This window comes from Thalassotalea sp. ND16A (genome assembly GCF_000764205.1).
In the GTDB taxonomy this organism is placed as follows: domain Bacteria; phylum Pseudomonadota; class Gammaproteobacteria; order Enterobacterales; family Alteromonadaceae; genus Thalassotalea_A.
This window is the reverse complement of sequence record NZ_JQDZ01000009.1, coordinates 115343-173013: the sequence shown is the minus strand read 5'-3', so window position 1 is coordinate 173013 and position 57671 is coordinate 115343. Positions and strand designations below refer to the sequence as shown.

The 57671-nt window shown below is 41.8% G+C and carries 48 protein-coding genes, 9 tRNA genes and 1 pseudogene (2 of these 58 running past the window's edge); 26 read left to right on the top strand and 32 right to left on the bottom strand.

The features are described 5' to 3' along the window. On the bottom strand, window positions 1-1357 hold the 5' portion of the coding sequence (glpK, locus tag ND16A_RS16925) for a glycerol kinase GlpK (protein ID WP_033076008.1). Its footprint begins 125 nt before the window's first position; only the first 1357 of its 1482 coding nucleotides appear in the window; its start codon is at window positions 1355-1357; its stop codon lies off the left edge, out of view. 233 nt (window positions 1358-1590) lie between these two features. Between glpK and ND16A_RS16930 the strand changes: the two genes are divergently transcribed. From ND16A_RS16930 to ND16A_RS16960, 7 genes are all read left to right on the top strand, one after another. Next, window positions 1591-2349 carry a DeoR/GlpR family transcriptional regulator gene (locus tag ND16A_RS16930; RefSeq protein ID WP_033076007.1) on the top strand — a complete coding sequence of 253 codons (759 nt, stop codon included), beginning with the start codon at window positions 1591-1593 and terminating at the stop codon, window positions 2347-2349. 333 nt (window positions 2350-2682) lie between these two features. Further along, entirely contained in the window at window positions 2683-4221 is a 1539-nt protein-coding gene (glpD, locus tag ND16A_RS16935) for a glycerol-3-phosphate dehydrogenase (protein ID WP_052072801.1), read from the top strand. 92 nt (window positions 4222-4313) lie between these two features. Further along, window positions 4314-5357 carry a type I glyceraldehyde-3-phosphate dehydrogenase gene (gene gap / locus ND16A_RS16940; protein WP_052072800.1) on the top strand — a complete coding sequence of 348 codons (1044 nt, stop codon included), beginning with the start codon at window positions 4314-4316 and terminating at the stop codon, window positions 5355-5357. Beyond that, entirely contained in the window at window positions 5354-6799 is a 1446-nt protein-coding gene (pyk, locus tag ND16A_RS16945) for a pyruvate kinase (RefSeq protein WP_033076006.1), read from the top strand. The genes gap and pyk overlap by 4 nt, the downstream gene beginning before the upstream one ends. Before the next feature lie 88 nt (window positions 6800-6887). Then, window positions 6888-8195 (top strand): phosphopyruvate hydratase, encoded by a 1308-nt coding sequence (eno, locus tag ND16A_RS16950; RefSeq protein WP_033076005.1) that lies wholly within the window; start codon window positions 6888-6890, stop codon window positions 8193-8195. Beyond that, the gene (tpiA, locus tag ND16A_RS16955; protein WP_033076004.1) at window positions 8192-8953 is read left to right on the top strand and encodes a triose-phosphate isomerase; all 762 of its coding nucleotides are present in this window, start codon (window positions 8192-8194) and stop codon (window positions 8951-8953) included. Before eno ends, tpiA begins: the two co-directional genes overlap by 4 nt. 564 nt (window positions 8954-9517) lie before the next feature. Next, window positions 9518-10666 (top strand): ABC transporter ATP-binding protein, encoded by a 1149-nt coding sequence (locus ND16A_RS16960; RefSeq protein ID WP_081945423.1) that lies wholly within the window; start codon window positions 9518-9520, stop codon window positions 10664-10666. Here ND16A_RS16960 and ND16A_RS16965 read toward each other — a convergent pair. Then, a complete protein-coding gene (locus tag ND16A_RS16965; RefSeq protein ID WP_033076003.1) occupies window positions 10643-12517 on the bottom strand; it encodes a sigma-54-dependent Fis family transcriptional regulator in 1875 nt (624 codons plus the stop codon). The two genes, ND16A_RS16960 and ND16A_RS16965, sit on opposite strands and share 24 nt — an antisense overlap. Before the next feature lie 582 nt (window positions 12518-13099). Between ND16A_RS16965 and ND16A_RS16970 the strand changes: the two genes are divergently transcribed. The 8 genes from ND16A_RS16970 to ND16A_RS17005 all read left to right on the top strand — a co-directional run bounded on the left by ND16A_RS16970 (window position 13100) and on the right by ND16A_RS17005 (window position 22571). Then, a complete protein-coding gene (locus tag ND16A_RS16970) occupies window positions 13100-14188 on the top strand; it encodes an ABC transporter ATP-binding protein (protein ID WP_033076002.1) in 1089 nt (362 codons plus the stop codon). A 6-nt stretch (window positions 14189-14194) separates the two neighbouring features. Continuing rightward, a complete protein-coding gene (locus tag ND16A_RS16975; RefSeq protein ID WP_033076001.1) occupies window positions 14195-15313 on the top strand; it encodes an ABC transporter ATP-binding protein in 1119 nt (372 codons plus the stop codon). Continuing rightward, on the top strand, window positions 15310-16176 hold the full coding sequence (locus ND16A_RS16980) for a carbohydrate ABC transporter permease (protein WP_033076000.1): 867 nt from the start codon (window positions 15310-15312) through the stop codon (window positions 16174-16176). Before ND16A_RS16975 ends, ND16A_RS16980 begins: the two co-directional genes overlap by 4 nt. A 10-nt stretch (window positions 16177-16186) precedes the next feature. Then, entirely contained in the window at window positions 16187-16993 is an 807-nt protein-coding gene (locus tag ND16A_RS16985; RefSeq protein ID WP_033075999.1) for a carbohydrate ABC transporter permease, read from the top strand. A 20-nt stretch (window positions 16994-17013) separates the two neighbouring features. Next, window positions 17014-17286: a DUF2160 domain-containing protein gene (locus tag ND16A_RS16990; protein ID WP_033075998.1), complete on the top strand. Its 273-nt coding sequence runs from the start codon at window positions 17014-17016 to the stop codon at window positions 17284-17286. 246 nt (window positions 17287-17532) lie between these two features. Beyond that, the gene (locus ND16A_RS16995) at window positions 17533-19263 is read left to right on the top strand and encodes an ABC transporter substrate-binding protein (RefSeq protein ID WP_052072799.1); all 1731 of its coding nucleotides are present in this window, start codon (window positions 17533-17535) and stop codon (window positions 19261-19263) included. 143 nt (window positions 19264-19406) lie between these two features. Beyond that, the gene (locus tag ND16A_RS17000) at window positions 19407-20573 is read left to right on the top strand and encodes a porin (RefSeq protein WP_235281942.1); all 1167 of its coding nucleotides are present in this window, start codon (window positions 19407-19409) and stop codon (window positions 20571-20573) included. Window positions 20574-20960: 387 nt separating this feature from the next. Next, window positions 20961-22571: a glycerol-3-phosphate dehydrogenase/oxidase gene (locus ND16A_RS17005; protein ID WP_033075997.1), complete on the top strand. Its 1611-nt coding sequence runs from the start codon at window positions 20961-20963 to the stop codon at window positions 22569-22571. A 534-nt stretch (window positions 22572-23105) separates the two neighbouring features. Here ND16A_RS17005 and ND16A_RS21970 read toward each other — a convergent pair. The 6 genes and pseudogenes from ND16A_RS21970 to ND16A_RS17020 all read right to left on the bottom strand — a co-directional run bounded on the left by ND16A_RS21970 (window position 23106) and on the right by ND16A_RS17020 (window position 27129). After that, window positions 23106-23405 (bottom strand): transposase, encoded by a 300-nt coding sequence (locus ND16A_RS21970; protein ID WP_052072798.1) that lies wholly within the window; start codon window positions 23403-23405, stop codon window positions 23106-23108. A gap of 23 nt (window positions 23406-23428) precedes the next feature. Beyond that, window positions 23429-23617: a transposase gene (locus tag ND16A_RS21965; protein WP_443080263.1), complete on the bottom strand. Its 189-nt coding sequence runs from the start codon at window positions 23615-23617 to the stop codon at window positions 23429-23431. A 92-nt stretch (window positions 23618-23709) separates the two neighbouring features. After that, a pseudogene (locus ND16A_RS21960) lies at window positions 23710-23829 on the bottom strand (transposase); the annotation flags it as partial. A 292-nt stretch (window positions 23830-24121) separates the two neighbouring features. After that, the gene (gene dxs / locus ND16A_RS17010) at window positions 24122-25984 is read right to left on the bottom strand and encodes a 1-deoxy-D-xylulose-5-phosphate synthase (RefSeq protein ID WP_033075996.1); all 1863 of its coding nucleotides are present in this window, start codon (window positions 25982-25984) and stop codon (window positions 24122-24124) included. Window positions 25985-25996: 12 nt separating this feature from the next. Further along, window positions 25997-26887 carry a (2E,6E)-farnesyl diphosphate synthase gene (ispA, locus tag ND16A_RS17015; RefSeq protein WP_033075995.1) on the bottom strand — a complete coding sequence of 297 codons (891 nt, stop codon included), beginning with the start codon at window positions 26885-26887 and terminating at the stop codon, window positions 25997-25999. Window positions 26888-26889: 2 nt separating this feature from the next. Then, on the bottom strand, window positions 26890-27129 hold the full coding sequence (locus tag ND16A_RS17020) for an exodeoxyribonuclease VII small subunit (protein ID WP_033075994.1): 240 nt from the start codon (window positions 27127-27129) through the stop codon (window positions 26890-26892). Between the two features lie 189 nt (window positions 27130-27318). On the opposite strand from ND16A_RS17020, the gene thiI reads away from it, so the two are divergent. Further along, window positions 27319-28782 carry a tRNA uracil 4-sulfurtransferase ThiI gene (thiI, locus tag ND16A_RS17025; RefSeq protein ID WP_033075993.1) on the top strand — a complete coding sequence of 488 codons (1464 nt, stop codon included), beginning with the start codon at window positions 27319-27321 and terminating at the stop codon, window positions 28780-28782. 367 nt (window positions 28783-29149) lie between these two features. Here thiI and ND16A_RS17030 read toward each other — a convergent pair whose 3' ends face one another. Next, the gene (locus ND16A_RS17030) at window positions 29150-30802 is read right to left on the bottom strand and encodes a dipeptidyl-peptidase 3 family protein (RefSeq protein ID WP_033075992.1); all 1653 of its coding nucleotides are present in this window, start codon (window positions 30800-30802) and stop codon (window positions 29150-29152) included. Between the two features lie 282 nt (window positions 30803-31084). On the opposite strand from ND16A_RS17030, the gene ND16A_RS17035 reads away from it, so the two are divergent. Further along, window positions 31085-31582, top strand: coding sequence for a glycine cleavage system protein R (locus ND16A_RS17035; protein ID WP_033075991.1), 498 nt, complete (start codon window positions 31085-31087; stop codon window positions 31580-31582). 34 nt (window positions 31583-31616) lie between these two features. Here ND16A_RS17035 and ND16A_RS17040 read toward each other — a convergent pair whose 3' ends face one another. Both ND16A_RS17040 and ND16A_RS17045 read right to left on the bottom strand, forming a co-directional pair. Then, entirely contained in the window at window positions 31617-33350 is a 1734-nt protein-coding gene (locus ND16A_RS17040) for a Na+/H+ antiporter NhaC family protein (protein ID WP_033075990.1), read from the bottom strand. 240 nt (window positions 33351-33590) lie between these two features. After that, window positions 33591-34541, bottom strand: a complete 951-nt coding sequence (locus tag ND16A_RS17045) for a C45 family autoproteolytic acyltransferase/hydolase (protein ID WP_235281939.1) — start codon at window positions 34539-34541, stop codon at window positions 33591-33593. A gap of 12 nt (window positions 34542-34553) precedes the next feature. Between ND16A_RS17045 and ND16A_RS21600 the strand changes: the two genes are divergently transcribed. The 5 genes from ND16A_RS21600 (at window position 34554) to ND16A_RS17070 (ending at window position 39285) form a co-directional block, all read left to right on the top strand. Then, the gene (locus ND16A_RS21600; RefSeq protein ID WP_235281937.1) at window positions 34554-34781 is read left to right on the top strand and encodes a hypothetical protein; all 228 of its coding nucleotides are present in this window, start codon (window positions 34554-34556) and stop codon (window positions 34779-34781) included. A 367-nt stretch (window positions 34782-35148) separates the two neighbouring features. Next, window positions 35149-35532 (top strand): response regulator, encoded by a 384-nt coding sequence (locus tag ND16A_RS17055; RefSeq protein ID WP_052072795.1) that lies wholly within the window; start codon window positions 35149-35151, stop codon window positions 35530-35532. Window positions 35533-35625: 93 nt separating this feature from the next. After that, window positions 35626-36174 carry an adenine phosphoribosyltransferase gene (gene apt / locus ND16A_RS17060; RefSeq protein ID WP_081945420.1) on the top strand — a complete coding sequence of 183 codons (549 nt, stop codon included), beginning with the start codon at window positions 35626-35628 and terminating at the stop codon, window positions 36172-36174. 136 nt (window positions 36175-36310) lie between these two features. Beyond that, on the top strand, window positions 36311-38845 hold the full coding sequence (gene dnaX / locus ND16A_RS17065; RefSeq protein WP_033075987.1) for a DNA polymerase III subunit gamma/tau: 2535 nt from the start codon (window positions 36311-36313) through the stop codon (window positions 38843-38845). Window positions 38846-38958: 113 nt separating this feature from the next. Beyond that, window positions 38959-39285 carry a YbaB/EbfC family nucleoid-associated protein gene (locus ND16A_RS17070; protein WP_033075986.1) on the top strand — a complete coding sequence of 109 codons (327 nt, stop codon included), beginning with the start codon at window positions 38959-38961 and terminating at the stop codon, window positions 39283-39285. 121 nt (window positions 39286-39406) lie between these two features. Here the strand turns inward: ND16A_RS17070 and ND16A_RS17075 are convergent, their stop codons facing one another. From ND16A_RS17075 to ND16A_RS17095, 5 genes are all read right to left on the bottom strand, one after another. Beyond that, window positions 39407-40366 carry a LacI family DNA-binding transcriptional regulator gene (locus ND16A_RS17075; protein ID WP_033075985.1) on the bottom strand — a complete coding sequence of 320 codons (960 nt, stop codon included), beginning with the start codon at window positions 40364-40366 and terminating at the stop codon, window positions 39407-39409. Between the two features lie 171 nt (window positions 40367-40537). Then, window positions 40538-41752, bottom strand: coding sequence for an ABC transporter permease (locus ND16A_RS17080; RefSeq protein ID WP_033075984.1), 1215 nt, complete (start codon window positions 41750-41752; stop codon window positions 40538-40540). 11 nt (window positions 41753-41763) lie between these two features. Next, a complete protein-coding gene (locus ND16A_RS17085; protein WP_235281935.1) occupies window positions 41764-43077 on the bottom strand; it encodes an ABC transporter permease in 1314 nt (437 codons plus the stop codon). A 7-nt stretch (window positions 43078-43084) separates the two neighbouring features. Then, window positions 43085-43801, bottom strand: coding sequence for an ABC transporter ATP-binding protein (locus ND16A_RS17090; RefSeq protein WP_033075982.1), 717 nt, complete (start codon window positions 43799-43801; stop codon window positions 43085-43087). 113 nt (window positions 43802-43914) lie between these two features. Continuing rightward, window positions 43915-45192, bottom strand: coding sequence for an efflux RND transporter periplasmic adaptor subunit (locus tag ND16A_RS17095; RefSeq protein WP_033075981.1), 1278 nt, complete (start codon window positions 45190-45192; stop codon window positions 43915-43917). 309 nt (window positions 45193-45501) lie between these two features. Here ND16A_RS17095 and ND16A_RS17100 point away from each other — a divergent pair, with 309 nt between their 5' ends. Further along, window positions 45502-45720: a hypothetical protein gene (locus ND16A_RS17100; RefSeq protein WP_033075980.1), complete on the top strand. Its 219-nt coding sequence runs from the start codon at window positions 45502-45504 to the stop codon at window positions 45718-45720. A gap of 9 nt (window positions 45721-45729) precedes the next feature. After that, window positions 45730-46383, top strand: coding sequence for a DUF2959 domain-containing protein (locus ND16A_RS17105; protein WP_033075979.1), 654 nt, complete (start codon window positions 45730-45732; stop codon window positions 46381-46383). A 9-nt stretch (window positions 46384-46392) separates the two neighbouring features. Here ND16A_RS17105 and lnt read toward each other — a convergent pair whose 3' ends face one another. From lnt to ND16A_RS17135, 6 genes are all read right to left on the bottom strand, one after another. Beyond that, a complete protein-coding gene (lnt, locus tag ND16A_RS17110; protein ID WP_052072794.1) occupies window positions 46393-47958 on the bottom strand; it encodes an apolipoprotein N-acyltransferase in 1566 nt (521 codons plus the stop codon). 74 nt (window positions 47959-48032) lie between these two features. Continuing rightward, entirely contained in the window at window positions 48033-48914 is an 882-nt protein-coding gene (locus ND16A_RS17115) for an HlyC/CorC family transporter (protein WP_033075978.1), read from the bottom strand. 31 nt (window positions 48915-48945) lie between these two features. Further along, the gene (gene ybeY / locus ND16A_RS17120) at window positions 48946-49410 is read right to left on the bottom strand and encodes an rRNA maturation RNase YbeY (RefSeq protein WP_033075977.1); all 465 of its coding nucleotides are present in this window, start codon (window positions 49408-49410) and stop codon (window positions 48946-48948) included. A gap of 13 nt (window positions 49411-49423) precedes the next feature. Then, complete coding sequence (locus ND16A_RS17125) at window positions 49424-50428, bottom strand: PhoH family protein (protein ID WP_443080261.1); 1005 nt, start codon at window positions 50426-50428, stop codon at window positions 49424-49426. A 43-nt stretch (window positions 50429-50471) separates the two neighbouring features. Continuing rightward, complete coding sequence (gene miaB, locus ND16A_RS17130) at window positions 50472-51920, bottom strand: tRNA (N6-isopentenyl adenosine(37)-C2)-methylthiotransferase MiaB (RefSeq protein ID WP_033075976.1); 1449 nt, start codon at window positions 51918-51920, stop codon at window positions 50472-50474. Window positions 51921-52195: 275 nt separating this feature from the next. Beyond that, window positions 52196-52507, bottom strand: coding sequence for a hypothetical protein (locus ND16A_RS17135; protein WP_033075975.1), 312 nt, complete (start codon window positions 52505-52507; stop codon window positions 52196-52198). A 421-nt stretch (window positions 52508-52928) separates the two neighbouring features. On the opposite strand from ND16A_RS17135, the gene ND16A_RS17140 reads away from it, so the two are divergent. Together ND16A_RS17140 and ND16A_RS17145 are read left to right on the top strand one after the other, a co-directional pair. Continuing rightward, window positions 52929-54107, top strand: coding sequence for an FAD-dependent oxidoreductase (locus ND16A_RS17140; RefSeq protein ID WP_033075974.1), 1179 nt, complete (start codon window positions 52929-52931; stop codon window positions 54105-54107). Between the two features lie 72 nt (window positions 54108-54179). Next, complete coding sequence (locus ND16A_RS17145; RefSeq protein WP_081945419.1) at window positions 54180-55133, top strand: tetratricopeptide repeat protein; 954 nt, start codon at window positions 54180-54182, stop codon at window positions 55131-55133. Between the two features lie 86 nt (window positions 55134-55219). Here the strand turns inward: ND16A_RS17145 and ND16A_RS20910 are convergent. From ND16A_RS20910 to ND16A_RS17185, 10 genes are all read right to left on the bottom strand, one after another. Beyond that, window positions 55220-55320: transfer RNA gene (locus ND16A_RS20910), tRNA-OTHER, on the bottom strand. A gap of 90 nt (window positions 55321-55410) precedes the next feature. Continuing rightward, window positions 55411-55511: transfer RNA gene (locus tag ND16A_RS20905), tRNA-OTHER, on the bottom strand. 90 nt (window positions 55512-55601) lie between these two features. Next, window positions 55602-55686, bottom strand: a tRNA-Leu gene (locus ND16A_RS17150). Window positions 55687-56153: 467 nt separating this feature from the next. Continuing rightward, window positions 56154-56238 (bottom strand) — tRNA-Leu (locus ND16A_RS17155). Between the two features lie 40 nt (window positions 56239-56278). Beyond that, window positions 56279-56355 (bottom strand) — tRNA-Met (locus ND16A_RS17160). A gap of 93 nt (window positions 56356-56448) precedes the next feature. After that, window positions 56449-56523 (bottom strand) — tRNA-Gln (locus ND16A_RS17165). A 66-nt stretch (window positions 56524-56589) separates the two neighbouring features. Beyond that, window positions 56590-56664, bottom strand: a tRNA-Gln gene (locus tag ND16A_RS17170). A gap of 10 nt (window positions 56665-56674) precedes the next feature. Then, window positions 56675-56759 (bottom strand) — tRNA-Leu (locus ND16A_RS17175). Between the two features lie 28 nt (window positions 56760-56787). Beyond that, window positions 56788-56864, bottom strand: a tRNA-Met gene (locus ND16A_RS17180). 204 nt (window positions 56865-57068) lie between these two features. Beyond that, on the bottom strand, window positions 57069-57671 hold the 3' end of the coding sequence (locus ND16A_RS17185; protein ID WP_033075972.1) for an efflux RND transporter permease subunit. The gene runs 2475 nt beyond the window's last position; 603 of the gene's 3078 nt are visible here — the last part of the coding sequence; its start codon lies beyond the right edge, outside the window — the gene reads right to left on this strand; the stop codon is at window positions 57069-57071.

Below are 57671 nucleotides of genomic sequence, written 5' to 3'. Positions count from 1 at the left end.
AATTAAACATCCCTGCTTTCAGTCCGGCAAGGTAGGCTGCCCCCAGTGCTGTAGTTTCGGTCACTTCGGGCCTGTCTACTGTTGCCCCCAATATGTCAGCAAGAAATTGCATCACCCAATTATTTGCCACCATACCGCCATCCACACGTAATGCAATGGGTCGTTCACCATCACTTTCCATCGCTTTTTGTAAATCTTTGGTTTGATAACAAACCGATTGTAAACCAGCGGTAACAATTTCTTTAATGCCAGTATCTCGAGTCAAACCAAAGATGGCACCACGGGCATTGGGATCCCAATACGGTGCCCCCAACCCAGTAAATGCAGGCACTAAATAAACGCCATGATCTACGGGTGTTTTCTGGGCTAGAGGTTCTGTTTCCCCCGCAGCATCAATGAGTTTTAAGCCATCTCGTAACCATTGAATGGTCGCACCGGCGATAAATATACTACCTTCCAATGCATAGGTCACTTTACCGTTAAGACGATAAGCGACGGTTGATAATAACCTGTTCTCCGACTTTAAAGGGCTATCACCGGTATTTACTATCATAAAACAACCAGTACCATAGGTACTTTTCGCCATCCCCTCACGAAAGCAGGTTTGACCAAATAGTGCTGCTTGTTGATCGCCGGCAATACCTAAAATAGGCATTTCACTTCCCATGATTTCTTTATCAGTCATGCCGAAGTTATCAGAAGAGTCCATCACCTCAGGTAACAGCGAATGAGGGATACCGAATATGCTTAACAGTTCATCATCCCATGCTTGGGTATGTATGTTAAAGAGCATGGTACGTGACGCATTTGTTGCATCTGTTCTATGCTCTTTGCCTCCGGTTAACTTCCATAACAGATAACTATCAACGGTGCCAAACGCCAATTCACCATTTTCAGCTCGCGTTCGAACACCGGGTATATTGTCAAGGATCCAACGTATTTTTGTTGCTGAAAAATAGGGGTCGATCAGCAACCCTGTTTTTTCACTGATGACGTTTTCAAAATCATCAGATTTTAATTGCTGACAAAATTCACTGGTGCGGCGATCTTGCCAGACAATAGCGTTATATACCGGCTCGCCAGTTTTTCTATCCCATATCAGAGTGGTTTCTCGTTGATTAGTAATGCCAATGGCTTTAACCGCATCACAATTTTCATCAATTTTGGCAATAACGTTTTGGCAGGTACGCTTTACTGTTTGCCATATATCATTCGGTTCGTGTTCAATCCAACCATCATTGGGAAAAAGTTGGGGGAATTCTTCTTGGGCAGAAAACACACTTCGACCTTCGTTATTAAATAAAATCGCTCGAGAGCTTGTTGTGCCTTGATCAATAGCCAGAATATAGTCAGTCATGCAAAATCCAGGTTGTTTGTTAAACTTCCATTAAGTTTTCATTAAGGTTCGAATATGTTCACTTTATAACCTTTATGAAATAATTACAATATCATAAATTGTAATATTTGCTAAAATTGTTTTCTAATGTCAAAAATACTGGCAAAATAGCTAAGTTATCGCTGCAATGTTCTTTTTAATTCAAAGTGCTTTGTATCAAAATTGAGTGTTCTAACCGGTAAAGTATAAATATAATGACTCAACAGCAACGCCAAGCATTAATTCTTGAAAAAATTCACCAAAGTGGTTTTGTCACTATTGACGAGTTGGTAGATCATTTTAAAGTGACGCCGCAAACCATTCGTCGTGACCTTAATCAATTAGCAAAAGTCCAGAAAATTTCCCGTCATCATGGTGGTGCCGGGATAGAGTCTAGTACCGTGAACACGGATTATCAAACACGAAAAATCATGGATCTTCAAGCCAAGGAAAAGATTGCCGCGGAGTTGGTTCGTATGATACCTAATGGTGCATCCCTTTTTATTAATATTGGCACCACAACTGAAACCATTGCACGTGCTTTGTTGGAACATCAAGGCCTGCAGATAGTAACCAATAACTTAAATGTAGCTTCAATTCTTGGCGCCAAAGAAGACTTTTCGGTGGTCATAGCTGGTGGCGAGGTTAGGCACAGAGATGGTGGCGTTATTGGCGAAACGACTGAAGAGTTCATCAAAAAATTCCGCATGGATTTTGGCATTATTGGTATCAGTGGTATTGATTTACAAGGCTCACTTTTAGATTTTGATTACCGAGAAGTTAGAGTAGCGCAAGCGATTATCGCAAACTCGAGGCAAGTGCTTTTAGCCGCTGATCACACAAAGTTTGGTCGCAATGCTATGGTTCGATTAGGTAACATTAATCAAGCAAACCATTTTTTCACGGATGCTACGCCACCCTCAGAGATACAACAAATTCTATTAGAGCATAACGTAAACTTACATTTAGTGTAAGTCTGGCCATTTCATTCAGCTGCATCATCAATGCATCTAGTTTTGCCAAGCAACACTGGGTAACTATCTGTCTCAAAATTTTCTTTTCGTTGGTCACATTTTCACTCAACTCATCAGTTAATCGCCTTTTTCCGTATCAGCATTTCTTTTTGTAATTATTATTGTCGTATTCAATTAAAAACAAATGTTCGTTTATATTCGTTTTTTTGTTGATATATGTTCGATTTAGGGGTATTGTACAGAAAATCAACATTTGAACATTAGATAAAGGTAAGTGCTCAGCAAGTTAGACTTAAAGTCGAAATTCTTCTTGGCACATAAAAAGAGAATTCTATGAACGGAAAAAATGATATTCATGACCTATTGGTCATTGGAGGAGGGATCAACGGTGTAGGTATTGCTGCCGACGCCGCGGGTAGAGGATTAAATGTCTTACTTTGCGAAATGAATGATTTAGCATCATCCACCTCGTCAAATAGCAGTAAGCTCATTCATGGTGGTCTTCGTTATTTGGAATATTATGAATTTCGTTTAGTGCGAGAAGCTCTTGCTGAACGAGAAGTGCTATTGAAAAATGCTCCTCATATTATAAGACCATTACGTTTTCGATTACCTCATCGCCGACATTTACGCCCGTCATGGATGATCAGAATAGGTCTATTTATGTATGATCACTTAGCTAAACGCGTAACATTAAAAGGTTCGCATGGCATTAAATTTGGTAAAAACAGTCCTGTCGTTGATGAAATAACTAAGGGGTTCGAATATTCTGATGCCTCGGTTGATGATGCTCGTTTGGTGGTGCTAAATGCCATAGCCGCGAGAGATAAAGGCGCACGTATTATGACACGCACCCGTTGTTCTAACGCTAAGAGAGTGGGTGATATTTGGGAAGTAACCTTACACGATAATTTAACTGGTCAACAACAGGTTGTTAAAACTAAAGCCTTAGTAAATGCTGCAGGTCCATGGGTGACCAGCTTTTTTGATGACGCATTGAAAACTCGTTCACCTAAACAAATTCGTTTGATTAAAGGTAGTCACATCATAGTACCGCGTATTCATACTGAGTCGCAGGCATATATTTTACAGAATGAAGATAACCGTATTGTCTTTGTTATTCCTTATGAAGATGACTTTTCTCTGATCGGTACTACTGATGTAGAGCATATAGGCGATCCGGCCACGGCATGTATATCAAAAGAAGAAACTGACTATTTAATTTCTGTAGTCAACGGGCACTTTAAGCATCAAATATCGACCAAAGATATTGTTGCAACTTATTCTGGAGTACGTCCGTTACTTGATGACGAATCAGACTCGCCGGAAGCAGTCACTCGCGATTATACCTTTGAAGTGGATTCCCCCCAAGGAAAAGCGCCTTTATTGTCAGTATTCGGTGGCAAGATCACTACCTATCGTAAACTTGCTGAAGCAGCAGTAAACGGCATTATTGAACATTTTCCTGACGCTGGGGCAAGTTGGACAGCTGATGCCGCGTTGCCAGGTGGCGATTTTGACAATCAACACAATTTACAAACTAGCCTGCAACGTCAATACAACTGGTTACCACCTAAAATAATCAATCGTTATGTACGCTCCTATGGCATGTTAAGTCACGAAATTTGTGCTGGTCTTAACTCGCTTGATGAAATGGGCCAACATTTTGGCGCGGGTCTTTATCAACGAGAAGTTGAGTATTTAATCGAACACGAATGGGCGCTTGATATGGAAGACATAATCTGGCGTCGCAGCAAACTAAGCTTGCAGTTAACCCAAGTAGAAAAAATTGCTTTGGCGAATTTTATTGCAAGTTATACCGACAACAGCACCGTAGATTTATCGGATAAATTACAACTAAAACAGGCCTAGCTTATCCATCATAGCTGCCCAAGTAAAGCAATAGCGTTGGCTCGTTTCATACGGTCTAACGCTAGTCTTTAAACAACAAACAGAGAAAATTTATGACAATTCGAGTAGCAATAAACGGTTATGGTCGCATTGGCCGTAACATTTTACGAGCACTGTATGAATCTAATTATCGTAACGATATTGAAATCGTGGCGATTAATGATCTAGGCGATACGGCCTTTAATGCCCATCTTACCAAGTATGATTCAGTACATGGTCGTTTTCCTGGCTCAGTAGCAGTTAAAGGTGAGAATATTATTATTAATGGCGACGAAATCGTCACGCTTTCCGAGCGCGATCCGCGTCAATTGCCTTGGCAAAAAATGAACATTGATGTGGTTTATGAGTGTACTGGTTTTTTTACCAGTCGCGATAAAGCCATGGGACATATTGAAGCCGGGGCGACAAAAGTGATTATCTCAGCCCCGGCTAATGATGCCGATGCTACGGTTGTTTATGGCGTAAACGACGATGTTTTAACGGCTGAAAGTCAGATCATTTCAAATGCATCGTGTACTACCAATTGTCTGGCTCCCGTTGCCAAAGTACTAAATGATGCGATAGGTATTGAGCAAGGTTCGATGACAACGGTGCATGCCTACACCAATGATCAAAATTTAAACGATGTTTATCATAGTGATATTTATCGAGCACGTTCAGCAACTCAATCGATGATCCCAACCAAAACTGGCGCAGCGCAAGCGGTTGGCTTAGTGTTGCCTGAATTAGACGGTAAACTCGATGGCATGGCAGTACGTGTGCCAACGGTAAACGTATCCTTGGTCGATTTCACTTTTATAGCGAGTCGCGATACCACTCTTGAAGAAATCAATAATAGTATCAAAGCTGCAGCGCAAGGACCCATGTTAGGCGTACTAGCGTATAACGAAGAACCACTGGTTTCGGTTGATTTTAACCATATTGCAGAGTCGTCAAACTTTGATGCGACACAAACACGTGTTAACGGTCGCTTAATCAAAGTAATGGCTTGGTATGACAATGAATGGGGCTTCTCTAATCGTATGCTCGATAATACGCTGGCCTTGATGGCCGCGTGTCGTATTGATACTAAAAATTTAACAGGAGATGCCGCATGATCAGACGTACCAAAATAGTTGCAACTCTTGGTCCTGCAACAGACGATCCCGTGGTGCTTGAACGATTGATCCTAGCGGGTGTTAATGTCGTTCGTTTAAACTTTTCTCATGGTAAAGCAGAAGATCATCAACTACGTGCCGATTTGGTGCGTGAATTTGCGCATAAAAATGGCCGAACCGTCGCCATTTTAGGAGATTTACAAGGTCCAAAAATCCGCATTGCACAATTTAAGCTTGGACCGATAACGCTTAACCTGGGTGACCGTTTTAATCTTGATGCATCCCTAGATAAAACGGCCGGTAATCAATATCAAGTAGGGTTGGACTACACCAGTTTGCCTGAGGAAGTCGTGCTGGGAGATCGTTTATTATTAGACGATGGGCGAGTCGTACTGCAAGTGGAAGCAATTAACGGCAGTTGTATCGAAACCAGCGTCGTTGTGGCAGGTAAGTTGTCAAACAACAAAGGCATAAATCGTGAAGGCGGAGGCCTTTCTGCAGGTGCTTTAACCGAAAAAGATTTTAATGATATCGAATTGGCAGCGCAAATTAACGTTGATTATTTGGCGGTATCTTTTGTTCGTTGCCCAGACGATTTACATCAAGCACGAGCGGCTTACCATAAAGCAAGTAATGGCGGTCGAGTTGACATAGTATCTAAAATTGAACGTGCTGAAGCGGTGGCGGATAACGATTTACTCGATAGCATTATTGTCGCCTCTGATGTGGTTATGGTGGCTCGCGGTGATTTAGGTGTCGAAATCGGTGATGCAAAGCTTATTGCGGTACAAAAGCATTTGATCAAACGCTCCCGTGCTTTGCAAAAAGTAGTTATTACCGCAACACAAATGATGGAATCGATGATAGAAAGCCCGTTACCAACACGAGCTGAAGTGTTTGATGTAGCGAATGCCGTATTGGATGGCACCGACGCGGTGATGTTATCCGGTGAAACTGCTGCGGGTGGTTTTCCGGTCGAAGCCGTTGAGGCGATGGACAGGATTATTATGGGGGCAGAATGTCACCCTCAATCTCATGTCTCTGAACATCGCTTACACGAAAATTTTACTGCCGCCGACGAATCCGTAGCAATGGCAACTATGTACACTGCCAATCACTTATCCGGCGTAAAAGCTATTATTAGCTTAACTGAGACCGGAAATACCCCATTATTGATGTCACGTATTAGTTCACGTATTCCAGTGTTTGCTTTTACTCACCAACAAAAAACGGAAAATCGAGTCGCTCTTTATCGAGGTGTTGTGCCAGTGACTTATGACTTCGACACTATCTCTTTTGAGCAAGTTAACCAAAGTGTGGTGAATGAATTAGTGGGTCGAGGTGAAGTTGTCGAAGGCGATTGGGTCATCATTTCTAAAGGCGATTTTTGTAATGTGCATGGTGGCACTAATGCAATGAACATAGTGCGAGTAAAAGGTTAATCACAAATGCGGGTCAGCAAGGTTAATTTCTGGCTGGTGAAAACAACTATTTTTCACAGATAAACACTGTGTATACAGAGGCAAAAATATGACTAATATCAGTAAAATTATTGCTAGAGAAATTCTTGATTCTCGCGGTAACCCTACCGTAGAAGCTGACGTTGTGTTAACCTCTGGCTTAGTGGGGACGGCCTGTGCACCATCGGGTGCCTCGACCGGATCGAGAGAAGCATTGGAGCTCAGAGATGGTGACAATACACGCTTTCATGGTAAAGGTGTATTAAAAGCGGTTGCTGCGATTAACGGACCGATTAACCAAACCTTGCTTGGATTTGATGCGTTAAATCAACACGCGATTGACCAAACCTTGATTGAGCTTGACGGTACTGAGAATAAATCTAGTTTAGGCGCTAACGCCATTCTCGCTGTTTCACTGGCGGTTGCTAAAGCCGCGGCCTTGGCAAGAGAGTTACCACTATATCAACACTTGGCTGACTTGTACGGTAGTACAGAAGAGTTATCCTTGCCGTTGCCTATGATGAATATCATTAATGGCGGTGAGCATGCGGATAATAATATTGATATACAAGAATTTATGATCCAACCCGTGGGCGCAAAAAACTTTCGTGATGGCTTGCGCATGGGCGCCGAAGTTTTTCAACAACTGAAAAAAGTCTTAGCCGCACGAGGACTCAATACTGCCGTTGGTGATGAAGGGGGCTTTGCGCCAAACTTAGCATCTAATGAAGAAGCCTTGGTGGTGATTAAAGAAGCGGTTGAGCAGGCCGGATATCATCTAGGGCAAGACTTTACCCTTGCCCTGGATTGTGCGGCGAGTGAGTTTTATCAACAAGGGCGTTATCAACTTTCCGGTGAAAATAAATCGTTTGATGCCATAGGGTTTTCTGAGTATTTGGCGGAATTAACCGAAAAATACCCGATAGTTTCCATTGAAGATGGTCTGGATGAAAGTGATTGGCAAGGTTGGGAGTATTTAACGAAAAGGTTAGGGGATAAGATTCAGTTAGTCGGAGATGATCTTTTTGTTACCAATACAAAAATTCTGAATCAAGGCATCGAAATGAAAATTGCAAATTCTATCCTGATAAAGTTTAATCAAATTGGCACCTTAACAGAAACCTTTGCGGCCATTAATATGGCTCAATCTGCAGGTTATACTGTGGTGATTTCACATCGTTCTGGTGAAACGGAAGATACCACTATTGCTGACTTAGCGGTTGCGACTTGCACCGGACAAATTAAAACAGGCTCTTTATCTCGTTTTGATCGTGTTGCTAAGTACAATCGTTTGTTGCGTATTGAAGAAGAACTTAGTGGTCAACATAGTTATAACGGACTGGCGGAAGTTTATGGTCAAGCGGGTTATCAGTTATGAGGCAGCCTCTGATCATCGGTAATTGGAAAATGAATGGCAGTTTAACCGAGAATGAAAAACTGTTGAATACCATAAGTACATCACTTATTACTATCGAAGGCATCGAGATTGTTGTTTGCCCTCCATCACTGTACATGGCACAGGTAAAGCAGCAGTTATCAAAAACCAAGATTAAGCATGGCGCTCAAAATGTCAGTGAATTTCAATCAGGTGCTTATACGGGGGAAATTTCAACGTCAATGTTGGGTGAACTTGGTTGCTGTTTTGTATTGCTCGGGCATTCGGAGCGAAGAGCACTTTATCACGAGAATGATGCACAAATAGCCGATAAGTTTTCCGCGGCAGTTAAGGCGAACATTAGGCCGGTACTGTGTGTCGGGGAAACGCTGTCACAACGTCAATGCGGTGAAACATTTTCAGTGATTGCTAAGCAAATAAAAACCGTAATTGAGCAAGTGGGTATTGAAGCGTTCGCTCAAGCCGTGGTTGCTTATGAACCCGTTTGGGCGATAGGCACTGGCGAAACCGCAACCCCTGAACAAGCACAAGCAGTGCATGCTAACATTCGTCATCAGTTAGCTGAGTACGATGTAAACATTGCTAACCGCATTCACATTATTTACGGAGGCAGTGTTAATGCGAGCAATGCCCAGGCGTTGTTTATGCAACAGGATATTGATGGTGGTTTAGTTGGCGGCGCTTCACTCAATAGTGATGAATTTGTAAAAATATGCCAAGCCACTAATGAGATATTTTAACCGTATGTGCATATACCCGTCGCCATTCAAAGTGCAGGATTTCAGTGGGAATTAAAAGTGATTTAGGCAAGGTATTAAATTTAGAGAATGGTTATTCCATTGTTAAAATTCATAGCGCTGCATAAATCACTTTTAAACCCATCGAAGAAGCGTTTGAGCAATCCCACTTCTTCGTTGCATCTATTTGTAAGGGAATAACCATTACTGTATAGATGCGCCTTGGATTGGAATCGCTCAAGCGCTCTGAAACCTGCATCTTGAATGGTGACGGGTATATAAGGTTAACTTTACAGTTCGAATTGATTGAGGCTTTTAATGTTAAATTAACAGCCTTTTTTAATATTTATGGCAAAGATTAATCGGTTTCAAACTGACAATATACGTTTACGTAATGATGATATAAAAACAAACTTTTATGATTTCTCTATAGGAAGCTCCGTTGGCTGAGTAAAAGGGTGATAATTTGATTATGATCAAGTACCATGAATATATGCGCTGACAGTTCAGGGCAATTATCATAGTATGTTCATGTTAATAAATAATAGAAAATAATAGAGTAGCCCAATGTCGATAGTTTTGGAAAACCTATGGCACGAGATGGACGGTGAAACGCGTATCCGTAATGTAAATATTACATTGAAACCCGGTTCCTTCAACGTAATTTTAGGCAAGAAAGGAGCTAAAAAAGCCGGTAAATCGACTTTGATGCGGTTAATTGCAGGACTAGAAACTCCTTCTAAAGGTCGTATTTTAATAAATGGTGTCGATGCGGCGAATGTGCCAGTGCAGCAACGTAATGTCTCTATGGTTCACCATCAATTCATTAATTATCCTCATTTAACGGTCAGAGACAATATTGCTTCTCCTTTGCGAGTTGCAGGACTTAAAAAAGAAGAAATTGCAAGCAAAGTTAATTCTGTTGCCAAATTATTGCACATTGAATCTTGCCTAGACCGCTATCCGCAAAAACTGTCAGGTGGTCAACAACAACGAACCGCGATGGCACGTGCCTTAGTAAAAGACGCGAGCATAATTTTATTGGATGAACCTTTAGTAAATCTTGACTATAAACTGCGGGAAGAATTACGCAGCGAAATAAGAAATTTGTTAGCTACTCGAAATACCATTGCCATATACGCAACCACTAACCCTAAAGTTGCGATGGCGTTAGGAGGTACAACAATATTAATGCACGAAGGTCAGGTTATTCAAATGGGCTTAGCTGCAGATGTTTATAACCGGCCTTGTAATGTTAATGCCGCGAAATTTTGTAGCGATCCAGAAATTAACATCATAGACGCTTGCATTGCAGACAACGAAGTTATATTTGCAGATGTTTTACGGTTTCCATTAAATCGACAAATTGATGCTTTACCGGGTGGAAATTATCGTTTTGGTATTCGGCCGAGTCACCTGAAATTTGTACCAACGAATGACGATGATATCGAAATGTCTATGCGAGTTGATTTGGCTGAAATTAGTGGTTCTGAAACCATCATCAGAGTATCTAATAATCATTTTAATTTAGTGATGCACCTTGCTGGAGTACACGAATATAATACCGATACACCAATAAAAGTTTACATCCCGGTTCATAAATTTTTTATTTTTGACATGGATGACAATTTGATTCAAGCGCCCTCTTTACCGTTTCAAGAGAGTAAATCTTATCAATACAGTGAGTTTGACTTAACGAACGCCAAATTCTTTTAGTCGTTTATATAGAGTGTTGCGGCTAATATTTAAAGCTTTCGCCGTTTTTGATATGTTGCCTTTATTTTGATGAAAGGTATTAATGAGTTCGGTTTGATTGTCTACGCTATCATCACGAGTTGCTATCGGCTCAGACGTTACATCAGCTTGTCCATGGTGAATATTATCTTCGGTCTTTTGATAACTATTAGTTTGCTTGATATCTTCAAAAAAATCATCGGGCAAATGTTTTGTTTCGATGACGTTTCCATCAGACATAGCCTGTGCAATTTGGATCACACTAACTAATTGTCGGATATTACCAGGCCATGGGTGTTGAGAAAATAATTTAATAATTTCTGTGGACAGTTTTTGGCTATTAGCGGCATTACTGTACATATCATTTATCTGATGGAAAAGTTGTTTTCTATCCGTCCGTTCTCGTAATGAGGGTAACTCTAAGTTTAAGCCACTGACCCGGTAATAGAGATCTTGGCGAAATGTCCCGCTTTCTACATCTTCTCTCAAACTCCGGTTAGTCGCCGAGATAAGTTTTATATCTACGTGGTAGTTTTCAGTTGAGCCTAAAGGGGTTACTTTTCTTTCTTGTAGAACTCGTAACAATCGACTTTGTACCTTGAGTGGCATTTCACCAATTTCATCGAGAAACAGAGTGCCTTTATGTGCTTTGCGAATAAAGCCTATAGCACCCTTCGTTGATGCCCCGGTAAAAGCCCCTTTTTCATAACCAAAAAGTTCTGACTCAACCAGATCGCTAGGGATTGCTGCACAATTAACCGCAACAAGAGGATGTTTATGCCGTTGGCTGCTCTGATGTAAAGCTTTGACAAAAACTTCTTTCCCGACGCCTGTTTCGCCATGTATTAAAATTGGGATGTCTTTATTAATAATTCGTTCAGCTTGTTCAATACAGCGAGATACCTTTTCATCACCGAAACCAAATTGAGATAAAGGAATAATGTCAGGATCTGGTTTTGATTTAAGTCTTTCGCGATAGTCTACTGCTTGTATTGCTTTTTTAATTGGCGCCTTGGTAAAACCATGCATCTGGTATTTGCCCATAGCTTTAAAAGAAAAAGGCAGGTTAGATGGTTGATTTTTAAATTGTTCTAAACTGATATCGAAGATATCTGCAATGTTTGCTAAGGCAAGATCGTAACAAAGGAGTATTTCAGCGCGGCGGTTAGCTGAAATGATGGTTCCGCCTTCATTAAATACGATTAAACCAGACCATTGGCTATCTAAATTGTCGAAGTTTGTATTAAAAGTAAATAAGAAATTATCCTCACTGAAAGTACTAATGATTAATCGGTTTTCAATACTTTGCGACATCAATTTTACCATGCCAAGGGTATGTGATTGCGGTAAATAAGAATCGGTAGAAATATCTAGCACCCCGAGTAAGGTGCGATTCACATCATAAATAGGGGCGGCAGAGCCTATCATAAAGCGGTTAGCTTTTAGAAAATGATCATCTCGTTGAATTTGTACCGCGGTTCCGCAAGCCAGTGCCGTGCCTATTGCGTTAGTACCGTTTTTCTTCTCTTTCCAATCAATGCCTTTTTTAAACAGTGCTCTTTGAGGAGGAGCCAGAAAACGTTTATCTCCCCAGCTGTTTAATGCCTGTCCCTGGTTATCGGTAAGCAAGATCAAACACTGGGTATTCGAAAGAATATTTTCGTAATAAGGCAGCACTTCAGTGCCCGTTGTTTGGATCAAATTGTAGTATTCTTCGTTTAGAGAGTTTTGATCACCCACGCCTAACCGTTGTAATTCAGGTTGATTTGATTGCTCTAAGCCAAAAAGTTCACAGCGTTTCCAAGATGCTTTTATTTGTTCGTTGTTGCTCACCTGATTTTCCTCAATCTTTAAATGTTGGCATATGTTCAGTGTTCAACAGTGTATTTCAACAATAAATTACAACTTCCAGTGTAATTTATAAGCGTTTTAGCTATCTCAGTCAACTGAAAAGTATGCTTTTAGGAGTCGTATTTTCTTTTTGTTATCATCTTGTTTTTATAATGGTATAAAAAACAAGTGGTTAAGTTATTTTGTTTTTCAGTGGGCATTACTGAAATTATCATTTTATTTTCTGCCTATTTATCTTGCTATCCGTTTTCGCCATTGATGGCTATTTAGTGCTAATTGTTCAAATGAACACAAATAATTGTTTACGGCCAAATGTATTGAACACTTTTGAACAGTTTTTGATAAGTGTGAACAGTGTTATTTTATGCGGGTACATCGAATAAATAGTCAATTAAGACTATTTAACCCCTTAATAAACAATACGTTAAGTGGTTGGTGGTAATTTGTTTACAAATTTATTACATTTTGGCTTAAAGGTTGCAGCGTTAGGATTATGAAAATAATTTTGTTCATTAATTTGCAAAGTTCTATGCAAAACCAATATGAATAGGAGGAGTCAACCATATGTCATTAGTTTTAGAAAACATAGAGTACGTTGTAGATGGGGATACCTATCTTTCAGACATTAATCTCAAATTGGAACCAGGGTCATTTAATGTCCTTTTGGGTCGAACACTCGCGGGAAAAACATCGCTTATGCGGCTGATGGCTGGCTTAGATAAACCAACGTCAGGACATATCTATATGAATGGTCAAGATGTGACCAATATCGCTGTGCAGAAAAGAAATATTTCCATGGTCTATCAGCAGTTTATTAATTACCCCAATTTAACGGTTCGGGAAAACATTGCATCCCCACTGCGATTGGCAAAGATCAAAGAATCTGAAATTACTAAACGGGTTAATGAAACCGCTGCTATCCTGCAAATTGAGCCTTTTTTAGACCGATACCCGCTTGAATTGTCGGGTGGTCAACAGCAACGTACTTCTATGGCTCGAGCCTTAGTTAAAGATGCCAGTATAATTTTATTTGATGAGCCATTAGTTAATCTTGATTACAAATTACGAGAAGAATTAAGAGCAGAATTAAGAGATTTATTTGAAGAGCGCAATACGATTGCCATTTACGCAACGACTGAACCTAATGAAGCATTGGCGCTAGGTGGTGTAACTTCACTACTTCATGAGGGCCGCGTGATACAAAGTGGTCCTGCATCTAAAGTGTACCGTCAGCCGGTAAATGTTGATGCCGCAAAACTCTATAGTGAGCCTGCGATTAATCTTATTCCAGGGCGACTAAGCAACAATGAAGTGACCTTTGATGAATCAGTACATTTTCCAATAGACCAAGATTTAAGTCGAATCCCACCGGGCGATTATTTATTTGGTGTCCTACCGAGTCATATCGGCTTAGTTCCTAATAGTGATGACGACCTGGAATTATCAATGCGCATGCAGTTGGCTGAAATTAGTGGTTCTGAAACTTATATGCATGTGATTAATGATCATTTCGAATTGGTTATTCAATTGTCTGGGGTAATTAGCTATCACATTGGGGATGAAATCAAAGTATATTTACCTACCCATAAACTTTTAGTGTTTGATCTTGATGGCAATACCATTCAAACAGCATCTCAACAGACCAAGAGGTAATACATAATGGCTGAAATACATTTAAAATCATTAGCCCATAGCTACTCTAAAGATGCGAGTAAACCATCTGATTATGCGATTAGAGAAATGGATCATGTTTGGGAACATGGTGGTGCCTACGCATTACTTGGACCCTCAGGGTGTGGTAAGAGTACGTTATTGAATATCATGTCTGGCTTGTTATCGCCTTCCAATGGCAAGGTATTATTCGATGGGGTTGAAGTGAATCATATACCCCCTGAAGATCGTAATATTGCCCAAGTTTTTCAATTTCCTGTTATTTATGATTCGATGACTGTTTTTGATAATTTGGCATTCCCATTGCGCAACATGAAAACACCTGAGGTTCAAGTACAGCATAGGGTTCATGAAATCGCTGAAGTGCTTGAGCTAACGCCACTTTTAAAGCGCAGGGCGAGTAATTTAACCGCCGATGAGAAACAAAAAGTTTCGATGGGACGGGGCTTAGTTCGCAGTGATGTTTCGGCAATTCTGTTTGATGAGCCATTGACGGTTATTGACCCCCAGCTCAAATGGAAATTGCGTCGTAAACTGAAGCAAATCCATGAGCAGTTCAACATCACCATGATTTATGTTACTCACGATCAGTTAGAGGCTTCAACTTTCGCTGAAAAAATAGCGGTAATGTACGATGGCCAAATTGTGCAGTTTGGTAGCCCACGTGAATTGTTTGAACGTCCAAATCATGCTTTTGTTGGCTATTTTATCGGTAGTCCAGGGATGAACTTTATTGAAGTACAACGCAGTGCTAACGGAGTTCAATTTGGCAATACGCAAGTGAATTTAGAGCCTGAGCTGGTTGAGTTACTTAGCAAAATTCCGAGTAACAATATCAAGGTTGGAATTCGTCCGGAATTCATTCAGGTATGGGATGAGCCAAATCATGATGCATATTGTTGTGATCTTGTTCATGTTGCCGACTTGGGCACATACAAAATACTTGATTTAAAATTAAACGGGCAAGAGTTAAAAGTTCGTCTCGAAGAAGATCGACAGGTACCAAAGGGTAAAGTGTACATTAGTTTTCCTGAACAGTGGTTGAAGCTATATGTTGATGAATTCTTGGTAGAACTACCTGAAGAGTTCGAAGGAGAAAGCGCATGAACAAGATAACCAATAACAAAGCATGGTGGCTTGTCTTACCGGTTTTTTTACTAGTGGCATTTTCGGCAATTGTGCCAATCATGACCGTGGTCAATTATTCGGTACAAGATATCTTTGACCAAAATACAGCGTATTTTGTTGGCGCCGAATGGTATCGAGAAATGTTGCGCAGCCCGCGCTTACTTGACTCACTGTTGCGCCAATTTAGTTATTCATTTTCTGTGTTGTTGATTGAAGTTCCACTCGGTATTGCCGTTGCGCTAATGATGCCAGCAAAAGGTCGAATGGCTTCGGTTAGTTTAATACTCGTTGCCATACCGTTATTAATTCCTTGGAACGTAGTCGGCACTATCTGGCAAACGTTTAGCCGTGAAGATATTGGCTTATTCGGCTGGGCCGTGAATTCTATAGGCATCGATTATAACTATGCATCAAATGCAAGCGATGCCTGGTTCACCGTACTATTAATGGATGTTTGGCACTGGACATCATTGATTGCTTTACTTTGTTATTCGGGTTTGCGAGCAATACCGGAAGCCTTTTATCAAGCCGCACGTATCGACCGTGCATCAAGCTGGGCAATCTTCCGCTACATTCAGTTACCCCGTTTAAAAAGTGTGCTGGTAATCGGTGTGTTATTACGATTTATGGATAGCTTTATGATCTATACCGAACCATTTGTTTTGACAGGTGGCGGACCAGGTAACTCCACCACTTTTCTAAGCCAGGCGTTAACTAAAATGGCAATAGGTCAGTTTGATTTAGGACCTGCAGCAGCTTTTTCACTGATTTATTACTTAATAGTGTTATTAGTCTGTTACCTGTTCTTTACCGTCATCAACCTTCAAGACAAAGCAAAATAAGGAGTATTCCATGCAAATGAATAAACGTAAAACACTAGGCATGACCGCTTACTTATTATTTCTATTGACGCCTATTTATTGGTTGCTCAATATGTCATTTAAGCAAAATGATGAAATACTTGGTGCCCTAACTTTGTGGCCAAGTAACTTTACCTTCGACAATTATATTACCATATTCAGTGATCCAAGTTGGTACATGGGCTATGTGAATTCGATGATATATGTTGGCATGAATATGGTCATCACATTAACCGTAGCGTTACCTGCAGCTTATGCTTTTAGTCGCTATAAATTTGTTGGTGACAAACACTTATTCTTTTGGTTACTGACCAATAGAATGGCACCACCGGCTGTTTTTTTATTGCCTTTCTTTCAACTTTATTCGTCAGTAGGCTTATTCGATACGCATATAGCAGTAGCACTTGCCCATTGTCTATTCACCGTTCCGTTAGCGGTATGGATTTTAGAAGGGTTCATCTCTGGTGTACCACGTGAAGTTGATGAAACTGCGTTTATTGATGGCTATAGCTTTCCACGATTTTTTATTCGGATCTTTCTCCCGATGATCCGTTCAGGTATTGGTGTGACGGCATTCTTCTGTTTTATGTTTTCTTGGGTCGAGTTATTACTTGCGAGAACGTTAACCTCTGTAGAAGCAAAGCCTATTGCCGCCATTATGACTAGAACGGTTGGTGCTGCGGGTATCGATTGGGGCTTATTATCTGCCGCAGGCATCTTAACCATCATCCCTGGAATACTAGTGATTTGGTTTGTACGAAATCATGTTGCCAAGGGTTTCGCCCTAGGCCGTGTTTAAGAAATTTTAGGAGAAATATTATGAATTGGATGGCATGGACTGAACTAACCGCAGCCTTCTTTAGTGTTATTGCAGTAATACTGGTGTGCATGACGGTGTATGAAATCAAAGTTCCTTGTACAGAACGTAAAGGGTTTCTTCCGATTAGTACGACTCGAGGCGATCGACTTTTTATTGGCCTATTGAGCAGTGCTTATATTCATTTAGCATTTTTGGCCTTTACTGAATTAAGTCTGATGATTGCGTTAGCGCTATCGACTATATGGCTAGCGGTATTACTACGCTGGGGATAAATCAAAACTAGCAATGTGTATGAGGGAAGTCATTGCTGGGAAAATTAAACATATCGATTTAATTAACAACATCGATATGTTTAAAGGCTGGAGCCAATAGAGTCAATTAACGTTTGTTAACGGAAACTATTTACCTAGCCTTATCTGTTGGCTAATACCAACGAAAGTGCTGGAAATATGAACAAGGTAGCAATTGATACATATTTCCAGCGATCAATCACAATCTAAAATAAAATGAGAGTTATCATGAAAGAGAATAGACCAAAGAAGATTGTATTACTAGTCGCAGCTATGCTGAGCGTCGGAATAGCTTTGCCTGCGTTAGCGAATCAATCTCTTACGACAGCAAATAAATGGTTGGATAAGGAATTTACCCAGTCCACCTTAAGTAAAAATGAACAACTAGAAGAACTGAAGTGGTTTATTGAAGCTGCTAAACCATTCCAGGGTATGACAATCAACGTTGCGTCAGAAACCATCGCAACACATACTTATGAATCTAAGGTTCTGGCCAAAGCATTTGAAGAAATCACAGGCATCAAGGTTAATCATGACTTGATCCAAGAAGGTGATGTCGTTGAAAAATTACAAACTCAAATGCAATCGGGCCGTAATATCTATGATGCCTACATCAATGATTCAGATTTAATTGGCACCCACTTTCGCTATGGCAAAGTTGTTCCAATTTCAGATATGATCGAGAATGAAGCGGCAGATTATACCCTACCAACACTAGATATTGATGATTTTATCGGATTAGACTTTACCACCGGACCAGACGGAAAATTATATCAATTACCGGATCAACAGTTTGCTAACTTATACTGGTTTCGTGCCGATTGGTTTGCTCGTGATGATTTAAAGAAACAATTCAAGGACCGTTATGGTTACGCATTAGGAGTGCCAGAAAACTGGTCTGCCTATGAAGATATTGCTGACTTCTTTACCAACCATGTGAAAATGATTGATGGTGAGCGTGTATATGGTCATATGGACTATGGTAAAAAAGATCCGTCACTTGGATGGCGTTTCACTGATGCTTGGTTCTCAATGGCGGGCGCTGGTGATAAAGGGTTACCAAATGGTTTACCTGTAGATGAATGGGGTATTCGTGTAGAAGGTTGTCGACCAGTAGGCTCTAGTGTAGCTCGAGGTGGTGCAACTAATGGGCCAGCAGCCGTTTTTGCAACAACTAAATATGTGGATTGGTTAAACGATTATGCGCCACCACAAGCACAAGGTATGACATTCTCTGAAGCTGGTCCTGTGCCTTCACAAGGTAATATTGCTCAGCAAATATTTTGGTATACCGCTTTTACTGCAAGTATGACAGATAAAGGTTTAGCCGTTGTAAATGAAGATGGTACACCTAAATGGCGTATGGCTCCTTCACCAAAAGGTCCATATTGGGAAGAAGGGATGAAACTTGGTTATCAAGATACTGGTGCCTGGACTTTCATGAAATCTACACCAGAAAAGCGTCGTTTAGCGGCGTGGTTATATGCACAGTTTACTGTTTCTAAGACCGTTTCATTGAAAAAAACCTTAGTTGGCTTAACCCCTATTCGTGAGTCTGACTTGAACTCTCAAGCGATGACAGATGCCGCCCCGAAATTAGGTGGGTTAGTTGAGTTTTACCGTAGCCCTGCGCGTAAAAACTGGACTCCTACAGGAACTAACGTTCCAGATTATCCTAAGTTGGCGCAACTTTGGTGGCAGAACATTGCTGAAGCAGCAAGTGGTGAGAAAACTCCACAACAAGCACTCGATAATTTAGCCGCTGCACAAGACAAAGTCATGCAACGTTTAGAGCGTGCCAATGTTCAAGGCGAATGTGGTCCGAAACTGAATAAAAAGAGTGATCCTAGCTACTGGTTGAATAAACCAGGTGCTCCAAAAGCCAAGCTAAGTAATGAAAAACCTCAAGGCAAAACCATTGCTTATGATGAGTTACTAAAAAGCTGGCGCGCCGAATAACTAAACAGTAACCCTTTATAAAAATAATTATCCGCTCCTCAAGTAATTTTGGGGCGTGGATTAACACAGGCAAATTTTATCAACAGAGTTCAACAATGAGCTTCGCCTTGTTAATCGAAACACTATATTCAGGAAGTAATACTATGAAAAAATTAGATAATTTAAATAAAACACAACAGACAACAAAATTGAGCTGTGCGATGGCATTGGCTTTGGCAACGATAACGATGTCAACTTCGGCTACTGCCGCGGTTGTTATTGAAAGTGAGTCAGGATGGGAAACCAGTATGAGTGGCTCAATACCTGTATTTGTGGTGAGCTCAGATCACGATGGTGAAGAAAGCGGTGTACGTGTTCAATCTGGCTTTAATCCCGCTAACTTGAACTTTCATGTGGCCGCACCCAAATTGGCCAATGGTTTAACTGTTTCAGGCCACTTTCAAATAGATACTCATCTACAAGGCAGTAGAGGTCAACAAAATGGTGGTCAATTTGAAAGTCGTGTTGCGAACATTAAAATAGCTGGTGATTTTGGCTCTGTTGTTGTGGGTAAAGATTTTGGTGTGTTCAATAGCTCAGCGATCGGTGATAAAGCAAGTCAAGGCGGCGTTGGTTGGTTAGGCGGTGGAGCGGATACCGGGAATGCAACGGGTGGCCGTATCGGCACCGGTTATGTTTATGCCAACTTTAATCCACAGGTAAAGTATGTTTCACCTAATATGAATGGATTAGAATTTAAAGTGGCGATGATCAATCCTGAAGAGCCACAAGATGCAGCCATTGAAACCGATTCACCACGTTTTGAAGGACAAGTTAATTATGGCACCAACTTCAGTGCAGGTAGTGTTAAATTATGGGCTGGTTTCTTACAACAAAACGTTTCCGTTCAAGGTGCTTCTTCATTTGACTACGATTTGGAAGGGTTTGATGTGGGGACACACATCGACCTAGGTGGTTTTGGTTTAACATTATCTTATACCGACACTACAGGTATAGGCGCAGACGGTTTATACGGTGGTACGATCAATGATGCTGATGTTGACGCAACACAATGGTATGTTGAAGCCGATTACACCTTTAATAAAACTACCGTTGGCTACAGTTATGGTGAAGGACACCAAGATAGTAGAGCCGCAGATGCAACAAGAGGACTCGCTGCTGTAGCAGAAGTTGATAATGAATTATCAATGCTATTTGTTCATTATCAAATGACTCCACAATTTCGTTTAATTGGTGAAGTACAGGATTATCAATCTGATGTGCAGGCCGACTACGATGCGATCGTGTTTGGCTTTCAATTTGATTTTTAATTCAATCTTGCCATATTGTTAACCGTCCTTTTAACATATGGCTTTTGTTGTTGACTTGAAGTACGAAGACCCCAACCCTTTATTCGGATGGTCAACTTTTGCAAATGAACAGGGAGTATTACCTTTCTAAGTTGGTAATGCATGCGCTATTTGTCTGTTCTGTGTTGCCTGCGCTTTTTGCGCAGGCTTTTTTTAACTAGCCATAATAGCATTAAATAAATTCCAACTAAAAAACTGTAATTATAAAAGCGAGTTTTTAGATTTTATTTCTATAAATTATCTACATAAACCTTAAGGGTATTGTCACAATACACGGATTATAAATGACCAATTATCCTGGGTTAATAACCCTGTTACCGCTTAACCTCGAACTAAAAGGAAACTCGTATGAATAATTTAAGAAAAAGTAACATAAAAAAACTTCCTGAAAGTACCTTTGATGTACTGATTTTAGGAGGCGGGATCAACGGTGCGGTTTCTGCCGCTGCCCTTGCTGCGAAGGGTGTTAAGGTTGCATTAATCGATAAAGGTGACTTTGCAGGTTTTACCAGCTCAAATTCGTCTAACCTTGCTTGGGGTGGTATTAAGTATTTAGAAAGCTATGAATATGCCTTAGTGAATAAACTTTGCAAGAGCCGTAATCATTTAATGCGAAGCTATCCATCAACAGTTAAAGAAATTCGTTTTTTAACCAGCATACAAAAAGGTTTTCGTTTTCCGCCTGTCTTTATTTTTATGGGCACACTATTGTATTGGATGATGGGCCGATTTTTTACCCGTATGCCATCGTTATTATCTTCTAAAGCAATAAAGTCAATGGAAGCTGCAATAAATACAGCGCAGGTTAATGGTGGCTTCGAATATTCCGATGCCTACTTATATGATAACGATGCTCGCTTTGTGTTTAATTTTATTCGTTCAAGCATGAGTTACGGTTGTATTGCTGCCAATTATGTTGAATCGCTAGGCTCAGTTAAAGAAGACGGTATTTGGGTAACCAAAAGTAAAGATGGCATTACGGGTGAAGAAATTACTATTCGTTCAAAAAGCATTATCAATGCCTGTGGACCTTTTGTAGATCCGGTAAATACAGTGAACGATGAAAAAACAGAACATCACCATGTATTTTCTAAAGGCATACATTTAATTGTTGATAAAATTACTGATAGCAACAAAATACTCACATTCTTTGCAGATGATGGCCGTTTATTCTTTGTAATTCCTATGGGAACAAAAACATCAATAGGCACAACGGATACTCAAGTGAGCAGTCCTTATGCGTATGTTACTGATGACGATCGTCAATTTGTGCTCGACAATGTTAATAAATTACTCGATTTGCCTAAACCACTGACAAAGCAAGATATTATTTCTGAACGTTGTGGAGTACGTCCTCTTGCAATTAAAGATAAAAATGGTAAAGCTGATTGGGTGCAATTGTCTCGTAAACACGCGATTGATATCAATAAAGAAACCGCTTATATGTCAATTTTTGGTGGTAAGCTAACCGATTGTATTAACGTAGGTAATGAAGTTGCAGACATTATTGCTAGTTTTGGCATTACCTTACCGTTTGCCCATAAAAAATGGTACGGCGAGCCTGATGACAGTATTAAGAATGAGTTTATGCACAGAGCGAAGCTTATGAATTTTGATGACTTAACACCGGAAACATCTTCAGAGCCGTTAACTCAGCGGTTTTGGCGACGTTATGGGCGAAATGCCATTAACATGTTAGAAAGTATCCGAGAAAATCCTAATAAAGGAAAGTTACTAATTCAAAATACTGAATATTTGGTTGTTGAACTCGAGCACGCTTCACAACGCGAAATGGTCACTAAACTGGAAGACTTTTTACGCCGAAGATCTAAAATATCGATGGTATTAAATGAAGAAGATATTCTCTATGAACCTGGTTTACAAGAAGCTTGTAAAATTTTATTTGGTGATGAAGCCAACAGTAAAATTCAAGAATATAAAGAAATGCTCAAAGGCTAGCACCTCAAAGTTGAAAGCAGGGTGAACCTTCATCAGTTTATATTTATTATTGGCTAGAAAACTAGAAGATCTCTTTCCAAACATGCTCTTTTTGTAGAGGCATAGTTTATTTGGCCACCTAATTCTATTCATCACTATAGTAATGTCTGTTGAGGGATCATTAAACAGACTATTCTGCCAACAAATTCTATAACTACTTTACGTAAGCAAAGTTAAGGGTTGTTAGATACCAGCCAACAATCCTATCTCGCAGAGAACACCCAACTCCGACGGCTGGTGTCTTACAGGCCTACAATGTGGAAACCGCGGGAATACTTCACGGGCTATGGGGATTGCTTCTCGGTGGTTGGGTTTCTGGCAGCATGAACTTTATTATTTTTCTTCAACCAATGGTTAACGGTCATTCTTGCGATCATATTCATCAAACAATATCTTCCAAGTATAACGCTTACCTCTCTATCTTCAGGGCGTAGAACAAGATAACTCCTTATCGAACAGAGCCGATAATTCAATCTTGCCTTGTCACTGCAATACTCACTTCACCTTGAGCAATGGTGGTGCTCTGGGGATCAGTTGACTGATCAATATCTCCTTGATCACCATGGGTCCTCCGCACTCTGGGCAAATGTACGTGCTGTCGCACTTCTGGCTATCATCAACTTGAGCAGCTACCACAAGTTCAGGCTCTTTCACCTTCAATAGCTGACGTGCCTTGGCCCAATTCACTTTACAGCCAGTGTTGGCGATCAAACCGTAATGGCGAATGCGATGAAAACCAGATGGCAATACATGTAGCAAAAAACAACGGATGAACTCATCGTGAGTCAGTGACATCGTTCGGTATCGTCGTTGCTCTTTTACCCGATAGTTTTTCCAGTGGAAGGGATGCAGTCTTTATCGAGTTTCACTAGCCGACTGTTCGACATGGCAACGCGGTGCGTATAACGTGACAAGTAAGCCAACACAGCTTTAGGACCAGCAAATGGCCGTTTAGCATACACCACCCATTCGGTTTGCCGAAGCGGTGCCAGCCACTGTTCAAACACCACCTCATCTTCAAGCTTTCTGTCAACACCAAAAACATCAGCCGACCTTGTTGGTATATCTCATCCAATTTCTCGAGATATAGGCGTCGAAACAATCGAGATAATACCCGAACCGGCAAGAAGAACCCGGATTTACACGGTACCCATTGTTCACCGTCAATGGATAACCCGCCACCAGGGACAATGCCATGCACATGCGGATGATGGGTCATCGCAGAGCCCCACGTATGCAGCACAAAGGTAACGCCAAGGCGAGCACCGAGGTGTTTTTCATCCGCTCCAATAGTCAGCAGGGTGTGTGCGGCGGCTTTCATCAATAAGTCATCTAGTGCGACCGCTATTTTGTCTATTAATGCAAACAGGCTAGTTCCGGCCATTATTTTTCCTTTTAATAAAAAGCCCCGATAATCATCATATCAGGGCTTTCTTTATTTGGTATATGTTTTGTAAATTGAATTGCTTTGTAAATTAATTTGCTTAGCTTCTTTTCGTATAGTTAAGCGATTAACCAATAAATTGCTTCGCTTTTGCTAATATACCTGCGCTATCGATGGCAAGTTCGGTATGAATTTCATCTTGTGTACCATGCTTAATGAACTCATCCGGCAAGCCAATATTTAACAATTTAACATCTAATTGATTGGCCAGTACAAACTCATTCACGGCTGAGCCGGCACCACCAGCAATGGCATTATCTTCCACGGTAATAAAATGACTATGGGTTTTGGCAAGTTCAATAAGTAAACTTTGATCGAGTGGTTTCACAAAGCGCATATCAACCAAGGTAGCGTTTAATTCGTTGGCGGTTTGCTCAGCCGCCGTTAACATGGTGCCAAACGATAAAATTGCCAGCTTTTCGCCGTTATTGATAACATTAGCTTTACCGATTTCGATAGTGTCGGCAATATTAGGTAAATCAACGCCGATACCATTACCGCGAGGGTAACGCACCGCTGCCGGGCCATTGTGCTTGTGGCCAGTGCTTAGCATTAATCGACATTCGGCTTCATTGGATGGACACATGATCAGCAAATTGGGAATGCAGCGCATAAAGGATAAATCGAAAGCACCCTGGTGAGTTGCGCCATCGGCACCAACAACGCCGGCACGATCGATAGCAAATAACACCGGTAAATTTTGGATGGCAACATCGTGGATCAACTGATCATAAGCACGCTGCAAAAAGCTTGAATAAATCGCTACTACCGGATTGTTACCGCCAATGGCAAGACCAGCACCAAAAGTAACGGCATGCTGCTCGGCAATGGCAACGTCAAAATATTTATCAGGGAAGCGTCTACTAAACTCCACCATGCCTGAACCTTCACGCATTGCCGGAGTTATAGCTACTAATTTGTCGTCGGCTTCAGCCATGTCACAAAGCCAGTTGCCAAAAATGTTTGAGTAACTGGGTAAGCTGGGGGCACTTTTTGGCAAGCTTTCGCTGCTTGGGTCAAATTTTGGCACCGCATGGTATTTTATCGGGTCTTGCTCGGCCTGTTCGTAGCCTTTACCTTTGGTGGTAATGACGTGCAGAATTTGTGGCCCTTTTAAGCTACTCATATTGCGGATGGTATCTACCATACCATTTACGTCATGACCATCAATTGGGCCGATGTAATTAAACCCGAGTTCTTCAAAAAACGTCGAGGGTACAACCATGCCTTTTAAATGCTCTTCGGCCTTTGATGCCAATTCTTTAATCGGTGGAATGGAGCCAAGGATACGTTTCGATTTTTCTCTAAGGCCGGTGTATAAACTGCCGGAAAGTAATTTGGCTAAATGATTATTTAATGCGCCAACGTTTTCCGAAATCGACATGTCGTTATCGTTGAGCACGATAAGCATATCTTTATGAATATCACCGCCGTGGTTTAACGCTTCAAACGCCATACCCGCAGTCATCGCACCATCACCAATAACCGCCACGGTTTTACGGTTTTTGTCTTCTTTCTCGGCGGCAACGGCCATGCCTAACGCCGCTGAAATTGAGGTACTCGAATGACCTACGCTAAGGACGTCGTATTCACTTTCTTCACGCCACGGAAATGGGTGTAAGCCTTCTTTTTGGCGTATGCTTTGCATTTGATCACGACGACCGGTTAAAATTTTGTGTGGGTAAGCCTGATGACCGACATCCCAAATTAAATTATCAAACGGCGTGTTATAGACGTAATGTAAGGCAACGGTTAATTCAATTGTGCCTAACCCCGAAGCAAAGTGACCACTGCTTTTACTCACCGAATTTAATAAGTAAGAGCGTAGTTCATCGCTTACCGCTTGCAGTTTGTCTTGTGGTAAATCTCGCAATTGTTCTGGCTTATCAATTTGCGCGAGTAGGGGATAGTGAGACAGCTCTGTAGTCATAAAAAACCAGTATTAATGTGCACGTTTAATGATAAACGTCGAAAAATTAGATAAGTTGCGGGTATTGTAGGGTAAAGTTTCTAAAGCTGAAAGGGCTTGTTGAAATAACTGCTGTTCTTTTTTCATCGCCCCTTCTAAACCTAATAACGCCGGGTATGTAGATTTATTGGCATCCACATCTGAGCCCGCCGGTTTGCCTAAGGTTTCTTCGCTACTGGTGATGTCGATGATATCGTCATGCACCTGATACGCTAACCCAATTTGCTGAGCAAACTCTTGTAAACCGCTAAACGTATGCTCGGGCAAATCTTCACGACATTTTGCCGGCATTAAAATCGCGGCTTGTAATAACGCGCCGGTTTTTAATTTATGAATGGTTTGTAACTGCTCAATTGGTACTTGATGATCGGTCGCTGCCAAATCCATCGCCTGACCACCACACATACCTTGATAGCCTGCAGCTTTACTGAGCATCTGAATTAGCTGGATCTGAGTCTTGGCACTGACATTGTTAAAAGGATGATTTGAGATGATCTCAAAGGCGAGGGTTTGTAAACTGTCGCCAGCCAAAATTGCCGTGGCTTCATCAAATTTAACATGGCAAGTGGCTTGCCCGCGGCGCAAATCATCATCATCCATAGCGGGTAAGTCATCGTGCAATAATGAATAAGCATGAATGCATTCTAAGGCCGCGGCTATTGGGTCAATATCATCGAGATCCAGCTCTAACATTTCTGCCGTTACATAAGCCAAATAGGGGCGCATGCGTTTGCCGCCAATGAGTAAACCGTAACTCATGGCATCGAATAACCGTTGATCATTAATGGCTATGTCGGCGAGTTTTTGCTTAAGAAACTGATCAATGCGCTGCTGAAATGCAGCAAGGTTTTCAAGTTGAAACACTATCAAAGGCTCTCACTGTCGTCAAAATCGGCAAGTTGCTGTTCACCATTATTGTTTAACAAAATTTGGATTTTTTGTTCCGCCTGACTCAGTTTGCTTTGGCTAACCTGGCTTAATGATAAACCACGTTCAAACAACTTCATCGAATCTTCGAGTGATAAATCACCTTGTTCAAGGTTATCAACAATGTTTTCAAGCTCGTTCATTGACTCTTCAAAGCTTTGATTTTCCGGTTTTTTCACAGTATATCGCCTAAACTAAAATGCCTTCTGCTGGAGTTTATCATTCAGATAAACGGTAAACGCAGATTCTAACAGCCATTTTACCTTGAATTTTAGAGAATTGGTATACACTTAAATACTTCAAATTGCATTACTTCATCGGCTGGTTGTTGTATAATGCGCCGGTTTTTTATTTAAATGGTTTTATTGATGAAATTTATCGTTAAGTTGCAATCTGAAATTACTATCAAGTCACGCCCGGTACGTAAGCGTTTCACTAAAATTTTAGAGTCGAACATTAAAAATGTACTGCGCCGTGTAGACGACGAAGTGCGCACTAAAATGAACTGGGACAGCATTGAAGTGACCAGTAAAAATACCAGTGAAGAGAATCGTTTAGTGTTAATTGACACGCTAAAATGCATTCCCGGTATTCCACATTTTTTAGAAGTGCAACAATGTGAATTTACCGATTTGCACGATATTTTTGAAAAAACCTTAGCGGTTCATAAAGATACCATTGCCAATAAAAGCTTTTGTGTTCGCGCCAAACGTGTCGGTGAACACGATTTTACCTCATTAGAGCTAGAGCAATACGTTGGCGGCGGTTTAAACCAAAACGTTGAATCGGCCCGGGTACAACTGAAAAAACCAGACGTTACCGTGCGCATTGATGTTAATAAAGATAAATTATTTATTATCACTGAACGCCATGAAGCTTTGGGCGGTTTCCCCATTGCCACCCAAGAAGATGTTTTATCATTGATGTCAGGTGGTTTCGACTCGGCGGTTGCCAGTTACCAAATGATCAAAAAAGGTGCGCGTACTCATTACTGTTTCTTTAACTTAGGTGGCTCTGCCCATGAGTTAGGGGTGAAACAAATTAGCCATTATCTATGGAATAAATTTGGTGCTTCGCATCGCATTAAATTTTTCGCGGTAGATTTTGAGCCGGTGGTTGCTGAAATTCTTGAAAAAGTAGAAAACGGCCAGATGGGTGTGGTGTTAAAACGGATGATGATGCGTGCCGCAGCAAAAATTGCTGAGCAACGTGGCATACAGGCACTGGTTACCGGCGAAGCATTAGGACAGGTGTCTAGCCAAACGCTGACCAACTTGAATGTTATTGACCGAGTCACCGAAACGCTGATTTTGCGTCCGTTAGCGGCTTATGACAAACAAGATATCATCGATATTGCCCGTAAAATAGGTACTGAAGAGTTCTCTAAAACCATCCCTGAATACTGTGGTGTAATTTCGAAAAAGCCAACGGTAAAAGCGGTATTGAAAAAAATTGAAGCCGAAGAAGCCAATTTTGATATGAGCATTCTTGATGGCGTTGTCGAAAACACTCGTATGCTCGATATTCGTGCTATTGGTGATGAGGCGGAACAAGAAGTAAACACCGTATCCAGTGTTGAAACGGTAGACAGTGCTGGCCATGACAATGTGATAATCGATATTCGCAGCCCGGAAGAAGAAGACGCGAATCCGTTAGAATTTGACGATATCGACGTTAAACACATCCCATTTTATAAGCTTGCCACTCACTTTGGTGATTTACCGAAAGATAAAACCTACCTGTTATATTGCGACCGTGGCGTAATGAGTAAGCTACAAGCGTTATACCTACACGACAATGGTTTTAATAACGTAAAGGTTTACCGGCCATAAATTTAGCGCCAAAAAACAGCGCTAAATTGAAAAGACCCGATAAAGTTAGATACAACTTTATCGGGTCTTTTTTTACCGGTACTTTTACCAGATTCGATAATTATCAAAGGTAACCTAAAGTGGCGTTCGCCATCACGCCGCCATAACGCGAGACTAAAGTCCCGCCAACCAAAGCCGGTTGGCGGGTTTTTTAACCTCGCGTAATTACCGTAGGTAACTTAAAGCTAGCTTAGCCATAACGCGAGAATGAATTCCCGCCAACCAAAGCCGGTTGGCGGGGTTTTTAACCTCGCGTAATTACCGTAGGTAACTTAAAGCTAGCTTAGCTTTAATGCGAGAATGAATTCCCGCCAACCGATTTTTCAGTTTATAAATCTAACACCATCTTGCCTTGCTTAAAGACAATATCTACCGGTATTTTCGCCGCTTCTAACTTAGCCAAATCGCTAGCCAGGTTTTCCCGGATAATACCCATGTCAGCAACCAGCTTAGCCACGCCATCATAATCACCAGTACCTTGCAGAGTAAGAATTAATTCGGATAATGAATCAATGGCTTTGGTCATTTTATCCATATCCACTTTATACAGACCATTATCATCGAGGGTGAAAGCGCCGTTATCGGCAAAGTAATTAAAGCGCACCATATTCGCTTTACCATGAGCGCTGGATGCGCCAAAGCGAACGGAGCGGAAAATACCGGCCATAAAGGTGGTGTAGTAATCTTTTAATTCACCTTCAGTGATCTCGCCTTTTTCTAATAATTGACGGATCATATACAACCCCAGGATATCGGCCTTACCTTCTTCTAGTGCTGACGAATGCTCTTTTAACGCCTGTCGCACAGTGCCTTTATCGTTGATGGTGTTCTTAATGCCTAAACCGTGGGCCACTTCGTGGAACATGGTATTGGCAAAAAACGCGGTAAAGGTTACGTGTTTACGGTCTTGTGGGCTCACCAGTTGTTCGGCAATTGGCAGCATGATGGCATCGAATTTGGCACGCATGGCATTTTTAAGTTGCAGACGACGAGTGCCTTTTTCCAGTTGCACTTGTTCATCATTAGGCAAGTTAATGGCAATGGTTTTGCTACCGGCATTGGAATGCCCGGCGTAATAAATGACATCATAAGCATTTAAATCGGCATCTGAACCGGGGACTTCGGCTTTGTATTTTTTGTTAACCGGTAAACCTTTTTGTAACTCCGGCAAAAAGGCGGCGTATTTGGCCAGGCGTTTGCTCCAACTTAAATCTTTGATCAGTACATAACTTTCAAAACCGGAGCGGTAGCCATAAAGCAAATCTTCATAAGTTTCAATTGGGCCGATCACTACATCAATTGGATTGTTTTTCATGTCCATCCAGGCAAAATCTGATGCCTGATAATTATCACTTCTAAATGCTTCGGCGCGCATGGTTAAATAGTTGGCAAACTCTTTATCATCGGCAAAGGTTGCGGCTTTTTCCAGTAGTGCTGCCGCTCTTTCCATAGGTTCGGCAAACGCTTCTGAATAAGGAATTGAATATAACTTGCCTTGTTCGTTGCGTTTAACCATCGAATAAAGTGAGGTGTTACCCGAAAACTCGGCTTTTTCAAATTCGGCTTTACTCATATCTTCCGGATAAAATTGTGCGCCTAATGGCTTTGCCCCAATATTGGTTAATATTGGCTTATCACCATCCAATCGGTCCCAGGGGCCGTAGTTAATTTCAACAAAGCGACGAGTCGCGGGATCTTCAATGCTGGCTAAAAACTCTTTTTTGTTATCGCCAAACGCTTGTTGCCAAAATAAGTCATCAATCACTTTTGAGGCATCGATTAATAACGATAGCATCTGTTTTTGATTGCTACTTAGATGGCTTAAATCGGCGTTTAAGGTAACTTCTTTATAGATGTTTAAACGATGTTGTGCGTCTGGTAACAGGCTGTGTTGTTGATCGTTATCGGGTGTTGTGTCGCCACAACCGGTAATTAGCGTTGAGGTTAATACCATTGCCGCAGCAATTTTTGTTAGTTTCATAATAATCCTTGTAATACCATTTAGGCATTAAATGGTATTTATGCATCAAGACTAAAAAATATTTGCCGTTTAAGCAATTATTTAATTCACTAATGCGAAAGTCTTTGCGCTAGTTCAAATGCTCTGTTATTAATTAACTAGCGCTTGAGATAAGTAGTACCACTATCTCAAGCGCTAGTTAAGCAAATCATGCGGTTAAATATTTTCAATAAGTACTACACTTAAACCTATTACCATTAACCTAACCGTTATCAATATATTCGAGTATCAAGGGGATGATTTATGAGACATGCAGTAATTTCTTTTTTGGGTAAAGATCGTCCGGGTATCGTCGACAATATAGCGACTATTATCAAGCAACATAACGGTAACTGGCAAACCAGTAACTTACGTCACTTGTCAGGTTTCTCTGCTGGCATTATTGAAGTACTGGTGAGTGAAGAAAATGCAGAAAGCCTAGTCAGTGACATTAAAAACATTGAGGGCTTAGAGGTAAATGTTGGCGTTACTCATCCATTACAATACGACAATAATACCATTTCATTAGAGCTTACCGCCAACGATAGACAAGGTATTGTTGGTGAAATTTCGGCGGTGATCCACAAACAACACGGCAACCTGATTAAACTGGCGAGTAGTCAGGCCAGTGCTCCGGATTTTGGCCAGGCAATCTTTAAAGCCTCAGCCATCATTGCCATAAACGGTGAAGAGAAAATTGATAACTTAGTCGCCGCTTTAGAAAATATTTCTGACGATTTAATCGTCGATATTAACGTATAGCAGATTGCTATTATAAGTATTATGTCGCTCGGCATTAAGCAAATATTAGTACTGTAAACGTCCATAACATTGCCGCAAGAGAGGCCGCCAAAGTTGCCGGTACTATTTGAGATTTGACATGATCCATTAAATCACAACCTGTGGTCATCGCACTGAGTATGGTGGTGTCAGATATTGGCGAGCATTGATCGCCATAGACGCTGCCATTCAGTACGGTAGCAAAACATACCGCCATAAATAACTCTGGGTTAGCCAAACCTTGCGATTGACAGATTGCCCAGGCTAATGGCATGGCCAGAGGAAAGGCAATTGCGTATGTGCCCCAGCTGGTGCCGGTAGAAAAGGCAATCACCATAGTCATTAATTGCAAAATAACCGGCAATAACCAAAACGGCAGTTGCTCACCCAGTTGCGATACCAAAAACAGTCCGCCACCGATCTCTTTACTGATATTGCCAATGATCACCGCCAGCATCAAAATTACCGAGGCGACAACCACCCCTTTTAAGCCGATGCCAAAGCCATCGACCACATTGGTCAGCGACATGCCCTTGCCTAAAGCGATAAAAATTGACAATAACAGGGCGCCGCCAAAGGCCCAGTTGACTTGCGGCGAGCCATAAGCGATAAAAGTTATTACAGCAATGGCAATTAGGCTGAGCAGAGGTATGAAAAATTCCAGCACATGTGGCTGGTAGCCATCAGGAACATGACAGTGCTGTAATTCTTTGGCACTCAATGGTGTGGCATGACTTGCGTCTAACTCACCCGTTGTTGCGGCTCTGTGATGCGCTGCTCTAATTCTTTTCCCGGAAAATTTGGTGATATTCAGGCTTAATAACAAGGTCCCTATCACCGCGAGTATGCCGTAAAAACTAAACGGGATACTGCTAAAAAAAAATTTTAAACGATCACTTTCCGTCGCCAGAAAAGCCACGCCGGGGACAAAGATTAACGCCTGGATATAGGCGGGCCAGGCATTTAGGGCTATCACAGAGGCAATAGGAGAGGCAGTAGAGTCGACAATGTAACTCATCTCTTCATGACTTACTCCCGCTTTATCTGCCAGTGGCCTGACCGTGGTGCCAACCAGAACGGTACTCATGGTACCGCCCTGAAAAAATAAAATTCCAAGCAGCCAGGTTACCAGTTTTGCCGATCTTGGACCTCTGACAAAGTGCTTGGTCATATAGTCGGCGAATGCCTGTGCCGCACCGGTTTTTGTCCAAACCCCCAATAACCCGCCCAGTAACCATAAATACAGCAATAAAATTGCTGCCGTTCCTTCTTTGGCCAGATTTGGGATTATGACATTGTCGGTCAGGTTGTATTCTCCTAACATTACCGCGCCCACCACTACGCCGCTAAACAAGGCGGTAATGGGTTCGCGTGTTAACAAACACAAGGCAATGGTGATAAACGCGGGCAATAATGACCAAAGACTGAAATGAAATGCCGGCTTTAACAGCGTTAATTGTTGTTTATCGTCAATCACCCACTGTTGCTTTAGTTCGGCTGGTGGTTGCCGGTTATTTAAATTTTCCTGGCTGAGCAATGATTCATCATAAGGCACACTGTTAGTGATAATGATTTCTTGATCTTTATATTTATATGCGGGTAAACCTGAGGTTGAGGTGTATATATTGTAAATATAAGATTGTTCGACCCAGGTTTTGCTAACATTTTTATTGATGTAAAGGGCGCAACACAGACCGATTGCAAAAATGAACAGGGCAACATGGTTGTGACGTTCAGTGATTAACTTCATTGCATTTTTCCATTGAAAGTGCCGCATTTAGCCATTGCATTCCGTCGCTAAATGTTGTGGATCTCCGTTGAGATAATATCTATCTATACAGCAAAAATGCAGAAAAGAGAACGCTTAATTCATCGACTTGATCTACAGGTGATGTTGGATAATGGCGCTATCATCTCGACAGTAAACTGCACGACAACATCGGCTATATAGCAAGTCTACTAAGTTTTTCGCTCTCAATGAAAATTGTTATTAAAGATATGCGGGTGAACTGACGCTAATATCGCTTTCAACAAAATGGTCAAAGCTTTGTCGCAAAATTTGACCATCGCCCCAGTGCAATTCGACCACGCCGAGTAATGACTGATAGCGAGCCGTGTACAATGTTCCCCAACCTTGCCAGTCGCTGGATTTTCTTAATAATGGCGGCTGCAGAAACAAATTGACCAGAGAGTTTTTCGCTTCTCGTGGGTCGGCGATACGAGTGGATAAATACTGTGCCCGAGTGTAACTGTCGGCTATGGCATCAATGTTTTCAATGGCGCTGCCATCTTGATGGTTGGTGGCAAAGGCGAGGGAATTAACCTGAGCTTGTTCTCCGGGACAAATGACAACGGTTTTGTTGTCGCCTTGGCTGTCAACCACTGTGACGTTATACGGCATATGAATAGGCACATGGGTTAACACTGCAACGGCTTCATCGGTGCTGCGACAAAATTCTAAGATGTAACGCAATACTATAGTGATGGCAAAGCCGTCACCATGCGCCTGTCGGCCACCGTAGGCCAATGAAACCGCTAAGCCATGCTCATTCATGCCATCAATGACTCCCCATAAACAATCGGTCATCGCAATCACCCGAGTACCATTCCTATTGGTATGCAGTAATAAGCGATCACATAATTGTGAAGGGAAATCATAATTGCGCACCAGTTCAATACCGTAGTTTGTTTTGCAGGCTTGTGAACAACCCGAGCGAAAAACAGGTGGCTTGTATAAACATAAAAATGCACAGGTTTGCTCATCGGCACCAAAGGCGTGGCATAGCCCATCGTAGGTGGCGAGCAGTTTTGGTCTACAGCTAAATGGCGCCAGAACATTAAAGTTTGACCAGGAAGCTGGTGGTGATGCCTCAACCATTATTGATGCAGGCGCTGACGAATCAGTATTAGGCACCGCAGTTGGCGATATCGTTGGTACCAACAGCATTCCAGAGTGACAAGCAACTGCATCAGTAAAATGGAGTCTCAAACTCGCGCAAATGTGTATTTAACACGCAATGACTTTATGGGCTATGAAGACTTGAACCTTTCGTTTGGTATTAACAATATTACTGACGAAGAGCCACCACTGGCAGATACTACCTTTGGTTATGACGGTTCATTGCATTCTTCATCAATTGTTTCTATGCGCGTTGTTAATCATTTGTTAATCATTTGTTAATGCTTGTTGCTGGTTTGTTATCGGGCAGGTCATTTCTTGCAAAAAAGGTGTGATCATTAAAAAAAATAATTTGATCTATATCAAATTAATGGCAGTTCGTGTACTATGCGCGCTGATTTTTAATAAGGTAGTAATTATAATGTCTGTTGATAATTCATTTAAAGAAAGCACTTCTAAACGTCACCTGTTTGTTGCACTTGTCACTATGGCTGCTATGCCATTATTGCCAATGTTGATGGGCTGGTACAACTACGTTTAACTATTGCTTTAGTTAACGCGAAACACTTAGTAACAATAATTAAACCTAATACCAATTTAAATGAGTCATTATTTAAATTGGTGCTATTAGTTGTCAAAAGGAACATTCATGTCTGAGAGTATTTTATTGGTTGAAGATAATGCCATAACATTGGCACAACTCAACCAAGCTCTAACCACGGCCGGTTATCAGGTAACAACTGCCATTAATGGCCTGGATGGTTATAATAAAGCACAAAATCAACAGTTTGATTTGTGCATTATTGACCATTTGATGCCGTTAATGAATGGTGTGCAATTGTTGAAAAACTTGCAAACCTTAGGCGAACTCACTCCTAGCAATACCATCTTTTTAAGCACTCAAGATCTAAAGTTAGTGACGCAAACTGCTGTTATTCAATTTGCCGATAAAGTCCTGGCCAAACCAATATCCAATAAAGATATTGTTGAACAGGTACATTCATTACTTAACTGCAACAGCGCAGTGGTTTAACAGGCAACAAATTGGCGATAATAGTTGCAATTGTGACTATATAAATTCGCCAGGATCTATTATCCTGTTACTAAATTTGTTTTAGTAAAAAAAATGATGACAGATCAAGACAGTAACTTCCTCAAAAGTGTCATACGAGATGTACCCAACTACCCGATTGAAGGGATAATGTTTCGTGACATTACCGGTATTCTCGATGACGCCAAAGCCTTTCATTTATGCATTGAAACTTTAAAGCAGCGCTACCAAAACCAGGGCATTAGCAAAGTCGTTGGCACTGAAGCCCGTGGCTTTTTATTTGGCGCTCCACTTGCTTTGGCACTTGGTGTGGGCTTTGTACCGGTTCGTAAACCGGGCAAGTTACCGCGGGCAACCATCTCTCAAACTTATGAACTTGAATATGGCCAGGATACCCTCGAAATTCATCAAGATGCATTAATCACTAGCGATAAAGTATTGATGGTTGATGATTTACTGGCCACCGGCGGCACCATCGAAGCAACCACCAAACTGGTTCGTGCCTTAGGCGCAACAGTACATGATGCCGCATTTGTTATTGGTTTGCCTGATATTAAAGGTCACGAACGCCTGCAAAAGCTCGACGTTAATGTATACACTATGGTTGACTACCTGGGTGATTAATTACAAATTAATCACCCGAGTTCATGTTAAATATAAAATCGCGTTAACTATCTATGGTAAAATGTTTATAAAGTTATTCATTAACATAGCTCAATTAAAAATAATAAAATCAACAGCAAGGTAATTAAATAAAATTATGAGTTATCAAGTTCTTGCTCGTAAATGGCGACCTAAAGACTTTTCCCAATTAATGGGTCAAGAGCATGTGGTGACAGTGTTAGTGAACGCACTGATGCAAGAAAGGTTGCATCATGCTTATCTGTTTACCGGCACACGTGGCGTCGGCAAAACCACCATAGCGCGTATTTTTGCCAAAAGCTTAAACTGTCAACAAGGTATTACCGCCGAGCCGTGTGGCAAGTGTGATGTTTGTGTCGATGTTGACGCCGGTCGTTTTGTTGATTTATTAGAAATTGATGCCGCGTCACGTACCAAAGTGGATGACACTCGTGAAATTTTAGATAACGTACAATATGCGCCCTCACGCGGCCGCTTTAAAGTATACCTTATTGATGAGGTACACATGTTGTCGAAAAGCAGTTTTAATGCGCTGCTGAAAACGCTGGAAGAGCCACCTCCGCACGTAAAGTTCATTCTTGCCACCACCGATCCGCAAAAGTTACCGGTAACTGTGTTATCGCGTTGTTTGCAGTTCCATTTAAAAGCGTTAACGCCGCAGCAAATTGAAACCAAGTTAAATGAAATTTTAACGGCCGAACAAGTAACCTTTGAAGACGGGGCATTAGCGTTATTAGCCAAAGCGGCGCGTGGCAGTATGCGAGACTCGTTAAGTTTAACCGACCAGGCGATAGCACAAGGTCAGGGCCATATTGAAGTCGGCAATGTGCAGCAAATGCTTGGCGGTGTCGATCAAAACTGGGTCTATAAAATTTTAATCGCCTTAATCAAACAAGATGCCAAAGGCTTATTAGAGCTGAGTAAAAATATTGCCAGTTTTGCCCCAAGTTATCATCGGTTAATGGCAGAGTTGTTACAGTTACTGCACCAGGTGGCGTTATGGCAATTACTGCCTAACTCGGTTGATGTCGATAATCAGCGCGCAACCTTGTTAACTAAATTTGCTCAGGCAATGTCGCCCGAAGATGTACAGTTGTATTATCAAATTGTGTTAAATGGCCGTAAAGACCTTTCCTACAGTGCTGATGAACAAGCGGGTTTTGACATGGTGGTGTTGCGTATGCTGGCGTTTAAGCCAGCAACGATAGCCGATACTCAAACTACGGTGAGGCTAACAGCAAGTTGCACAAGCTTTGCAGATGTTGAGCTAAAAGACACGATTACTGCGGTTACGGCGACATTACCAAATGCTAGCGCGAATGAAAAAGCTGTAGCTCAATTAAGTGCAAATGCCGATAGCACAGAAACGTTGAGCACTGATGCTTTAAGCACTAATGCTTTAAGCTCTCTTGCTGATAATACTGTTGCTGAGGACACAGATGTTAAGCGCATTGAGACAGAAGCAGAGACGGCTAAAGAGTTTCAAGTAGAACCCGCCGCACCAGCAATTGCCGACGAACAACCAAAGCAAGAGTTTGCAGAACAGGTTACACAGCACAACGACGCCGATGTATTTTCCGTTGATAGAAATGCCGAAAAATCAATATCCGATTTGAACGCTGAGCAGGATAGTCTGCTAGTGCAAGCACAGCAGCAGTTAGCTCAAACCACTGAAGAGCAATTTTCCCAGCAAGAAGCTAAACCAGAAGTTGAACTACCTGTTAAAACTGAGCCTACGATTCAAACCGCAGATGATGTTCAAGCAGAGCCGGGCAGCCCACAAAGCGATGTGGAAAAAATGCTGGCGACACGTAACATGCTACGGAGCCGTAAAAAAGCTTCGGAGGGTAGTGCAAAAAAGCCTGAACCTGAGGTGAAAGCGAAAGCGCGTACGCCGCTAAATATACCGGCGCCGAACGCTTCGACAGACCTTCAGGCCAAAACAGATTGCACATCAGTTAATCAACCGAGTTCGATCATTCCTGATTTAACCCATCAGTCGGCAACCGATCCTTTTGCAAACGATGAAAGTGGCGGGCAGGTGATTGAGCGATCTGGCAAGCAAGCGCCTGCTAATGTACAAATTGTACCTAGTGAACAAGTTACCGTTGCGGCCGAACCGCAACAGTCAACTACACCGGCCGTTGCGCCTGTAGCCGTTGACCCCGTAATACCCGCGCCTATACCACCAGCGCAAGCAATTGACTTAACGGTGAATGTTGCAGCTTTTGATCAATCGTTGATTGACCCTGCGGTCACCAATGATGCCAATCAAATTGATCTCTGGGCAAATACCATTGATGCCATGGGCTTAGGTGGCCGAGTTCGGCAATTGGCGTTGAATGCCACTATGGACGCTACCAGTAATGACCGTTTACTGGTGATTAATTTAAACAAAAGCGTAGAGCATTTAAATTCTGCGGCAGCCATATCACAAATTACTGAGTGCTATTCAAATTTGAAACAACAAGCGGTGCAAGTGCAGATAAATACCGTAGATGACGCTGGCGCAACGCCTTTTATTATTCAAAACTGCATTAACAGCAAGCGGTTAGCTTACGCCAAGGATGTTATTGCCAATGATGAGTTTGTTCAGGCGCTGCAACAACAGTTTAATGCCTTTGTTGATGAAAACTCGATAGCGCCAATTTGATTAAATATAAAACCACTTAACCTTAACCCTGGTGTTAGGTATAATAGCCACAACTAGATATTTTTCGTCGACCATTAACTAAATAGGTCGATTCAGCCAATTTTGGAGAGTAAATGATGAAAGGCGGTATGGGCAACTTGATGAAACAAGCCCAACAAATGCAAGCAAAAATGGCAAAAGCTCAAGAAGAGATTGCCAAAATGGAAGTAACCGGTGAAGCCGGTGCTGGCATGGTTAAAGTTACGATGACAGGCAACCATAATGTCCGTCGTGTTGAAATTGACGAAAGTTTAATGGAAGACGACAAAGACATGGTAGAAGACTTAGTGGCTGCCGCATTTAACGATGCAGTGCGCAGAGTCGAAGAAACCAACAAAGATAAAATGGGCGCGTTAACCGGCGGCATGCAAATGCCTCCTGGCTTTAAAATGCCGTTCTAATTTTTATTATAAAAATTATATTAAAACAGCGCCCTAAAGTGATTTAGCGGCGCTGTTTTTGATTTAAACGATAAAAAGCAAAAACCATGTATTTTCATTCGATGAGTTTTAAATGCTGCAATTAGGCCGATTCTCTGCGAATCAATTCTGGCGTGAAGCGCAAGGTTTCTTTGCTAATTTTAGGACTGGATACCAGATCAAAAGCGGTTTGGATCATTTCTTTGATCGGCGGATTTACCGTCGTTAATGAAGGAATAAAATTGCGTGCATGAGGGATATTATCAAAGCCAAATACTTTAACATCTTCGGGGACTCTGATATTAAACTCATGCAGTGCGCGAATAATTTTTGTTGCCATAATATCATCACCAGCAATAAAAACATCAGGCAGCTCTTTTAACTGCTTAATACCACTTTTTACCGAGTTGACTGAACCATCACAAATAACATCTTCAAGGATGTTAATACCTTGCTCGCCAAGCGCTTTAATATATTGTGTTTTAAAGGTTTCGTGCGAAAGGCTATGGTTAAAAAATAAAGTGACGTTGCGGGTTTGTTGTTTTTTTAAATAGCTGGTAATTAAGTTGGCGCTACGCGATTCATCCAAACAAATATTGGCACCAATCTTATCCGTGGTAAAACCAATTTGCACGCTAGGGATCGATTTTTGGCTAAAATTTTCATACCAATCTTTTTTTCGATCACTACCAACAATAATTAACCCTTCAATAGAGTGTTTGGCGAAGGCGGAGATGTCTATGCTATCTTCGTCACTGTGGTTTGAACCGGCGAGTATTAAAGTAAATTTTCTTTGTTTGGCGATTTTGTGCAACTCTCCGAGGATAATGCCGAAATAAGGATCTTCAAAATCATAAGTGATAACCCCTAACGTTTGAGTTTTTACCCCTCTTAACGATAATGCGGCTGAATTTGGCGTATAGTTTGTGCGTTTCGCTTCGTCCAGGACTTTTTTAATGGTCTCTTGGGCAACACCAATTTCTTTTGCTTTCCCTGATAACACTCGGGATACCAGGCTGATTGATAGTCCTAATTTATCGGCAATACTTTTTTGAGTGGCCATAACGTTCCATTGATAACGATTTATTTTTCTTTAGTTTATCTGAACAGGCTTTAAATATCATGGAGGTAGGGACGTTTATTTCAAATAAAAAGCCCCTTAAGTTATGTCCAACTTTAAGGGGCAGTTCTATGTTGCTGTTTTTTTATATGGTATTTCGGAATCTCTAGCCTACTAAGCCGTTCGAGTCGCAATTGCCGGTGAAATTTTTGCTGCTTTCCTCGCTGGATACAACACCGCAACCTGACCTACCAAGTAGAGCACAATCACACCCATGATAATTAATCCTGGGGTAATTGGCGCCATTGAAAACGTACTCACTAGCCAGATGTTCAAACCAATGGCACCACCAACGCCAAGTAAAACACCAAAACTTGAGATCATCAGGTTTTCTATCATAAAGAAACTGATGATCTGGCCTCTCGTCGCCCCTAGTGCCCGACGGGTACCAATCTGTTTGGTTCGGCGGTTAATGCTGAACATCGCAAGACCGACAATACCAAAACCGGTAATTAAGGTCAGTACGGCGATGACTGAGGTTAAGATTTTATTGACCGCATTATGGGCGCGGTAACTGCGCTCACGAGTATCGTCCATGGTGGTTACCCGGCGAATGATCCGGCCTTTATTGCTTTCACTCAAGGCTTTTTCAATAATCGGCATTAGCTCATCTCTGCGACCTGCTTCGGTTCTGATCATGAAACGACCACCGGTGGTTTCCATTTTATACGGCACCAACATACTGCGCTCGACGCCACTCCAACCATTCCACGGCGCTTGCAGTGATTTTACGATGCCGGTTATTTGCATCGGTTCGGCTTGATTTATGTATGCCGTTTGCCCTAATGCTGATTGCCAGTCATCCGGGAACAATGCCAGCGCCATCGCTTTGGTAATGATGGTTTTTGCTGGCCAGTTGTTTTGGCTTGATGCTCGCCATTCAATGTCGGTTTGGCTAAAGTTTTCACCCGCCAATAATTCCAACCCCATGGTATTGATCGCATGGTCATCAACCATGTACACGGCAACACCGGTGGAGTCCTTGCCTTCTCCCGCTTCGGTTTGCAGGCCCATTGACCAACCGCCGCCACTCATCGGAATCGCATTGATTTGAATGGCATCGACCACACCATCGGTCTGCCTGAGCAGCGCCAGATCATCTTCCAGATACACTTGCTGATTATAATCCTGAGCAAACACGGTATTACTCAGATAAAAGATATTCGCTTCATCGAGACCACTAGGGCGGAGCATTTGCTCACTGCGTTGTTGCATCATAAAAATGGCATTTACCATAATGGTTAAGGTAAGCGCTATTTGTAGACTGATCAGTAACGCGCCTACTTTATTGCGCAACAGAGCGCGAAAAATTAATCCTAATTCTTGCATGTTTTAGTCCTCTATTGGCTTTTCAATTGCTGTGATGGTTGCACGTTACAGGCACGCCAGGTTGGATATAAGCCGGCGAATATGCTGGTTAATATCGCCAAACCTATGGCCGAAACAATCATGGTGCTATCTAAACCGGTTAAGCCTTTGAGCATATCACCATAAAGTGAGGCAATGCCTTGTAACCCTAACCAGGCAAACACCAGGCCTAATAGACCACCGGCGATACCGATACATGCCGACTCAATAATGTATTGCGCAAACAGAGTACGACGACTGGCACCAAGCGCTTGGCGAAGACCGATTTCTGGCGCCTTGCCAATAAATTTGGCCAATAACAGGCCAACGGTATTTAACAAACACACCAATAAGAACATGAATGACATGGTCATCATCATGATCGCATCGTCGGCAACCACTTGTTGTTGTTCTAACCATTCCATTACGTTATTTAAGCGGTTGTTTATTGGTCGTTCAAAACGGCCAAGCGCTTTTTGTTGTTCAACATAAGCACCGAGGAAACTCATATATTCCTCTTTTGCCTGGGCATTGGGCAGTTCAACCCAAAATTGCAACCATACACATTCGGAGTTTAAAAATGCCTGAAAACCATCACCGCTTGGTTTCCAGCAATTGGTGTTACCACTGCGGCCAATTTTTTCTTCGGCAATCATTGAAAATGGTACAAAGATCTCTTCCGAGTCATTAAAGGCACCGGTGGAAATGTCATAAAACCTGGGTTTAGGATCCCAGTAATCGATAACGCCAACCACTTTGAAATAGTTACCGCCAATTTTGATGTTTTTGCCAACAGAATTTTCACCGCCAAACACTCGTTGGTTGGTCTCGTTGTTTAATACCACTACCTGCTGTTTATTGTCGTCGCTACTTGCATCCCAGCCGCTACCGTAAAGGAACGGTACGTCAAACATAGTGAAAAAGTCAGCCGAATTGGCTCGCGCAGTTACCATAAACGGCAAGGCATCGTCACCTTCTGGCTCTATTACCGCATTCGCCTGGGCTTGGATATTTTGACGAAACGCTTTTTTCGCATTCATCAAGTAGGTACCATCACCATAGGTTAACTGCTCTGGTGGTGAGCCATCGTCATTATACGGTTCATTAACATCCCAGCTATCAAGCTGCACGTTATATAGCTGGCTGCTTTTATGTGGAATAGGGTTGGCAGACATCAAATAATTAACCGTTACTGTGGTCATTGAGGCACCAATGCCTAAACCAATGGCAGTGATCATGACTAAGCTTAAGCCCCAGTGTTTTATTATGCTGATCCAGGCCAGGCGAAGATAATAAGTAAACATCATTCGCTCCTTAAGCTATGGCTTGTTCGGTGGCGTTAACTTCTGCATTGTCACGAACCACATCAAGCTCGCTCACCCGGCCATCTTTTATTTGAATTTTTCGAGTCGCTCTGTTGGCCAAATCATCATCATGGGTCACCATAATGATGGTCGTGCCTTGCTGGTTAATCTCTTCTAACAACGTCATTACGCTTTTTGCCATTTGCGTATCTAAATTACCGGTGGGCTCATCGGCAAGTAAAAATCGTGGGTTGGTTGCTAAGGCGCGGGCGATGGCGACGCGCTGCTGCTGACCGCCGGATAACTGGCTCGGCAAGTGTTTCATTCTTGAACCAAGACCAACCATTTCTAAATGATGCACAATACGTTTTTTACGCTCTTTTGCGTTTAATCCCTGATAGCGCAGTGGCACATCGACATTGTCATAAAGGTTTAAGTCGGGAATTAAATTAAAACTTTGAAAAATAAAGCCTATTTTTTCATTACGAGTTTTCGATCTGTCTCTGTCATTGAGCTTGCTAATATCAATATCATCCAGCATAAAGGTACCACTGGTGAAATTTTCCAATAAGCCGGCAATGTTTAAAAATGTGGTTTTGCCCGAACCGGAAGGGCCGGTGACACTGATGAAATCGCCTTCGTTTACTTTTAAATGAAAGTCACGCAAGGCATGCGTTTGCACTTCGTCAGTTTGAAATACTTTACTGATGTTATTCATGGTTAACATAGTGTTTCCTTTTCTTGGATTCTTGTCCGTCAATTCACATTGACTGATACTGTGTCTTTAAATGTGTAGTTAAATGCTTATTTTTAATTTTTACTTGTTTTCTATTCGAACGTTTATTGAGTAAGCATTACTTGCTCGGCATTTTTAAAAATATCGGTGCCGGAAATAATAATTTGCTGACCTGGAGTTAAGCCTTTAATAATTTCAACGCTGCTCAAACTTCTGGCACCGGTATTGATTGCGGTTTTGGTGGCAATACCGTTGTTAACAACATAGGCAAACTTGCCGTTGGAGCTATCGAGAAATTGGCCACGACGAACTTGCAACACATCTGTCCGTGCTTCTAACAAAATGCGAGTATTTAATCGTTGGTTTTGGCGCAGCCCAGGTGGCATGGCCTGTTCGAAGCGTACCCGTCCGGTAACCTGATTGTTCAGTATTTCGGGGGAAATTGTTACCAGACGAGCACTAAACAGTTGCTGATCAAAGTTGATTTGCACGTCCATGCCGATGGCTAAATCGTCGGCATAGCTTTCAGGGATATCCACTTCGACCTCAAATTTCGATAAGTCGACCACCATCAAAATGGCCTGGTTTTTGGCTAGGTAGGTTTTGTTTTGCACGTTTAAATTACCAACAATGCCATTCACCGGAGATTTTACTTCTAACGCTTCGACCTGACGTAGCAAGTCTTTCACTAACAATTGTTGGCGTTGAATCTGCAAAACCAGCGATTGTAAATCGAAATCGAGTGACTCTTTATCTAAGTTCGCATCGGCCACGGCGTGCTCATGCTGTAATTTTGCATTGGCTAAATCGTCTTGGGCTTTTTCAAAGTCAATTTGACTGATGGCTTTTTTCTGATATCCCTGATCGGCTCGACGTTTTTCCCGCTCTGCCGTGGTTAACGCAACTTGTGCTAAATCAACCGCTTTGTTATCGATTAGCAGCTGTTTTTTGGCTTGGATTTTTTGTCGTTTTAATCCGGTTTGTAAATTTTCCAGACTGGCTTTTTCCTGATCGTAACGACTGGTGAGCTCTGGGCTATCAATTACCGCCAGTGTTTGCCCGGCGGCAACTTCGCTACCCGCTTCAATATTGAAACTGATTGTACCCTCCGCCGGGCTATAAACTGTTGGTCTGATGGCCGCAATCACCCGGCCTTGTACCGAAACGTCGCGCACAAAGTCGGAGCGGTTAATGGTGGCAATTCTTACCCGTTTTAGCGGCACTGACAGCTCCGCCTGACTCCAGCGGCTGGCGGCTGGCGCAAACTGCCAAATGGCTAAGCCAAACATGCTGACGATAGCGGTTGCCCAAATGATTTTTTTGTTGCTGGTTTTGTTATCTTTCACCATCACATCTTGTGAACTGGTATCTGCAATTTTCATAAATTCCCCCGAATTTTAGAACGACTAAATTTTGTTTATCTCAGCTTTAGTCGAGGCAAGTTTGAAAAAGGTTGTAATTCATTAACAAAACATTAACCCGTAGATGTAAGAGAATGTTTCAGAAAGTGATTTAGGAGTGACAAAAAGGCACGTTGTTGGTGGTTAATCTTGTCGCAAACATAGTGAGTTAACGGCAATTGTTGCAGTGAACTTTGGTTAACTGATTGACTGAGTAGGGAAAAAAGATTTATTGTTACTATCACACTATAATTGGTCTATGAATAATGCTTTCAACTAATAGGAGTTTATATGGCTAAGCAAGGTTCTGGTGGTAACGTACTCGCCGCAATTTGCAGTTTTTTTATTCCTGGGCTTGGACAATTAGTGCAAGGTCGGATACTACCGGCAATTCTGTTTTTTGTCTTTGCCGCTATTTTTTGGGGACTGTCCTGGATGGTTTTCCCGATAGCTTTGGCCGCGATAACGCATTTGTGGGCTATTCTCGATGCTGCCCGTTACAAACATTAAAGGAAGATAATGAAAATAATTTATCAAAGGTTATTCTTACTGGTTAGTCTGTTTAGTTTGCTTGCCTGTCAATCGGCCTATTATTCGGCAATGGAAACCGTTGGCCAGCATAAACGCGATATCATGGTCGACCGGGTAGAAAACGCCCAAGATGCGCAACAACAGGCACAGCAAGAATTTAAGTCGGCGCTTGAGCAGTTTTCTGAACTTATTGCCTTTGATGGCGGTGATTTGGCCGAGCAATATGAACTTACCAACGATCATTACCAGGCAAGTAAGAAAGCCGCTGAGCAAGTAACCGATAGAATTGCAGGCGTAGAAGATGTCGCCGAAGCGTTGTTTGCTGAATGGCGTGATGAAATTAACCAGTACAGCAGTGCTAAGTTAAAACGGCAGAGTCAGAATAAATTAGGCAAAACCGAGCAACACTATCAATCGTTAATTAAGTCAATGCATCGGGCCGAAAAGAAAATGGCACCGGTACTGGCTGCGTTAAAAGACAATAGTTTGTATTTAAAACATAACTTGAACGCCAGAGCGATAGGAACGCTAGAAGGTGAATATCAATCGATAAAGCGTGATGTACAATCATTATTAACTGAAATGAACAAAGCCATTGCCCAGTCGCAACAATTTATCGATTTGTTGGAGCCTGACTCTTAATCTATACGATTATTTATTCAGTTTCGATGATTTAATGGCATATCTTGTTACTAACCAAAATAGCGCAAACAACAGCATTAAGAGTTTATCCAGGTAACGGCCCCAAACGGTATATGGGGTGGTGCCGGTTACCAATGCTACTTCAGTTTGCAATATCGCTTTACTAAACTGAGGAATGTCGGCGGTGATCTTGCCGTGATGATCGATGACGGCGGTAAGGCCATTATTGGTCGAACGCAACATCGGCTTGCCAAATTCTAAGGCACGCATACGGGCAATTTCTAAATGTTGATCCGGACCATGTGAGGCGCCAAACCAGGCATCGTTGCTTACTGTCAATATCGCATCGGTATGCGCTTTGATATTGGCGGCAAGTTGTTGGGGAAAGGCTATTTCAAAACAAATTAACGGAGCAAAATTTAAGCCATTGGCGGTAATGTTATGCTGTACATAGTCACCGCGCGAAAATGACGACATCGGCAAATTAAATAATGGCGCAATCGGGCGTAATAACTCGCTAAATGGCACAAATTCACCAATCGGTAATAAATGGTGTTTGTTGTAATGGTTGGCATTGCCGTAGTAATAATTTCCCTGGGTATCTTGTGCTTGTTCGTTGCCTAACACCACTAAACGATTAAAGAACTTCCTGGTAGCTGGATCGTAATTGACAATGCCAGTGATCAAACTTGACTGGTGATTGCTGGCTTGCAAATCAAGGTAGCGCAGGTACTCTTGTGACAACGGCTCTATTCTTGGGATCGCCGCTTCCGGCCAAATCACCACATCATTACTGGCATATAACGCTTCTGTGCTGTTTATGTAACTGTCGATGATATTTTCTTCAGCAACTTCATCCCATCTAAGTTCTTGCTTAATATTGCCTTGCACTAAGGCGGTTTTAAAACTTTTTCCTGTGGTTTCTATAAAGTTTAGATTATTACTTATCAGGATTGTGCACAGCACGAGCGCTATCACCACCGCGTTGGTTGTTACTTGAACTTTGTTCGATAGTTGAAAAACCGTGACGCAAGTTAGCATGATGACAAAGCTGATAGTCGTTTCACCACCAATAGGGGCAAGCGCTGCCAATGGGCTGTCTATCTGGCTGTAGCCTAAGGATAACCAGGGAAATCCGGTTAACAGCACACTGCGCAAGTATTCAGTAAATAGCCAAATAAATGGTAAGTAATACAGATTAAGCCGTTTCGTGGCCGACAATTTTGCCGATAAATATGCGGCAAGGGCAGGGAACAGGGCAAGGTAGGCACAAAGCATCAGCATTAACGCTAACGACACAATTAATGGCAAGCCACCAAATTGCTCTATCGATACATGGACCCAGCTGATGCCGGCGGTAAAGTAACCAAAGCCGAAACTAAAGCCATGTTTAACTGCTTGTTTTACGGTATTGTTATTGATTTGGTAGAGCCAAATAATCACCGCGATAAAAGCGGCCGGCCAATAAGAAAATGGCGCAAAGGCAAATACTAAGCTACAACCGGCTAAGAAGCTGAACAACAGTGCCAGTACAGGATGCTTTATCTGAACAGTTCGTCCGTTTACTTGGCTCATAAATGTATTTCTTTATTGTTGTTATGAAAAGCTAGAGTGGTAACTTAGCTGTATAGTTTGTGTATACGAGCGCCTTAGCGCTCGTCGGCAAGTTTACCAGTGATCTCATGACCTTTGGGCACGGTAACTTGTAATTGCTGAATACGACGCTTGTCGGCATTGACAATTTTAAACTCAAAATCGTTTATTTTGGTGCTTTCACCACGGCGTGGCATATGGCCAAACTGATGAATGATAATACCACCTATGGTGTCAGCGGCTTCTTCGTCGAATTCGCTGTTAAAGTATTCGTTAAAATCATCTAGCTCAGTTAATGCCTTCACCTGATAAACATTACCGCTTAATTGACGAATTTCGCGTTCAAGCAAGTCATCATGCTCGTCTTCAATTTCGCCAACAATCAGTTCGAGTATGTCTTCAATGGTCACTAAACCGGAAACACCACCGTACTCATCAACCACTACCGCCATATGGTAGCGCTCTTGACGAAACTCTTTTAATAAAGGTTCAACCCGTTTACTTTCTGGAATAATTATTGCCGGACGCAGCAGTTCCTTGATGGTCAGCTCGTTGGTGTCACCTTTAAATGCATGAGCTAATAAGTCTTTGGCCAGCAATACGCCTTCAATATGATCAATGTCATCGTTAACCACCGGAAATCTTGAATGGGCAGACTCTAAAACAATGGGCAGAAACTCTTCTACCGTTTGTTCAATGTCTATGGTAACCATGTGTGAGCGCGGGATCATGATATCGCGTACGCGCATATCACTTACTTCTAATACACCTTCAAGCATGAGCTTGGTTGACGGCTTGATCAAGTCTCGGTCTTGTGCATCGTTTAGCACTTCAACCAGTTCTTCTTTATTTTGCGGCTCTCCGGTAAATACCTGAACTATTTTTTCTAACAGGGTTTTTGCAGAGCCGTTTCCAGACTGGGAGTTTTCGTCGCTCATAGAGCTTTTTATATACCTATATTAATTAACATTAAGAGGCGATATACGGATCGCTATGGCCTAATTCAGCCAGCAATCTAATTTCTATCGCTTCCATCTCATCTGCTTCATCAGATGTTATATGATCATAACCTAATAAATGCAAGCATCCATGAATGATCATATGTGCCCAATGGGCAAAAACTTCTTTATTTTGATCTTTTGCTTCAAATTCAACAACATCGGCACAAACAATAAGATCGCCTAACAGATCCAGCTCAATCCCTTCTGGCACTTCAAATGGAAACGATAACACGTTGGTGGATTTATCTTTGCCACGATATTGATGGTTTAATTGTTGCGATTCGCTTTGCTCGACCACTCTTATGGTCAACTCAAAGCTCTTTTCATAGGGCTGTAATGCGGTTTCTGCCCATAATTGAAATTGCTCGCTAGTTGGCAGCTGCTTATTGTCACACGCAATTTGCAAATCAACGGTAATGGTGCTGTTAGTCATTAACTTGCTCTATTTAGCGGTGTGGTGTTTGGTGTATGTCTTCGTGCTTTTCATAAGCTTCAACAATTCGAGCAACCACCGGGTGACGGACCACATCTTTGGCTTGAAAGTAATTAAAACCTACGCCTTTAATGTTATCGAGTACTTCAATGGCATGGCGCAAACCTGAGCGTTGACCACGCGGTAAGTCTACTTGGGTGATATCGCCGGTTATTACTGCTTTAGAATTAAAACCAATGCGGGTTAAGAACATTTTCATTTGTTCAACCGTAGTATTTTGGCTTTCATCTAAAATGATAAAGGCATCATTTAAGGTTCTACCGCGCATATAGGCAAGTGGTGCCACTTCGATAACGTTACGCTCGATCAGTTTTTCCACTTTTTCAAAGCCTAGCATTTCGAACAGGGCATCATACAACGGGCGTAAATACGGGTCGACTTTCTGTGATAAATCACCAGGTAAAAAACCTAATTTTTCACCCGCTTCAACCGCAGGGCGAGTTAACAATATCCGACGTATTTCCTGACGTTCAAGCGCATCTACGGCGCAAGCTACGGCCAAATAGGTTTTGCCAGTGCCAGCAACGCCGACACCAAAACTGATGTCATTGATGAGAATGTTTTGGACATAATCGCTTTGGTTTTCATTGCGAGGTTTAATGATGCCGCGTTTGGTTTTAATGGTCACCATTTGCTCAAATTCGTTGGCAAGTTCGGTTTCTTGTTCCAGCACGTTTACCTGGCTTAGCGCTAAATGCAGTTCTTGCTGGCTAATGATGCCAGCTTTGCCTTTTACCACGGCGGTTTCAACATAGAGATCTTTTAATAACTTGCTCACCGCTTGGCAAACAATTTCTTTGCCATGAATTTTAAAGACATTACCGCGATAACTGATTTCTACGCCTAAGCGTCGTTCAATTTTTCGTAAGTTTTCATCCAATGGGCCACATAAATTAACAAAGCGATTGTTATCTACCGGCTCCATCACCAATTCATGGTTAGTTTTGTCTTTGCTCAAGTGCTTCTCTATGTTGTTAATACTGCTATTACTTTAGCTTATTTTACGCTTGCGGGGTATACGTTGCTACACCTAATTCATCAGTGCCATGTTTTGGCATTTGATGATGTTGGTTCGCTAAAATATCCGCAGGAGAGTGAGCAATACGCAAGCCCATTTCATCTTCAGTGCGCACTAATTTACCCCGTAAAGAGTTACTGTAAACATCGGTAATTTCAACGTCGACGAAACCGCCAATTACTGTATGTGGCGCTTCAAAGTTAACGATACGATTGTTTTCAGTACGACCGCGTAATTCCATCGGATTTTTCTTCGATGGGCCTTCTACCAAGATGCGTTGCTCGGTGCCTAACATTTTGCGAGCAATGGACAATGCCTGGGTATTAATTCTGTCTTGCAGGATATGTAAACGCTGCTTTTTGGTGTCTTCGCTGACGTCATCTACAGCATCGGCCGCTGGTGTGCCTGGACGGGCACTGTAAATAAAGCTGAAGCTTAAATCAAAATCGATAGCTTTGATCAAATTCATCGTTGCTTCAAAATCGTCAGCGGTTTCACCCGGGTAGCCGATAATGAAATCGGAAGACATACAAAGATCTGGGCGCGCTTTTTTCAATGCGCGTATTTTTGATTTGTATTCGATGGCGGTATGGCCACGCTTCATCATCGTTAAAATTCGATCAGAGCCACTTTGAACCGGCAAATGCAGGTGACTTACCAATTCCGGAATGTCTTTGTACACCTCAACGATGTCATCGGTAAATTCTACCGGATGTGAGGTGGTATAACGGATACGGTCAATGCCATCAATCGTTGCCACCAAACGTAATAAGTCGGAGAAACGGCAAATACTACCATCGTGCATATCGCCACGGTAAGCATTAACGTTTTGACCCAATAAATTGACTTCACGCACGCCTTGCTCGGCCAATTGCGCAATTTCATATAACACATCATCTAGTGGGCGAGATACTTCTTCACCACGGGTGTAAGGCACAACACAGAACGTACAATATTTACTGCAACCTTCCATAATCGATACAAAAGCTGTTGGGCCATCAGCTTTTGGTTCTGGCAAGCGATCAAATTTTTCAATTTCCGGGAAGCTGACATCAACTACTGAGGTGTGTTCGCCATTTACCTGATTAATCATTTCCGGTAAACGGTGCAGAGTTTGTGGACCAAATACAATATCAACAAATGGCGCGCGCTGACGAATGGCATCACCTTCTTGTGAAGCCACACAACCACCAACGCCAATGATTAAGTCTGGCTTGTCGTTTTTCATGTTTTTCCAACGACCGAGCTGGTGAAAAACTTTCTCTTGGGCTTTTTCCCGAATAGAGCAGGTGTTTAATAACAACACATCCGCGTCTTCTGGCTCTTTAACTTCGGTGAGTCCATGGGTAGAGTCTAGTAGATCAGCCATCTTCTGCGAGTCATACTCGTTCATCTGACAGCCCCAAGTTTTAATGTAAAGCTTTTTACTCATTGCTTATTTGCCCAAAAATTAATCTGTAGTGTACCGCTAACAACCGCTGATTGAGCTCGCGCGCAATCAAATTTGTTCGGTTATTAACCAAAAGGGGGCGTATTTTACTCTTTCTTCCCAGCTGACGCCACTATCATAGCGTTAATAATTTGTAATAAATTGGTATCAATTGCAGATATGGCGGCAATTTAATGTTTTTAAATGATAAAAACCGACAATTGAGACAATTGTCGGTTTAATTTATGGCTGTGCTTGTGGTTAAAATCAGGTATTGATTACTCTGCAACGTTGGCTAACTCAGCGATAGTCGTTACTTTTGCCACTTCACTGGCGTTTAAATGCAAGCGCGCACCTATGTATTCGATGTTGTTTTTCGCACTAGCGCGAACATCTAACATATTCTGATAGTGCAACGCTTGTAAAGTATGCTCCGTTTGTTGGCTAACTACGTTTACGCTGTCTACATATACCACTTCATACACTGGCATTTGTTGTGGCGTTACGGCAGCGTTTACCTGACTTGCTAAACATGCAGCAGGAGCGGCTAATACGGTTAATCCTAGAAGAGTTGCGGCTAAAGTTTTCATAATGTTTTCCTTTAAGCTTTCGCTAATTTTTAAAGTTAATTTTTAAATTTGTTAATGTTTTTATTGTTTACGGTTATTATTTTTTTGTACGGTTTATTTGGTACATGCTTATAGGATACACAATGTTAAAAAAACGTTGCAAAACCCTTGTAAGCATATGTTTCAAATCGGCCATATTGACGATTCTTGTTACATTCAACTTTGAAATTGTCGTTCATCGTTGAAAAAATGCGCTTCATCGACAGCTCCTTAGTTAAGGTTTTAATTCGTTGATAAACAATGATTTAGTCGTGTTTTATGATGGTTTTTATGAACTTCATCTCAAAAAAATAAAATTGCTCTGATGCGGTAATTCACTTGGTATTCGTGTTTAGCTTGGTTAAAATCACTGTTATAAGCAATTTTAAAAGTTGAGTCACGCGTGTTAAAAGTAGACTGTTTAATTGTTGGTGGCGGCATGGTTGGTGCGGCAACGGCATTATCATTAGCCGAGCTTGGATTAAAGGTGGCGGTGGTTGAAGTAAAGCCACCATCGCCTTTCGATGAAGAGCAGCAAAGCCAAGCTGTTTTTGATTTACGGGTTTCTGCCATTTCATTAGCGTCAGAACAATTACTGTCACAATTAAATGCCTGGCAGCAAATCACCAATTGGCGCAGTTGTGCCTATAAGCGCCTAGGGGTTTGGGAAGATGATATTGCCTATGCCGAATTTAATGCCGATGAAATTGGTCAGCCTCACCTCGGCCATATTGTTGAAAACCGCTTAATTCAATTATCACTGTGGCAACAACTGCAAAGTAACGCTAACGTTACCTTGTTATGCCCCGAGCAACTGGTTTCATTTACTCAGGATGAAAGCCAGGTATTGGTTGAACTATCGTCGCAAACGCTGACGACAAAAATACTCATTGGCGCCGATGGTGCGAATTCGAAGGTTAGACAATTAGCCGGGATCGGAATTACTGGTTGGGACTATCAACAAAGTGCGATGTTGATCAATGTAACAACCGAAGTGGGCCAGCAAGACATCACCTGGCAAAAATTTGCTGCCGGTGGGCCGTTGGCGTTTTTACCGATGCCCGGTAATAACGCATCTTTGGTTTGGTATCAGCAAAAAGCGGAAATAAAGCGCCTGGCACAATTATCAAATCGGCAACTGCAAGAAGAAGTTCATCAACATTTCCCCAAACGCTTGGGCAAAGTCGAGGTGGTGAATAAAGGTGCCTTTCCCTTAACCCGCCGCCATGCCAACGATTATGTTAAAGGCAGAGTCGTGTTGGTAGGGGATTCGGCCCATACCATAAACCCATTGGCGGGGCAGGGAGTTAACCTTGGTTTTAAAGACGTTGCGGCATTACAAACGGTAATCGCGAAAGCGATAGGCTCGGGTGAAAATTATCATGGCGAGCAGGTGTTAAAACGTTATGAGAAAGCCAGACGTATGGATAACCTGATAATGATGACAGGCATGGATGCCATTTATACCACCTTTGCCAATCCATCTACGCCAGTTAGGTTTTTGCGTAATATTGGCATTTTCGCCGCTCATCGGGCACCGATATTAAAAAATAAAGCGTTGGCATATGCCTGTGGAATTTAAGACATAGCAAACTTGATTTTTGAGTCGTTTTTTTCTACAGTTATTGCTTAAGTTCCTAATTTTAAGGATAAAATGATGAAAACTATACTCAGCCTGATAGTCATGTTGGTCTGTGCGCACCTGCCATTTACGGCAATCGCCAGCAATTCCGCCATTGAAAAGTGTGCCACTAATGAGTGTGAGCATTGGTTTAGTGAATACAAGCGCAAATCGCGAGAAGGTTATGCCGATGCGATGGAAATGCTTGGCACTTTTTATCATGTGGGTTATGGAACCGAGATAGACAAAGAACAAGCGTTGCGCTGGTATAAACGTTCATCGAAATACTTCAGTGTTGCCGGTTCATACAAAGCCGGTTTGTTTTACTTAACCGAAGCCGATTATGTTGACCTGGAAAAGGGCGTCAGTTACCTAAAAAAAGCCGCCCGAAAAAATCACCCGGAAGCTAGCTATTTATTGGGGATGATCTTCAGCCAAGATGAATTAGGCCCTCACGATTATGACGAAGCCGATAAATGGCTGAGTAAAGCTTTTGTCACGTCTCACCAACAAGTGAAGAGCTATACCAACTATCTCAAGTCACAAAATGTGCTAACCGCTGACCATTTTCCTCAGTTAGCAGAGCTGGCCCGCGAGTATGAACAGACGGTGTTAGTTTCCAATACTAACGATAAGGTTAAGGCAGAGGTTAAGGATGATGTTAAAGAAGTAACAGCAAGCACCACTCTAGTTGCTAATATTGACAGTGAAAATAGCCCTGAAAATAAAGGCACTACCATAGCGAAAACTGAATTTCCTGATGATGAAATGGAAGTGATTGAGGTGACACCATTAACCCTGGTGCAGTTATTTGAAGCGGATTTTGCCTTTTTTGAAACCTTTATGGCAGAAAAACGTGATGCTCAAGCTCGCAAAGGATTATATCGTCGCCCCTGTTCAGCAACCGTATCATGCTCTGAAGCGTCTGCAGATGATTTCACCCGCATGGTTAACAACTTAGCATCTGGCGCACTTAGGGGGAACTAGCTTTCAGAGTTACTTACAGGTAATAATGTTCAGACATAAAAAAAACTCCGAAGATAATCTATAAAAAATTATCTTCGGAGTTTAAATGGTGCGGACGGAGAGACTTGAACTCTCACATCCTAGAATACTGGAACGCTTTTAATATATCTGGCAGCGCGTCTATTCCCTATATTAGTGCCACGTCCGCTTATTAGATAACAAAATAACGTTACGCTTAATTTCAGACATAAAAAAACTCCGAAGATAATCTATAAAAAAATCATCTTCGGAGTTTAAATGGTGCGGACGGAGAGACTTGAACTCTCACATCCTAGAATACTGGAACGCTTTTAATATATCTGGCAGCGCGTCTATTCCCTATATTAGTGCCACGTCCGCTTATTAGATAACAAAATAACGTTACGCTTAATTTCAGACATAAAAAAACTCCGAAGATAATCTATAAAAAAATCATCTTCGGAGTTTAAATGGTGCGGACGGAGAGACTTGAACTCTCACATCCTAGAATACTGGAACCTAAATCCAGCGCGTCTACCAATTCCGCCACGTCCGCAATCCGAGGGGAATTATAGAGAACGCTTGCCAAAGCGCAAGCAATTTTTATCAAAAACAATAAATATTTAACTGACTGCTGTAAAAACACTCAAAAAACTTATTACTACCATGCAATGTCGGCTCAACCGATGTAAATTTTTCATATTAATTTCGTTTTAATTATTTTTTTGCACTTGATTCAGCTCTTTATATGGGACCGTCGGTGATATTTAGATACATAAACAAAACTAGAAAAAATACACCGTCTTCCCATCATGCTTTTGGATGGGATCTCATTTCGGTTATAAAGAGGCTTTAAACGATAGAACCACAGCACGCTCAGGGAGATCCCGTTCAAAAACATAACGGGATGACGACGTTATTTTTCGGTACACGTGAGATTAAATTTCAGACATAAAAAAACTCCAAAATTAACTTATAAAAAATAAGTTAGCTTTGGAGTTTTTTAGTTTACTTTAAATCAAATGGTGCGGACGGAGAGACTTGAACTCTCACATCGCAAGATACTGGAACCTAAATCCAGCGCGTCTACCAATTCCGCCACGTCCGCATTTTGATATTGAGTTAAATAACTCGATATCGGTAGAAAATGGTGGCTACACCGGGACTCGAACCTGGGACCCCATCATTATGAGTGATGTGCTCTAACCAACTGAGCTATGTAGCCATACAAATTTTACTTTTTAAAAAAGCAAAAAAAAAGCCGCTAGGCTTTCGTTTTTCATTTAATATGAATATTAAATTTTATAAGAAAAGAAGTTGGCTGGGATACGAGGATTTGAACCTCGGAATGACGGGATCAAAACCCGCTGCCTTACCGCTTGGCTATATCCCAACTTTAAACTTCTTATTTACATTATTGCTTTATACACATCCAATCTATTTAAATAAATAAAAAAGTTGGCTGGGATACGAGGATTTGAACCTCGGAATGACGGGATCAAAACCCGCTGCCTTACCGCTTGGCTATATCCCAACAATGTAAATGGTGCGGACGGAGAGACTTGAACTCTCACATCCTAGAATACTGGAACCTAAATCCAGCGCGTCTACCAATTCCGCCACGTCCGCACAGGTATATCAAATTAATTGATATGAATGGTGGCTACACCGGGACTCGAACCTGGGACCCCATCATTATGAGTGATGTGCTCTAACCAACTGAGCTATGTAGCCATACCAATACTTGTTTTGAGTTGCCTCAAGCAAGTGCGGCGTATTATGCAAATCTGCCTTGCCCTCGTCAACTGTTTTTTCAAAAAAAATGCGACTTTTTGTGTGTTTGCTTAAAGAGTCATCAGTTTGCGGTAAATATCGTCGTTAATTACTAAGTTTTTGCGTAATCTTTGCCACTTAACTGCATTAAGGTTTGTTTATACTTTAACTCAATGCGACGCTGGTTTTTTCAAAATTACGTTTTTTGCTCATTAAATAAAACGCCGCCGGTACAAAATAAAAAGAAAGCAGGGTCGTTAATACGGTACCACCGGCAATAGCGATGGCAAAAGGCGGCCAAAATCCACCTCCGGCTAATATTAACGGCAAGAAGCCGCCTAAGGTGGTGATAGTGGTTGAGCTAATGTGGCGGGTACAACTTAACACGCCATGAATGATCGCCGACTTATCACCTATTACCGCCATCGGATCCGCTTTTAATTCGGCGAGAATGACGATGGCAGAGTTAATGGCAAGTCCCATTAACCCCAACAGACCAATAATTACGGTAAAGCCAAATGGATGATTAAAAACATATACGCTTAACAAACCAAGGCCAATCGACATAAATGCCGAAATAAAGATGATGCTGGAAATTCTAAACGAATTAAACGACAACACCACAACGGTAATGAGTATGGTTAAGATCACGCCGACGCTGCTCATTAATTTACTCACCGCTCTATCTCTTGCCCCCGACTCACCACCAATATCAATGGAATAACCACTGGGCAGAACAAAGTGTTGCTCGGCTAATCTAGCTTGAAT

What these genes read in the sequence shown, in the direction of transcription:
- ND16A_RS16930 (WP_033076007.1), top strand. Translation starts at nt 1,591, where the DNA reads ATGACTCAACAGCAACGCCAAGCATTAATTCTTGAAAAAATTCACCAA.
- glpD (WP_052072801.1), top strand. Translation starts at nt 2,683, where the DNA reads ATGAACGGAAAAAATGATATTCATGACCTATTGGTCATTGGAGGAGGG.
- gap (WP_052072800.1), top strand. Translation starts at nt 4,314, where the DNA reads ATGACAATTCGAGTAGCAATAAACGGTTATGGTCGCATTGGCCGTAAC.
- pyk (WP_033076006.1), top strand. Translation starts at nt 5,354, where the DNA reads ATGATCAGACGTACCAAAATAGTTGCAACTCTTGGTCCTGCAACAGAC.
- eno (WP_033076005.1), top strand. Translation starts at nt 6,888, where the DNA reads ATGACTAATATCAGTAAAATTATTGCTAGAGAAATTCTTGATTCTCGC.
- tpiA (WP_033076004.1), top strand. Translation starts at nt 8,192, where the DNA reads ATGAGGCAGCCTCTGATCATCGGTAATTGGAAAATGAATGGCAGTTTA.
- ND16A_RS16960 (WP_081945423.1), top strand. Translation starts at nt 9,518, where the DNA reads ATGTCGATAGTTTTGGAAAACCTATGGCACGAGATGGACGGTGAAACG.
- ND16A_RS16970 (WP_033076002.1), top strand. Translation starts at nt 13,100, where the DNA reads ATGTCATTAGTTTTAGAAAACATAGAGTACGTTGTAGATGGGGATACC.
- ND16A_RS16975 (WP_033076001.1), top strand. Translation starts at nt 14,195, where the DNA reads ATGGCTGAAATACATTTAAAATCATTAGCCCATAGCTACTCTAAAGAT.
- ND16A_RS16980 (WP_033076000.1), top strand. Translation starts at nt 15,310, where the DNA reads ATGAACAAGATAACCAATAACAAAGCATGGTGGCTTGTCTTACCGGTT.
- ND16A_RS16985 (WP_033075999.1), top strand. Translation starts at nt 16,187, where the DNA reads ATGCAAATGAATAAACGTAAAACACTAGGCATGACCGCTTACTTATTA.
- ND16A_RS16990 (WP_033075998.1), top strand. Translation starts at nt 17,014, where the DNA reads ATGAATTGGATGGCATGGACTGAACTAACCGCAGCCTTCTTTAGTGTT.
- ND16A_RS16995 (WP_052072799.1), top strand. Translation starts at nt 17,533, where the DNA reads ATGAAAGAGAATAGACCAAAGAAGATTGTATTACTAGTCGCAGCTATG.
- ND16A_RS17000 (WP_235281942.1), top strand. Translation starts at nt 19,407, where the DNA reads ATGAAAAAATTAGATAATTTAAATAAAACACAACAGACAACAAAATTG.
- ND16A_RS17005 (WP_033075997.1), top strand. Translation starts at nt 20,961, where the DNA reads ATGAATAATTTAAGAAAAAGTAACATAAAAAAACTTCCTGAAAGTACC.
- ND16A_RS21970 (WP_052072798.1), bottom strand. Translation starts at nt 23,405, where the DNA reads ATGTCACTGACTCACGATGAGTTCATCCGTTGTTTTTTGCTACATGTA.
- dxs (WP_033075996.1), bottom strand. Translation starts at nt 25,984, where the DNA reads ATGACTACAGAGCTGTCTCACTATCCCCTACTCGCGCAAATTGATAAG.
- thiI (WP_033075993.1), top strand. Translation starts at nt 27,319, where the DNA reads ATGAAATTTATCGTTAAGTTGCAATCTGAAATTACTATCAAGTCACGC.
- ND16A_RS17030 (WP_033075992.1), bottom strand. Translation starts at nt 30,802, where the DNA reads ATGAAACTAACAAAAATTGCTGCGGCAATGGTATTAACCTCAACGCTA.
- ND16A_RS17035 (WP_033075991.1), top strand. Translation starts at nt 31,085, where the DNA reads ATGAGACATGCAGTAATTTCTTTTTTGGGTAAAGATCGTCCGGGTATC.
- ND16A_RS17040 (WP_033075990.1), bottom strand. Translation starts at nt 33,350, where the DNA reads ATGAAGTTAATCACTGAACGTCACAACCATGTTGCCCTGTTCATTTTT.
- ND16A_RS17055 (WP_052072795.1), top strand. Translation starts at nt 35,149, where the DNA reads ATGTCTGAGAGTATTTTATTGGTTGAAGATAATGCCATAACATTGGCA.
- apt (WP_081945420.1), top strand. Translation starts at nt 35,626, where the DNA reads ATGATGACAGATCAAGACAGTAACTTCCTCAAAAGTGTCATACGAGAT.
- dnaX (WP_033075987.1), top strand. Translation starts at nt 36,311, where the DNA reads ATGAGTTATCAAGTTCTTGCTCGTAAATGGCGACCTAAAGACTTTTCC.
- ND16A_RS17070 (WP_033075986.1), top strand. Translation starts at nt 38,959, where the DNA reads ATGATGAAAGGCGGTATGGGCAACTTGATGAAACAAGCCCAACAAATG.
- ND16A_RS17075 (WP_033075985.1), bottom strand. Translation starts at nt 40,366, where the DNA reads ATGGCCACTCAAAAAAGTATTGCCGATAAATTAGGACTATCAATCAGC.
- ND16A_RS17080 (WP_033075984.1), bottom strand. Translation starts at nt 41,752, where the DNA reads ATGCAAGAATTAGGATTAATTTTTCGCGCTCTGTTGCGCAATAAAGTA.
- ND16A_RS17085 (WP_235281935.1), bottom strand. Translation starts at nt 43,077, where the DNA reads ATGATGTTTACTTATTATCTTCGCCTGGCCTGGATCAGCATAATAAAA.
- ND16A_RS17090 (WP_033075982.1), bottom strand. Translation starts at nt 43,801, where the DNA reads ATGTTAACCATGAATAACATCAGTAAAGTATTTCAAACTGACGAAGTG.
- ND16A_RS17095 (WP_033075981.1), bottom strand. Translation starts at nt 45,192, where the DNA reads ATGAAAATTGCAGATACCAGTTCACAAGATGTGATGGTGAAAGATAAC.
- ND16A_RS17100 (WP_033075980.1), top strand. Translation starts at nt 45,502, where the DNA reads ATGGCTAAGCAAGGTTCTGGTGGTAACGTACTCGCCGCAATTTGCAGT.
- ND16A_RS17105 (WP_033075979.1), top strand. Translation starts at nt 45,730, where the DNA reads ATGAAAATAATTTATCAAAGGTTATTCTTACTGGTTAGTCTGTTTAGT.
- lnt (WP_052072794.1), bottom strand. Translation starts at nt 47,958, where the DNA reads ATGAGCCAAGTAAACGGACGAACTGTTCAGATAAAGCATCCTGTACTG.
- ND16A_RS17115 (WP_033075978.1), bottom strand. Translation starts at nt 48,914, where the DNA reads ATGAGCGACGAAAACTCCCAGTCTGGAAACGGCTCTGCAAAAACCCTG.
- ybeY (WP_033075977.1), bottom strand. Translation starts at nt 49,410, where the DNA reads ATGACTAACAGCACCATTACCGTTGATTTGCAAATTGCGTGTGACAAT.
- miaB (WP_033075976.1), bottom strand. Translation starts at nt 51,920, where the DNA reads ATGAGTAAAAAGCTTTACATTAAAACTTGGGGCTGTCAGATGAACGAG.
- ND16A_RS17135 (WP_033075975.1), bottom strand. Translation starts at nt 52,507, where the DNA reads ATGAAAACTTTAGCCGCAACTCTTCTAGGATTAACCGTATTAGCCGCT.
- ND16A_RS17145 (WP_081945419.1), top strand. Translation starts at nt 54,180, where the DNA reads ATGATGAAAACTATACTCAGCCTGATAGTCATGTTGGTCTGTGCGCAC.